The following is a 57671-nucleotide window of genomic DNA, read 5'->3' as shown; positions in this document are numbered from 1 at the left end:
ACGCCATCATATTGAGTCAGACAGGGCTTCCCATCATCCCCCCCCTCTCTACGCCCCCCTGAGAGTTATTGTGATCCAGTTAACACTGTGGCCGATTCTGTGGTGTAAGGCACAACAATGGAGGTCTAAATTTGCGTGGCAGATCACGTATTTCCACTTACCGTTGAACGCTCCCCCATAAAGGCTGTCCTTTCATCCTCCCATCTCCTCCCCCCATGAAATACCTCGTCTCGGATGATTACCCCCTGCCGTCAATCCCGCACTATCACCCTCATTGAAACACCACCACCAAAGAAAATGTTGTTCCGTTAATTATTACAGCCAGTCAGGACGCTGAAGCATTAACCCGCATGTCGCTCTATACTCAGGTCGCGACGTCGTCCGGGGCAACCTTGCGAAAGCATGGCGGTACGACGCGCCGCAAGAGTGTCATCAGCGGCTGGAAGTTATCGATGGATCATATCGGAATCTTCTTCCGCCATTGACTGAGGTCTGGTTCACATGAAAGTTGTTTGCGAAAGCGAAGGAGTAACAGATGGCTAATGTAACGCTGAGTGGCGTTTATAAGGCCTTTGGCGAGGCTGTGATTTCCAAAGATATCAATCTGGAAATCGATGACGGTGAATTTGTGGTGTTTGTTGGGCCATCAGGGTGCGGAAAATCAACGCTATTGCGCATGATTGCCGGTCTTGAGGACATCACCTCCGGTGAGTTGTTGATTGGTGGTAAACGCATGAATGAAGTGCCTCCGTCTGAACGCGGTATCGGCATGGTGTTTCAGTCATACGCACTTTATCCCCACTTGTCTGTAGCAGAAAACATGTCTTTCGGTCTGAAACTGGCCGGTGTGAAGAAAGCCGAAATTAACCAGAAAGTGAATCAAGTTGCTGAGGTACTGCAATTAGCTCACCTGCTGGACAGAAGACCAAAAGCGTTATCCGGTGGTCAGCGCCAGCGTGTTGCGATTGGTCGTACCCTGGTCGCAGAACCCGATGTGTTCTTACTTGATGAACCGCTTTCTAACCTTGATGCCGCGCTAAGAGTCCAGATGCGCATTGAGATCTCGCGGCTTCATAAACGTCTGCAGCGGACCATGATTTACGTCACCCACGATCAGGTCGAAGCCATGACCCTGGCTGACAAAATTGTCGTCCTGGATGCCGGCAATATTGCACAGGTAGGTAAGCCGTTAGAGCTGTATCACTACCCTGCCAATCGCTTTGTTGCGGGCTTTATCGGTTCGCCAAAAATGAATTTCTTACCGGTTAAAGTGACCGCAGCTGAACCACGTCAGGTCCAGGTTGAGCTGCCTAACCGCCAGCTGGTCTGGCTGCCAGTGGAAGGGACTGAGGTTCAGGTCGGGGCCAATATGTCATTAGGTATCCGCCCTGAGCATTTGCTGCCAAGCAATGCCTCTGAAGTCACGCTGGAAGGCGTAATTCAAGTCGTTGAGCAACTGGGTAATGAAACTCAAATTCATATTCAAATTCTGGCAATACGTCAGAACCTGGTTTATCGCCAGAATGACGTGGTGCTGGTAGAGGAAGGTGCAACATTTTCTATCGGGCTGCCGCCGCACCGCTGCCATCTGTTCCGTGAAGATGGTTCGGCCTGTAAGCGGCTGTACCAGGAGCTGGGCGTCTAGTCAGACGTCCTGCTTACGAACAATGTTAGGCACAAATGCCGACAGGCAAATATAACAGGAGATGACTGATGATAACTCTGCGCAAATTACCCATAGCACTGGCTGTTGCCGCTGGTGTCCTTTCCACTCAAGCTATGGCTCTTGAATTCCACGGCTACGGACGTTCCGGTATTGGCTGGAGCGGAAGCGGCGGTGACCAACAATGTTTTAAAACCACTGGCGCATCAAGCAAGTATCGTCTCGGCAACGAATGCGATACTTACGCCGAAATTAAATTAGGTCAGGAGCTGTGGAAAGAGGGTAATAAGAGTTTCTTCCTCGACACCAACGTAGCATATGGCATTGATAATAGCCGGGGCGACTGGGAGGGTACGACCCCGGGCTTCCGTGAACTGAATGTCCAGGGTAAAGATCTTATCGATGCCCTGCCAGGCTCCACTATCTGGGCCGGTAAACGTTTCTATCAGCGTCATGATGTCCATATGATTGACTTCTACTACTGGGATATTTCAGGCCCGGGTGCGGGTTTAGAAAACGTTGATCTGGGCTTCGGTAAATTATCTCTGGCAGTCACCCGCAACTCAGAAACGGGCGGTTCTACTACCTGGATTAACGATAAACTCGAAAAAGCGCCTTACACCATCAGTGATGTCTACGACGTCCGTCTGGCGGAGTTAGAAACTAACCCTGGCGGCTCACTGGAGCTCGGCGTCGACTATGGTCGAGCCAATACTGCAGAACATTACTCATTAGAACCCGGCGCCTCAAAAGATGGCGTGATGCTGACCGTTGAACATACCCAAAGCATGCTGGGTGGCTTTAATAAATTTGCCGTTCAGTATGCCACTGACGCCATGAGCTCCGCCAACAACGGCCGCCCTGAAGGTGCCAATATTAATAACAACGGCCATATGGTCCGCGTTCTTGACCACGGTGCGATTAACCTGGCGGAAAAATGGGACCTGATGTATGTCGGTATGTTCCAGGATATTGACCGGGATAACGGCAACGGAACCACCTGGTACACCGCAGGCGTGCGTCCAATGTATAAATGGACCAATATCATGAGCACCCTGATGGAAGTGGGCTACGACAACGTTAAGTCCCAGCGTACTGGCTCACGCAACGATCAGTACAAAATCACCCTGGCTCAGCAATGGCAGGCTGGTGACAGCATCTGGTCTCGCCCGGCCATCCGCGTGTTTGTCACCTACGCTGACTGGAATGAAAAGTGGGGTTATAACAACGTGGATAACAGTCCATACAAAGGCGTGGCGCAAAACGGAACAATCGGGACTGATAGCCGCGGTAAAGACAATGAATTTACCTTCGGTGCACAGTTCGAAGCCTGGTGGTAATAGCAGTGATGCAGCCGTTCTTTAGAACGGCTGCTCTCTTTTGATGACGACGGATTTGCTCACTTTGCCAACCTTGCCTGGGTAACGTTAGCGCCGACGCTCTATATATGAGGGTAAAATAATGAAAAAAAATCTTCTGACTCTTTGTCTGGTACTGGCGATGGGAGCGAGTGCTCCTTTAGCGGTACAAGCCGCATCGACCATCTCCCCGGCAAATGTCTCTATTGCACCAACCATTAATACCACCACACTGCAACAGCTCCCCTGGCAGCCATTAGTCCCGCCTGTGACACAGGACGTTAAACTCACCGCCCACAGCCCGCAGATCTCGCAGGGGAACGTTGACGGCGCTGTTGCCGCCTTTGCCCTGCCCGCCGATCGCGGTTCACTGGAAATTACGCTCAGTAGCCTGGTGTCTGATAACCAACTCTTTGCCCCAAGCGTGCTGGTGTTAGATGAACAGATGCGCCCGGCGGCCTATTATCCGGCCAGCTATTTCACCTATGAGAAAGCGGGCATTATGGTAAGCGACCGACTGCAAGGGGTGATGAAACTGACTCCGGCTCTGGGTCAGAAACAAATTTATCTGCTGGTCTATACCACCCGCGATGAGTTAGCAAAAAGCACCACCCTACTGGCTCCAGCCAAGGCTTATGCCATGGGTGTAGGCAACGCAGTACCAAATATTCCCGATCCCGTTGCTAAACATATGCCAACCGGTGACTTAAAAATTAAAGTCGTCGCAGAACAGACCATGGGCAATATTATGATTGGTCTGACACAGCCAGCACCCGCCACAGCGCCTGTCGTTGTCGGTAATACGGCTCAACCCGCCGCCAACTCGGCACAGGCACCGACTCCAGCCAAACCGGCAGCACCGGTTCTGAGTGAAACCGAAAACTACTTTAACAAAGCGATTAAAGATGCCGTGAAAGCAGGCGACGTCGATAAAGCGCTTAAATTGTTAAATGAAGCAGAAAATCTGGGCTCCACCACGGCCCGGGAAACCTTTATTGGTAGTGTTAAAGGCAAGGGTTAATTCCCTGGACTGCCAAATATGGCTCGATGACTGGTGCGCTTTGGCGCACCTTTTTTTGTTTGGGTTGCAGGTAAAATACCTGCATGAGGATTAATATAGTGAACCTGAGGTAGTTATTTCGAGTCACCGGACATTAATACGTAATACCTAAATTCATACCTTCCTCTTTCCGTCATCAATCTAAAGATGATTACTGATGCACCCTTGATGCCAGGAATTGCATGAGCGCTATCCCAATGAAAATATTAATAAGGCTGATAAGAGCACTAATGCTGTCCCAGTATGTCCACTGGCGAAAAACCATAACACTAGCGCTGCACCAACCATCGTTAATGCGCCTTGCAATACACTACCGGTTCCCGCAAAAGCTGCAGACAAACAACGGCGGCGAATTTATCTCGAAATCGATAGACCGTTGGGCCAATGAAAACGGAGTGACTATGGACTTCTCCCGCCCTGGAAAGCCTACGGATAATGCCTTTATCGAGTCATTTAATGGTAGCTTGAGGGATGAATGTCTGAATGTGCACTGGTTCCTGTCTTTGGAAGATGCTCTAGAGAAAATTGAACACTGGCGGCAGGAATATAATCATTTTCGCCCGCATTCATCGTTAAATAACCTGACTCCGGTGGAATTTGTCCGAAGTCATCAAAAAGTCCGGATCTCTGACTTAGCATGGTACGGATATTGGGAGGAGGTCAAATAGAAAACTTTAAAAACATCCATAATTGAGTTACAAAAAATTTTATTAGCCAAGTAAACACGTTCAGAAATTTGCAACACTATTGTACTCAGTAAAGGTAGCGCATTTATTTAGAGTGTAATATGAATATATTACATTATTCATTATTGCATCTAATTCCTTATTTACTTAAAACATTCTTTATGTACCATTAGAAACCTAAAATCGACTAATTTCACTAGTAAATATATGACATACCCGCTTCACTATCAGAAAAAAAACCTCAGCTTTAGCATTGCTTTTAAATATTACCTAATAACATGGGTCATGTATTAAGAACAATTGAAAAATTTACTATGAAATTAAAATAATGTAATTTTTACACATCAAAAAATATTTATATACACAGTATTATTTAGTTAATCATTCCAAGAAAAGGAAAATAATATATGACAAGTTCAATTGCATACTATAAAAATGGTACGCCTTATACTCATGATGGTCAGATAGTTATTGTTATTACCTGTAAAACTCCGACAGGAAATCGTCTTGGGGGAGATAACTCTACTAGTTCAGGGGGAGCATCTGGTTCAGGGACAGCGTCTGGTTCAGGGACAGCGCCTGGTTCAGGGGCAGTGTCTGGTTCAGATGGAGGTAAATTAGATCTAAGCTACGCTGCTTATCGTGCAACCATAAACAAGTCTATTAAACAATTAGAAAACTCACTAAATGTTCAACGTGCCAGAACAGAAGAGTTCGCGGCGCAAATGAAGAGGGAGAAAACAAAAAGGGATGATTTAACTAATTAATTGAAAAGTATAGTTACAGTTAAACATCCTGATGTTACTGCCCTTGCTCATCAAAATAATAGAGATTTGGAGGCATTTGCCCGGTGGCAGGGACAAGCACGTGCAGAAAAACAAGTTCGTGATGAAGCTGAAGCAGCAAAAAAATCATTTGAGGAGGAACAATGCAAGCTGAATGAAACCGAACGTCAGTTAAAATTAGCACAAGAAGAAACAAAACGGTTGGCTACTCTCAGTAATGAAACTCGAACCATTGAGATTGCTAAGCAAAATCTCACCATAGCGAAGTCTGAACTGTCGAAGGTGAATGCAGATATTCAAAGTAAGCGTGCTGTTGTTACTCGTTTATCTGGCGAGGTAAAGGAAGCTCAGATACGTGCTGACAGTAAACCCCGAGGTTTTTCTGGATGGACAAATGTTCAGAGTAAACTTGACAAACAGTTGAAGGGAAAAAAAGATGAATATGCCGCAGCAGAAAGGTCTCTTAACGTAGCAACTAATAACCATACTGATAACGTGAAAAAAGTCACTGAAGCAGAAAAAATGTTAAAACTGGTTACTGATAATCTAATTAACCCACAAATAAAAAGTACAGTTGATACAACAGTAACATCATGGAAAAATTTGGCCACTAATAGTAGTTCTATCGATATAACCGTAGACGGATTTGTCTATTCTGTAACACTGAATAATTATGGTAATGTAATATCAACAGTTAAAATAAAAGATCGGCCTTATACTAAGCCTGAAATTCTAAAAGTTAATATAGCAATATAGCAAAAGAGCAAAATAAAAAACCAGGAGACCTATACCCCGAGCTAGACTTCAGCAAAAACGATCCTCAAAGAAAATCTCAGGCGGAAAAAAATGCTCAGGACCTGTTCAGTTCGTTCCCAACGAATCCTATCAGTATAGCTTCTGATTTTTATAAGTCATTGGCGGATAAATTCGGCGACCGCTTCTCAGAAAAAGCGAAATCATTACCCATTGAATCTAAAAGTAAAAAAATACGTAGCGCCACTGAAGCTATTGCAGCATTCGACAAGTATAAGAATATTTTGAATAAAAAATTTAGTATTACTGACAGAGTCGCAATAGCAAAAGCGCTGGAATCTATTGATAAACAGATGATGGCAGCTCAACTAAAAAAATTCGGAAAGATGTTCGGCATCATCGGGGAATCGTTACTATGGGGACAATTTTTAGCAGGAATAGTAAAAGGGTTGCGAACCGGTGAGTGGGAGGATGCCATTATTGGTGGAGAAAAAATAGCCGTAGGGAAAATAGCAGCCTTTATCGCTGTAGTTGCATTTAGCAGTATAGCTGTATCCCCAGTCGGAATAATTGGCTTCTCTTTTATAATGGCGACTACATCTGCTCTAATAAGCGATGATATGCTAAAAGACATGAACAATTTGATCCTTAGCATTTAATGATTACTAATAAAAGAAATGATTAGTTATCATTTCTTTGTTAAATTTTTCAAGAATAAAAAAAAACCTAAAGGAACTGAAAGAACAAGACACAAAGTAAATACTCCATTATTCCAGTATGTCAATTCTTTTGTTTTATGACAAACTTGCTCCATCCAGTTAACAACAAATGGAAAAAAAACACTACTCACCAAACAATAAATAATAAAAACGGCCCCTTCCGTCAAGTTCATTCCAATATAAATACTGGAAATTAAATAAACAAGAATATAGAAAATTATACATATGGAAAAATTTTTTTATATGCCGTCACAATGATTTCATCCTTAAGTATTTCATTGAGAATAATAAAAAATTTAAATTAATAAGAGTTTTAAGTCAAAAATAATTTTAGCCGCATTTTACTTCTTTATCAAATATGTCTTTGCCTGCTGCTTTGTGGCCTTCACTTTGTAGGGTTGCCCGGATTGTATCGGAATGCTAACCCACATACCTGCGTTTACGGTTTCAGATCACAGTCATTTACTTGTATTCGAATAGAATTTTTACAATACTTCATGTCCACTCGCCCTAAAAACTGGTGTGTTTATAAATATAATTTTCTCGTAATCTGAACTGATGAGAATTCTATGAAAAAATCGCGTTGCACGTCTGAAAAAGCTGGAAAACGAAAATCAGCGCCTTAGAAAAAGGTATGCCTAAAAATGGCTAAAAACCAAAATTATTCAGGAAGCCATAACAAGTATTAACGTCGCAGCCCTAGCACTAAACCTGTATGCTTTATGACTGGTAAGATGGCATCAGGCTGGCGGAGAGCTATAGTGTCCCAGGTACGCGATATTAATCAGTCTTTCTGGCGGTGTTCAGAGCTTTCCTGGGTGGAGTTACGTTCAACTTGGGCAAGTACTTGTGCCTATAAGCTTCACCAGCATGCACAGCTCTCTCTGGGGGCGATTATTGAAGGTGGAACATGCTGCGTGATTGACGGAATTGTCTGTCAGTTGCAGGTTGGGGATATTGTGGTTATTAATGCTGGCGCACCACACAGTTGTAATCCTGTGGGCTCGAGAGCGCGTAGCTATCATATGCTCTATCTTGATGTTGAATGGTGCCAGGCAGCACTCGGATATGGTTTACAGCCCCTGCTCAGTACCCAGCCGGTGATTCAGGATGCCGCTCTTTTCCAGCAGTATCTGAATATTGTCTGTGCGATACAGCGCAATAATATCAGCGATATTACCGCGGCAATAACCAGGTTTGTGCGTGATCTTCCGGGGATACAACCGGCCATCGCTCCGCCGCTGCGTTCTTCAAGCCAGGTATTGCAGCAACGTATTCTCGCCTGCCCGGAGTCACCACCAACGCTTGACACTCTGGCTCAGGAAATATCCCTGTGTAAAGAGACGCTGATCAGAACCTTTAAACAGGATACCGGGCTCACGCCGGGAAGTTTTTTAAATATCACTCGCATTGAATATGCCAAATCTCTGTTACGTGAGGGCAGAAATATCATTGATGCCGGGAATGATAGCGGGTTTGCCGATCAGAGCCATTTCCACAAAACCTTTGTTCGTTATACCGCCGCTACGCCCAGACAATATGCCCTGAGTAAATCAATAATGGACAATAATTAGTACTGCGTCTGCCATACAGTGGCCTCAGAAACGATTAACTGAGGTTTTTTATCATGGATCTATGGCAAAGCTTGTTTCCTGCTGCCTTTCCACTGCTGGTGATATCCCATTTTGTTGCACTTTTAAGTCCCGGCCCCGATTTTTTCTTATTAACCGGATATGCGATTCGCTACCGGGTTGCGGGCAGTATCGGGATTGTGGCGGGTATTGCGACCGGTAATGCGCTCTATATTCTGCTGGCGATAATCGGCTGGAGTGAGCTACGTGAGATGCCCCATTTATTTATCGCCATTGAACTGGCTGGGGCAGCCTATCTGTTATGGATTGGTTCCCGGCTCTGTCGTAGTCAGCCTGAAGGCATTGTGCTTAATGCTGTTACAGTGCAGCGCCCTTCTGTTCCGGCACAGTTTTTACTGGGGCTGGCATCATCCCTGTTGAATCCCAAGAATGCGCTGTTTTATCTGGCGCTCATGACCAGTCTGCTGGGCGCTAATGTCACGGTATTACAGCAAAGTATCTGTGGGCTATGGATGGTAAGCGTGGTGTTTATCTGGAATCTCCTGGTGGTATCATCGATTGGTCTGCCTGCGATTCAGTATCATTTAAAACGGCGTATTTATCTGTTTGAGCGTGCTGCGGGTGCTATTTTAATCTTTTTCTCGGGTGTTATTCTGTGGCAGATTATACCTACGATATATAAAATATAACCAATATATACACCCTTGTAGCTATGGATAATATTAAACAAAAGTTTAACTTTCTGCCGTTGACATCCAAAGGCTGTCGGGACTAATTTTAGAGGTATATTAGTCTTTATCACCTCTCACTGGAGTTAACATGAATAATATATTGAAATCTTCGCTGGCATTAACACTAATAACTGCATCAGGACTTGCACTTGCAGCAACAACTCCCATGGTTAAAAACCCACTGAGCGTTCATGTTCTTAATCTACAAACGGGTATTCCCTCAGAAGGGGTCACCGTATTACTGGATAAAAAAGAGGGGGATAAGTGGGTCCGTTTAAATTCGGCTGTCACTAATGATAATGGCCGTATTGCGGGTCTGTATCCGGAAGGAAAAGATATTGAACCAGGAAATTATCGCGTAACCTTTGAAACAGGCGCTTATTATGCCGCGCAAAAACAAGATACTTTCTTTACTGATGTCCCGGTAATTATTAATGTGAAAAAATCGGGTGAGCACTATCACGTACCTCTATTGCTGAGTCAGTACGGATATTCAACTTATCGCGGAAGCTAAATTATTTAAATATAAAATGGACGCCACCTGGTATAAGGTAAAGCGTCCGGTCAGGTCAGTCAGTTAAGGGGTTTGTTACTCACACCAACTCTCTGAGTTGCTCCCGCATATAGGAAGAAAAATACTCTGGGTTTTTGATAACAATATGTTCGCCGGAATCAACCCTGTCGGCCCATTCGACGATTTTACTGGTAAAGCCGGTATTCCACCCATCCTGATTACCGCGTGCAGTAATATCAGTGACATCAGTGGACACTCCCAATTCTTTCAAATACTTAAGCATTCCTTTAATCGTGCTTTCATCCATTGAATGTGGTTCTGTTGCTGAGGTATCCATACCGCCAATGAAGTCTAGTGCTTTATCAATTACTGCTGCCATATTCTTATCCTTAAAATTGACCCTGTAATAAATAATCCAATAATATGGCCAGATATTAAGTAAGAAATCAAAGAGATCATTCCATTTATCATCTCTACCTCCCATTATTTAAAATATCAGGTATTACTTTTTTCTGCTTCATCGGAACAGTGCTATACTTACTGGCTGCCATATTTCTTTACCTGACAGCCGCCCTTCCGTTAATATTCTGTTAAATACTGCCCCACATCCCGATAAGCACTAAATATGCAGTCCAGGTGTGTACTATTTTCAAGCAATCTGAACTGAAGCCGGGCATTGCCATACCGGCTGGCAAAATCAGCTAATGACTGAGCGCTAAAGAGTTCATCGCGACCAGCCGCCAGGAAGAGCGTTGGTAGCGGCAGTTCAGTCAGCTGCTTGTCCGGGTTACGCGGAGTCAGGGCATTCGCCATATTAACGCTGTACTTACTGACAAGACCTGGCGTCGTCGCCAGTACTGAGGCCGGGAAATTAAGTTTGATGGCCGGGAACTGCCCAAACAATAATCCCCCGCTGATAGCATTAATGATAAATGGCCACTTGCGCACTTTGGCAAAGCTTTGGGTAATAGTCGTAGCGGGAGCTATTCTGGCAAAGGGGCCAAGTTCAGGAGCCAGCATAATCAGGCTATCGGCATGCTGTTTGAACGGATAGCGGGTAAGATAGTTCAGCAGCATGCCAGCGCCGCTGGAATGGCCAAGTAAATGTTTACGTGCCTGTGGAAAGCGGCGATTAATTTCACCTGACAGGGTATCAACATCTTCCCAGATGCGCTCAGGGCTCTCAACTTTCCCACGTTCTCCCGTTGATTCTCCATGGCTACGAATATCAACCAGGCAGACAGCGACGCCCGGGATCGTACTCAGTTGTTGGGCCAGAATGGGATAGCCAGCGGCACGATTGACGCCACCGCCATGATAAATAGTGACTACATGGTCCGGCTCATCATGCTGCAAATAGAGGGAGTAACTGAGACCAGCAATATTATCTTCAGTGATAATCGCGCTATCGGTCAGGGTTTCGTCGTAGTATTTTGCTTGTGTAATATAGTGATGAAAATCGATCACGATGGGAGTTCCGTCTGCATATTCTAATATGGGCTTACCTGCAAACGATTATCCGCTAAGCCTGGTCATCAGGCAACTGACTCAATCCTTTATGTTTTTGTGTTTCCTGCTTCTGGCTTTCTCAGCCAGAAGCAGGAGATAACGCCGTCGATTAAAGGTTTTCACCGTTAGACGCTATGACTTTCTTATACCAGTCAAAAGATTTCTTGCGGCTACGATCCAGGGTGCCATTACCTTCGTTGTCTTTATCAACGTAGATCATACCGTAGCGTTTTTTCATTTCGCCCGTACCCGCAGAAACCAGATCGATACAGCCCCAAGGGGTGTAGCCCATCAGATCAACGCCATCTTCAACCACCGCTTTTTTCATCTCAGCGATATGCGTCGACATATAGTCGATGCGGTATTGATCGTCCACCGAACCATCATCGTTGCGAACGTCGATCGCGCCAAAACCATTTTCAACAATAAACAGTGGCAGCTGATAATGATCCCAGAACCAGTTCATCGAGTAACGGATGCCAACAGGATCGATCGCCCAGCCCCAGTCAGATTTAGGAATATGTGGGTTAGGCACCAGACTCTGGGTTTCGTCATAGTCCAGCTGCGGGTTATCGTCGGTCGCTTTAGTGGCGAAAGACATATAGTAACTAAAGCCAATATAGTCGACACAACCCTGCTGTAGATCTTCCAGATCCTGCTCGGTAATATCGAGTTCAAAACCACGGCGTTCAAAGTAATTCAGCAGGTGCTGAGGATATTTTCCGCGGACATGAACATCGGTAAACCAGTAGCGACGATGCATGGCATTCATCGCCATCATAATATCATTAGGTGCGCAGGTCAGAGGGTAGATTGGACACATGGCTATCATGCAACCCACCAGCAAGTCCGGGTTAATTTCACGCGCCGCTTTGACTGACAGAGCACTGGCAACTAACTCATAGTGTGCAGCCTGGTACATTACCGGCTCACGGTCTTCGTCTGCGGTATATTTCAGACCTGAGTTAGTAAATGGCGCAAAGTCTTCGTGGTAGTTAGCCTGGTTGTTGATCTCGTTAAAGGTCATCCAGTACTTCACTTTATGCTGATAGCGCTCAAAAACGACTTTGGCGAAACGGACAAAGAATTCGATCAGTTTACGATTACGCCAGCCGCCGTACTCGGTCACCAAGTGATAAGGCATTTCAAAATGCGAGAGCGTGATTACCGGTTCTATTCCGTGTTTCAGGCACTCATCAAACAGGTCGTCATAGAATTGCAGGCCCGCTTCATTTGGCTCCAGCTCGTCACCCAGTGGGAAGATACGCGACCAGGCAATAGAGGTCCGGAAGCAACCGAAGCCCATTTCGGCAAACAGAGCGATGTCTTCTTTATAGCGATGGTAAAAATCAATAGCTTCATGGTTAGGATAATTTTTCCCGGCAATGACTCCGTCAGTAATTTCACGCGGGACACCATGCGCACCAGCGGTCATCACATCGGCGACGCTGACGCCTTTTCCGCCCTCTTTCCAGCCACCTTCCAGTTGGTGCGCTGCAACCGCGCCGCCCCACAGAAATCCTTCTTTAAATCCTGACATATTCTGTTCCTCAATGAGAGATGGCCAGTCTACGACTGGTCAGATTGCTGATTAAAATGGTAAACCGCACCGATAAGCCCGGCATCATTGCCGTGGCTGACGGTATCGATAGATTGTTCGATACCAAACCAAGCCAGATGTTTGCGAAGCAGTGCGAGGAATCCCGGGCGTTCAACAATACCGCCGCCGATAAAGATGGTCTGGGGATCAAACAGATTCACCAGGTTATAGAGACCGAGACCCAGGTTATTCAGAAAATCATCGACCAGTCGCTGGCAAACAAGATCTCCAGAATCGTAGAGGGCGAAGACATCTTCGCCCGTCACTTCGCTTAAAGTCAGGCCCGCATAGTCTGCATAGTGCTGGCGCAAAATTCGCAGCGTGCAGGTTTCATTCATGGTGTAACGGCGGATATTGCGTGGGCCGGGACGCTCAGTCACCATGTAGCCAAATTCCCCGGCACGAAAACGTGCTCCATGTACCAGTTGGTTATTGCAGAGAATGGCGCCACCGATTCCGGTACCAATGGTCATCACTAAGCAGTTAGCCATAGAAGCCGCTTTACCCTGCCAGCGTTCAGCCAGTAATACGCAGTTCGCATCGTTTTCAATCGCCACCGGAAGATGGGTTCGTTCTTGCAGCCAGGCTTTAATATCAAAGTTATCAAAGCGACGGATAGCGCCACCCATTTCAATAAAACCGGTATGCGGATTAACATAACCCGGCGCGCTAATGGCGATACCTTCGCACTTAGGATGGACCGAAATCCATTGCAACATGGCCTGCAAGATTTGCTCACCATCGCACTCGTTAACTGTAACTTTTCCCTTATCCAGTATTCTGCCGCCAGAGGTAATGACTCCCATCTTTAGCGCAGTACCACCGATATCAAATGCAGCAATATTCATGCGATGACCTCTGTCTACCAGACATTCAATTGATGATGTTCCCTTCCTCTTGAGAGAGGGAAAAACGATGACATGCTGGTGTTATTAACCAGTAAATAAAGCTTGATAGGTTTTAGCTTAATTATCTGGCGTCAGGTTTAGGAAAATACTAATGAATCACCCGGCTAATAAGCAAGGTAAGGAGAGTTAACGAAATGAACAACTTTTGAACCTGTTTTACAATTACTCAGGTCACAGAAAGGTGATAGTTTCCACTCTCTCTGGGTAAGAGGTGCAGTTATTTGATTTTTATTGAACCATTTTTTAACCGGGAACTGTGATCAGTATTCACAATCCAGTCTCCCGGCAGCACAATTCATTGCTGATGAAAAAAGAAAATTCTCTGTCAGGGAATATGAGTTAACATCTTGCGCGATAAGAAATATTTAACCTGGAATTCGAAGGAGTTATTGTAAAGAATAGAGTAATCAACGGGGTTATTACTCTCATCGATCGACTGCGTTTCCATTTTTATAATCGGATCGCGGGTACTAATATTGAGCATTTTGGCAATTTCATGCGTCGGGTGTACCGGCTGGAACGACTCATAGCAGCCGATTATCTGAATCCCACACTCTTTCTCAATGTACGAGAACTTCGATTGTTTCATATGGTTAATCGTCAAATCAGGGAACTGATTCACCGACATCCAGGTTTCTTCCAGCTGCATCGGAATATTATCGATAAAGCGTAATCGTTTAGAATAATAAACAGGATCTCCCACAGCCAGACGTAAACGACCGGCAATATCCTCTGAAGCAGTTTGAAGTTCAAACCTTAAGACCTGACTGTTGGCCTTTTTTCCTTCTTTTTTAGCAATTTCAGTAAAGCTGTCCATATGGGTCACGGAGGTCTGAAAATGCTTATTTCTGATATAAGTACCTGAACCATGCCGCCGTTCAATAAACTCTTCATCTTCCAGTACTTTCAGTGCTTTTCGCAGGGTATTACGCGAGACATTATAGAGTTCTGCCAGCTCCTTTTCGGTCGGAAGCATATCGCCAATATTGTAGGTCGGGCTGGCTATTTTACTTTTTAGTAAGATAATGACATCTTTGTAAACCACTTTTGAACCTCTTTTTTTAATTTTAAATCAGTTATTTACAATCAAATCCCACTACTAAATGTAGCATATGTTCATTTTTATCTCTGTTTTTAAACCACTCAGCCCTTACTAACTGTGATCAAAATGGCAGATGTTCAGATTGATATTCATTAACTTGTTTCTCAACCTGAACAGCAACATCTATCGAGAAGATCACTATGAAGAATATACTCTTAGTCTGTGCAGCAGGCATGTCAACCAGTATGCTGGTAAAACGTATGCAGGAACATGCTGGTGCAAGCCAAGTTGAAGTCAATATTAATGCTCTCGCTATCTCTGAAGCTAAGGATAAAATCAAGAAAAATGAGGCCGATGTTGTACTGTTAGGACCTCAGGTTCGTTTCCAGAAAAAAGAAATTGAAGATATTACCCAAGGGAAAATTCCCGTCGCCGTTATCGATATGAAACAGTACGGCCAGATGGATGGAAAAGCGGTATTAGAAACAGCCTTGAATTTGATTGAAAACCACTAGTCTTCATGTGGCTCATAACTGCATAAATTCTATTTTTATACTCGGGTAAGTTTTTTCATTTATTAATGAAAATAACTTGCCACGGCTATGATATTAAACTGCTTTATAAATAACACGTATCCAATAACAATTTCATACTCCTAATCGCTGAACATTTGCAGGAATAAAACATAAGTTTTATTCAGGCATTTTTTGGTGTGAAGAGTATATTAACTATAAAGGGCTCATCATGAGTTTAATGGATGCCTTTGAACGCGGCATGGAAAGAATTCTTGTCCCTATCGCGATTAAATTAAATTCTCAGATACACGTTTCGGCTATTCGTGATGCATTTATCTTGTCATTCCCTATCGTCATGGCAAGCTCACTGATCGTATTAATTAACTTTGCCATTCTGTCACCGGATGGGTTTATTGCTTCACTGCTACATCTGGGAACGATATTCCCTAACTTAGCTGAAGCACAAAACGTTTTTTCGCCGGTCATGAATGGTTCCGTTAATATCATGTCGATTATGATTGCGTTTCTGGTCGCACGTAATATCGCGATCAGTTATCAGCAAGATGATTTGTTATGTGGATTAACGGCAATCGGCGCCTTCTTTGTGGTCTATACCCCCTATCATATGGTGGACAGTCAGGCTTATTTGACGACTCAATACCTGGGCCCACAAGGATTGTTTGTTGCCATTATTGTTGCGATGCTGACCAGCGAAATATTTTGTCGCCTGTCTCGTAACCCGAAAATTACCATCACAATGCCCGATGCCGTTCCCCCGGCGGTTGCCCGGTCATTTAAAGTTTTGATCCCTATTTTCTTTGTCATGGTTTTCTTCTCAGTCCTGAACTATCTGCTGACGAAAATCTCACCTAATGGCCTGAATGAGCTGATCTATACCCTGATCCAGGCACCGCTGAAAGATATGGGCACTAACATCGTTGCGGTTCTGATCCTCGGTGTCGTAGCCAACTTCCTCTGGGTACTGGGTATTCACGGCCCGAATACGGTTGCCGCTATCCGCGAAACCATTTTCTCTGAAGCCAATCTGGAAAACCTCTCCTTCGCGGCAACTAACGGAACTACCTGGGGAGCGCCTTACCCTATTACCTGGGGTAGCATCAATGATGCCTTTGCCAACTACGGTGGTTCAGGCATGACGCTGGGCCTGTTGCTGGCTATTTTCATTGCTTCACGTCGTACTGATTATCGTGATATCGCCAAAATGGCCTTTATTCCGGGACTGTTTAATATTAATGAGCCGGTTATTTTTGGCCTGCCGATTGTATTAAACCCGATTATGGTCGTGCCATTTATTACCGTGCCATTTGTTAACAGCTTAATCGGTTATTTCTTTGTCACCATGGAAATTATTCCGCCAATTGCTTATGCCGTCCCCTGGACCACGCCCGGGCCATTAATTGCCTTCTTTGGTACAGGAGGAAACTGGCTCGCGCTGTGTGTAGGCCTCTTGTGTCTGGCGGTATCAACATTAATTTATTTACCCTTTGTTATTGCCTCTAATAAGGTCCTTACCGCCGAGGCTACGAAATAATACTATTACGGAGAAGAACCATGTTTGCCGATGAAAGTACTGTTATGGAACTGCTTATCTATGCCGGACAAGCCCGTTCTGATGCCATGGAAGCGATATCCGCAGCACGTAACAAATCATGGGATGAAGCAGACCAGCTGATGGAATCATCAGAACTGGCCTGCCGGGAAGCCCATAAAATTCAGACAGCATTAATCGGGCAGGATGAAGGTTGCGGAAAAGTCACCGTCAATCTGATCCTTGTTCATGCCCAGGATCATCTGATGACAGCCATGCTGTGTCAGGATCTGGCAAAAGAGATTATTGCCTTAAGAAAAGAAATGCTCGCGTCAAAATAACACCACCAGCCTTCAGCCTCTCTGGCTGAAGGCATATAATAATTAAAGGTTCCCCTATGTATTCAAGTAAATTGAAGGTTAGCTTATTGTCTTTATCCGTACTTTTAGCTTTATCCTCGACAAATACTCTGGCGGCTAAATTAACCGTTGAACAACGCCTGGAAATGCTCGAAAACCAATTATCAGAAAATAAAAATGAATTAAAGAAAACACAAAAAGAACTGGCCGTTTATAAAGACAAAGTGGCGGTATTACAACAAAGCACTCAAGGAAATATGCTTTATGCCGCATCCCAGGATAATCTGACCGCCTCAGCCCCGGTTGCTGATAATATTGAAAATGAAAACCCTGTTGCCGGAAGTGTGTTTGCTCCAACCCCAGTGACCAGCACTCAAAAAATTGCCGTGGTGAATAATGAAGGCGGTAAAACACGCGTTGAAAATGTCACCATGAAAGATGTCAGTAAATATATTAAAGATGATATCGGCTTCAGCTATGAAGGCTACTTCCGTTCCGGCTGGGCCGCCGCTAACCGTGGCTCCGCGCAAACCTATGCGGCGGGTTCACTGGGTCGTTTTGGTAATGAAATGAGCGGCTGGTTCGACTTAACTCTTAATCAGCGGGTCTATAATCAGGATGGTAAGACCGCTAACGCAATCGTCACCTACGATGGTAACGTTGGCGAGCAATATAATGACGCCTGGTTTGGTGATGATGCCGGTAACGAAAATATTATGCAGTTCAGCGATATTTTCCTGACCACGCGCGGGTTCCTGCCTTTTGCACCGGAAGCGGATTTCTGGGTCGGGAAACACAAGCTGCCTGAATATGAAATTCAGATGCTCGACTGGAAGTCACTCACCACACAAGTTGCCGCAGGTGTCGGTATTCAAAACTGGGATCTGGGCGTAGGCCAGTTAGATGCGTCCGTCAGCCGTAACGATGTCGATGTCTATTCCCGTGATTTCAGCCGTACCACTCAGATGAATACCAACTCGGTCGATCTGCGCTACCGTAATATTCCACTCTGGGAGAAAGGTTCGCTGTCGCTGATGGGTAAATATGCGTTTGCCAATAAAACAGACGCCCAGAAGAGTAACGAAAGTAATAACTCCTTCTTTGAGCTGAAAGATACCTGGATGGGAACCGCGATTATCCGTCAGGATCTGCCGCGCGATACCTTCAATGAGTTTACCTTACAGGTTGCGAATAACTCCTACGCCAGTAGCTTCGCTAACTTCTCAGGTGCCAGTAACTCCATGGGGAATGGTCGCTATTACTACGGCGAACAAACCGACGGCAAAGCCTGGCGTCTGATTTCCCAGGGTGAGATGTATCTCTCAGATAATATCATTATGGCCAACGCTCTGGTCTGGTCACATGGTAATGATGTCTATAGTTACGAGAGCGGCGCCCACAGTGATTTCAACAGCTTCCGTACCGTTGTCCGCCCGGCGTGGATATGGGATACCTGGAACCAAACCGGCGTTGAGTTAGCCTGGTTTACTCAGAAGAATAAAACTGAACAGGGTGTCAGCCTGAAAGAGTCGGGTTACAAAACCACGCTCTACCATGCACTGAAAGTCGGACCTAGCTTGTTAGGCTCTCGTCCGGAAATTCGTTTCTACGGAACCTACCTCAATATTATTGATAACGAGCTGTCGAACTTTAAGTTTAATGACAACAGTAACAATGAGTTTATGGCGGGGGTGCAAGCTGAAGTCTGGTGGTAATGCCATTAGCGGCATCTAAAATTAGGGGTTAATCTGAACGGCACCTGACTTTAACTGAGTCAGGTGCCGTTTTGTATTAGCTCAACCTAAAACTACCAGCTATAACTCACCGTTGCGAACATACTGCGGCCAGAGCCGTAGAAGCACGCTGCGCTGTTACTACAGGAGGCAACATAGTGCTTATTTGTCAGGTTACTGACATTAAACTGTACCGTTGTACCCTTCAGAGTAGGAATCGCTTCCCCAAGATCATAGCGGGTCATCAGGTCATATAATGTATAAGCGGGGACCCGGGTGGTTTCGGTATTATCGCCGTAGCTGCTACCGGTATAACGGACGCCGCCACCAAAGGTGAGGCTCTGTAAAGGACTATTCAGGAAAGTATAGGTACTCCACAACGAAGCCATATGGCGCGGAACCGCCCCCATCGCTTTGCCTACCTCATTCGCCTTATTACTCTCTTTAATCACCTGATCTGTCAGCGTGTAATTGGCTATCACCGCAATTTCAGGCGTCAGTTGAGAGTGCACTTCGCTCTCAAATCCTTTAGAGCGGATTTTACCGATCTGCTCGTTATAACCCAGACCATTATTGTAGGACGTAATATTCCTTTGCGTAATATCAAAGAGCGACAGGCTCAGCAGAGTATCACTTCCCACCGGCTGATATTTTACCCCGACTTCCGTTTGTTCACCGGTCGTCGGTTTAAAGGCGGCTGTACCCGGAGCCCCTCTGTCGAGATTAGGTTCAAACGAGGTACTGTAGCTGATGTAAGGGGACAGGCCGACATCAAATGCATACAGCAACGCAGCACGGCCGGTGAACTTGCCGTCATTTTGTTTCTGCTGGGAACCGTTAGTGCGATCGAAGGAACGCACTTCGCTCCAGTCATGTCGCCCTGACATCAATAGGTTCCAGTTTTGCCATTCCAGCTGATCCTGTAAATAAAGACCTAACTGGTCGAGCTTTTTCCGACTGTCGATAGTCTTTGTCATCTCACTTTCATCAACCGGTATGCCGTAAACCGGATTAGCCCAGTCGAAGTTATATTTATCGCCACCCACGCGCCACAGTTCAGACGTGGTATCACTCCATTTATAGTCCAGACCGATAATCACGTTATGGGATAACTGCCCGGTATCGAATTTAGCATTCAGGTGGTTATCGAAAGCGAGTTCATTACCATGGCCGTCTTCACGCTGGGCACGGCGGGAAATATTGGTCTGTGAGATTTCTGGATTGCTCCAGGTGTAGACCATATATTTATTTCGGGTATTGATGGTCGAGTAACGCAGGTTCTGCGCCAGGGTGATATTTTCATTAAAATTATGCTCAAACAGATAGCCTACTGAAGTCTGTTCGCGCTTCGACAAATTATATCCAGGATCACTGACATCCATATCATAAGGGATATACTGCCCTTCATCCGTTGGCTTAACCGTTCCCACATCCGGCAGGAAGTTGCGGAAGCCCGCTTTAGGGTCATTCTGGTAATGGGCTAATAAGGTAAAGCTGGTATCGCTATTGGGTAGCCAGGTCAACGCCGGGGCAATCGCAAAACGTTCTTCTTTGTAGTTTTTAACAAATTGATGCTGAGTACTGGCAATACCGTTCAGACGATAGAGCAATGAGTTGTCATCACTCAATGTCCCGCCAAAATCAAAAGCCACTTCACCCAAATGCTGATTACCCGCACGGGCCTGCACTTTATGGATAGGTTCCACTGTCGGGCGCTTGCTGGTCATATTAATCAGACCACCAGGGTTAACCTGTCCATATAACACGGATGCCGGGCCATGGACTAATTCCACACGCTCAAGCATCCAGGGATCTATCTGACCACTCGCGCCACCCTGGCCACTCAACCCATAACTCAGACCATCAAGAAACTTCGGTGCATAACGGAAACCACGAACCACCACTTCATCGTTACGGTTAGAAGAACCGCGATAATTAGTAAAAGCACCGCTGGTATAACTCAGCGCATCAGAGACAGATGCTACGCCCTGCGCTTCCATCTGAGCACGTGTGACCACAGAAACACTTTGTGGTGTCAGTAACAGAGGGGTCGCCGTTTTTGTTGCCGCATCGCTACTTTTAGCAACAATCCCTTTTAGGGGTAAAGAAGGCGATTCCGGGGCGGTAGTCGCAGTAACGACTAACGTATCTTCCTGCTGTACCGCTGCGTGCAAAGGTAAAGCCGTACCGAGTAACGTCGTCAATATGACGGAGATTTTTTTACGGGAGAACCGGCTGGCGCTTACCACATAGTGTTTGTTATTGGTGGTCATCATCAATGTCTCTGGTTTTTTTATTAAAAGAATGAATTTTTTGGGCTTCTTTTTTGCCGGATATAGCGGAAAAACCGCTCCGTTCTGGCCTGCATCAAAATCACCCTTGCCGAAAAGTAAAGTATCGTAATGTAAATGTAAATTACTATCAATCTCATTTGCGTTTACACTATTGCGGAATTATTGATACTTTGGCAGCGTCAAATATCAGTGCGACTTACGCAGAAAGGGGAAGAGGATGGTGTTACAGCCGGATGGAACGGTCAGTGCATGGCTCGCAGAAAGCGCAGCAGGAAGTGAGAGCTGGTGGCAAAAGGTGGCTGTCACAGGTACACCAGTGGCGGAGAAACTGCCTGATGACGGGCGACTAAAACTGACTTTTTTGTGGCGTGATGAGCAGGGAAACGAGCTGACCTCTCCCATTGAGCGCGTCTATCTGGATATTAATGGTGTCACAGACCATCACAGTTTTTCTCCAGCCAGCCTCGAGCGGCTGCCGGGAACCAATATCTGGACGGCAACGGTCGATATCAGTGATGACTGGCGCGGCAGTTACAGTCTGATCCCGGTCAATAAATCCCAGCTCCCTACGCCTTCTGAGGCAGCTCCCGAACAACAACGCAGGCAACAGCGTGAATGGTGGTGTTCATTGTTTCCGGCAACCATTGCCGATCCTCTGAACCCAAACAGGCCACATGGTAATTCGCGAGGTATGCGCTTATCCGCAATTCATTTACCGGCAGCCCTCAGCCAGCAGGCCTGGCATCAGGTTGATAGCGGAACCTGTCGATCAATTGACGATAATGATTACCTTCTGGAGTGGCAAAGCCCGCGCCTCGGTAATCGTCGGCGAACCTGGCTCTGGCAGCCTGCGGGTAGCGAAGGGCAAATATTGCCGCTCGTGATTCTACTGGACGGGCAAAACTGGGTAAAAAATATGTCTCTGCTGCCGATGCTGGAAGAACAATCTCGTCGGGGCGAACTCCCTGCCGCAGTCTGGCTGATGATAGATGCCATCGACGATGAAACACGCTCCCGAGAACTTCCTTGTAATGCCGACTTCTGGCTGGCCGTTCAGGAAGAACTGCTGCCGCTGGCGCAAAGTCACACTCTGTTTACTGACTCCCCTGTCAGGACTATCGTCGCAGGGCAAAGCTATGGCGGGCTCGCCTCTTTGTATGCCGGGCTTCACTGGCCGCAACGCTTCGGTTGCGTACTGACACAGTCCGGCTCTTTCTGGTGGCCTAATATGAAATTTATGACCCATTATGAGCAACGAGAAGAGCATGAGCCCGGTTTCCTGACTCAGCAAGTGGCATTGTGTTCTGAAGCCGCTCCGCTGCGCATTTTCCAGGAAGCAGGCCTGTTTGAAGAAGATATCCATTTTGTAAACCAGCAAATGAATCAGGAGCTGCTGGCTGTCGGACATCAGGTCAATTATCGCAGCTATCAGGGCGGGCATGATGTCCTGTGCTGGCGCGGTGGGTTAGTGGATGGTGTGCGCTGGTTATTGACTGAACGCTAAAAGCAACAGTGCCCGGATAGATCAGATCCGGGCAGAAGTATCAGGGTGTTGATGTCGTTGCTGGAGTCTTAGCTTCCATAGCAGGCTGTTGTGATGAACCAAACAGTTCATTGAGACGTTTAATCAGCCCCATCGCACTATAGTAGTCCAGCCGGAAGGTTTCTGGCCCCATCACATAGACATGTTTTGCCTGGATAGCAGGCAGATGGCCCAGCAGCGGACTGGTAAGCAGTGATTTTTTATCGTTCTCATCGGCAGCAAACAGCAGCAGAGACTGGCCATTGAGGCCGGTAACCAAATTCTCGCCCTCCAGCAGTACGATATCATGTCGTTTACCCGGCGTTGCACGTGGCAGTACATTCTCCGGCAAGGGAGCCAGCTCAATACCTGCATCAATCAGAAACTTACCCTGGGCTGATTCCGCCGTCCAGACACTCGCCGACTGCGTCATAATATCCCAGACCATAGCATTGACAGGTTGCCAGGCAAGAGTGAGTTGCTGTTTCATTTGTGTAAAAGCGGTGTCGAAATCACTAATGCGCTGTTCAGCTTGCTCCTCGTGACCGGTTATTCTACTGAGCAATCTGAGCATTTGTTGCCAGCTTTTATCGTCATAACTGACCACAATCACCGGTGCCAGACCCGACAACTGTTCATAAAAAGCCAGTGCAGAGTCACCCCCGGAAGCACTCACCAGAATGAGGTCTGGTTTCAGCATCGCGATATTCTCAACGCTTATCTCACCACGACCCAGTTTAGCGACCCCACGTTCACGGGCTATCTCACCCCACTGACGAAAGAAACCCTGGGCATCAGAGGTCTGGTTATTGGCTGTGGTGGTACCACTGGCGATGATTGGGGCATCAATAGCCAGTAATGAACCGGTAAGCGTAATACTGGTTGAGACTATACGCTGCGGGGGTTGAGTCAGGATATGCGTTCCGCGGCTGTCTTTAAACTCACGCGGCCAGCCCTCCTCTTCTACTGCAAATGCATGACCAATCAACAAAAAACTACACAGAAAAATAATCCAGGAACGGGTGGCGCTATTTCTCATCATGGCAGGCTTACACTTTAAATGTGAATGGTTATCATTTTCATATGTGAGATGTAAGGATGCAAGTCTTTCTCAGAATATCCTCTGTGATTTAAGGGTCGGGATTTTATCCCGACCCTTAACCTGATGTATCAATTCAGTGTGTCAGGGCAATCGCGATTAGAAACTTTCCCAGTCACCAGCGTCAGTTTTCACTGATTCTTTTTTGCTGGCTATAACGAATTTCCGGGTCTGAGGGGGAGTCACTGAAGCGGTCGTGTGTGACAAGCCGATACGGAAAACACTCATCAGCGAGACCAGTTTAGCCGCCTGGTCACTCAGGCTTTCAGCCGCGCTGGCGGACTCTTCAACCAATGCAGCGTTCTGCTGAGTAACGGCATCCAGCTGTACAATGGCATCATTAATCTGGCTGATTCCCTGCCCCTGTTCTTCGGTCGTCACACCAATTTCAGAAATCAGGCTAGAGACTTTATGCGCCTGTTCAACCAGGTCATTAATTGTCTCACCCACCGAGCTGACTTTCTCAGAACCCTGACTCACGGTGCGCAGGCTCTCACCGATCAAGCCTTTAATTTCATTCGCAGCAGAGGCCGAACGTTGTGCCAGGGAACGAACTTCACCGGCAACCACAGCAAAACCACGGCCCGCTTCACCGGCACGAGCCGATTCTACGGCTGCGTTCAATGCCAGAATATTGGTCTGGAACGCAATACCGTCAATCACACTGATGATATCGCCAATTTTCTGTGAGCTGCTGTTAATATCCTGCATAGTGAGTACTAACTCATGCACGGCTTTACCACTTTGTGTCGCTTTTTCACTGGTTGCCTGAGCCAGGCGATTAGCTGAGCGCACGGTATCGGTATTCTGACGAATAGTCTGACTCATTTGTTCCATGGAGGCTGCGGTCTCTTGCAAACTCGCGGCTTGTTCTTCAGTACGCTGGCTTAGGTCTGCGCTTCCGGCTGCAATTTCACGGGACCCAATTGAAATAGAATCACTGCTATCCCTAACCTGACGCACCATCTGCTGCAGGCGTTCACGCATACCGTCCATCGTCGCCAGTAAGCTACTGTTATCACCCTTCTGTAAAGTGACGACTTTCTCAAGATCGCCTTCAGCCACCTGTTTAGCCACCTGCACGGCATAGACGGGCTCACCACCCAGCTGTTTTTTCACTGCCCGACCAATACTCCAGGCAATCAATAACCCAATCAAAGCACTGATAATCGTCATCAGCAGCAACAAATTCCCGGCCTTTTCAGTATCACTGATATAGTGACGGGAGAGATCAACCGTAATTCCAGCATGGGAGTTACTCATAGTCGTCAGAGCATCAAGCACCTGCTGCTGCGGCCCGATAACTTCATCTGCGACAATTCTGCGGGTTTCATAATAGTCACCGGTAGTACTGGCTTTCATCGCTTTACGTACGGACTCAGAATAAGGCGGACGCACCTCATTCAGACGATCCATAAATTCACGTGATAGCTTGAGTTTTAACGCTTTATCCAGCTGCTGTAACAACGCATTATTGTCGATGATCCGCTGTTCAAGGATCAGATTTTTCTCTTTGATATACGTCCGGTATTCATCATCGCTATGCGGCTGAGTAGTGTATAAGGCAAGATCACGAATATCCTGGGCATTATCAGTAATATTGTCCTTGATCTTGATGATCAGCTGTAGATTGACCAGCCGAGTATTGACCGCATAATCCATATTGTTTGCCACAGTGGTTAACTGCATCCTGGCAAATAAAGCCACAATAAAACCAATGGCTATCACCACTGCAAACCCGGCCGCAAGCATTGTGCTAAGTCGCATACTTTTCAATTTGTTCATGAATCCCTCTGGAACGAAAAAATAATATCAAGATGATGAAGGGAGGTAATAAAGAGAGTAGATAGCAGTAGGTTTTATTATTGAGCGCTATCAAACTAAATATCGGCACTCATGCAGTTATCTTTAGCGTAATAATGCTATTTTTATAGATAATTATGGCTACGGATAAATATCATTATGATCGGTAAGCCATTAAAAATAACCCGGTCACTTTTAGCACAGTTCCGGGTTACAATATTATGACGGTTCAAATAATCGTTATTTGTCGGCAACGAAGTGATCGTGATCGCCAACCGGGATATAAACACGTACCCACTCTTTACCTTCGATGATGTCCCAGCTATGGCCTTCACCTTGGGTATCATCGGCAAGTAGTACGGTACCAGGCTCGATGATAAAGGTAGAGCCGTCACTCACTTTGAACTTAAGTTTTCCTTTCATAGTAACAACATACTGCTTTTTAGGTGCAGGATGAACGCCCTTCTGCCACTCTTCAAAGGTGTTACTAAAATAGAGATTGTCAGAGGAAAGCTTCGCTAAAGACGGGATTGAGCCGCGGATAAAAGCAGAGTGATTATCTGCGGTATTAATCAGTTTTATCACTGGAATACTGTGTTCAGGCGCTTCTTTTTTTGTGGGTTCTGCATGTACTGCGATAGACATAAGTAAGCTTATTACCACCCCTGACAGGCGTGTTATTTTTTTCATTATCGCTCTCGGCATTAATTTTCGTTGTTAATAATTAGATGAATAAATCGTCATGTTTTGTAAGCGACGACTAAAATAGTACAACAAACACAAAACATTTCGTCAATATCATATATCCTGGTTTTTTTAATTAAAAAACTAAAAATAGCTAAAGAAAATGGGATGCCTGAAATTATCCAGATTATTTTCTCAACCAGAATTACAACACCGTATCGTTTACGGATAATAAGTGATCAATTAATGCTCTTACCTGGGGTTGTAACATGCGACTTTCAGCATACATTAACCAGATATCCGTTTTATCAGGTCGATAATCGGTAAGTATCTCAGTGAGACGTCCGGCCCCCAGAGAGCGGGCAACCATATTGTAAGGTAACTGGATGATACCCATTCCGCTGTCGGCAGCACGCACCAGCCCCATACCCTCATCGATATAAAATCGCGTTGGGGGCAAATACTCATTCAGAGTATGGTTAACTCGATAGCGCCATTTGTTTAAACGACCACTGATTTGTGAGCGATAAATAAGGCACTGATGATGATGCAATTCATCCGGATGTACTGGCTCGCCATACTGCTGAATATAATCTTCAGATGCGCAAGTAATATATTGTTCAGTATCTATTTTTCGAGCAATCATACTACTGTCAGCAATCTGACCAATCTGTACGGCCAGATCAACGCCATCACTGATTAAATTACACTGTTTATCACTGAGTCGAATATCAAAATTAACGTCCGGATAACGGCGAGAGAAACTCCCTAATTGTGGAATAACAGAACGCCCGCCATAAACACGGGGTAAATGAAGACAGATATTACCGCTCAGTTGTTCGGCAGACTCTGTTGCTCTGGACTCAATATCATCCAGAAGATTCAACACTTTCAGATAGCCTTCATATACCTGATGGCCTGAATCTGTCAGTTGTAAGGCTCTTGTGGTACGGCGGATTAAGCGTGTATTGAGGTTTTTTTCGAGCAGTGCGACGCTTTTGCTGATAGCCGATGCTGACATGCCCAGCTGACGCCCCGCCTCACTGAAATTTTGATACTTAACCGAATAAATAAAGGCTGTAATATTAGCAAGGGAGTTATTTTTTAATTTAACCAGCATAATAATAACGCTTATTTAGCGTAATGTTCCTTGCGACCTTAGCAAATAAATATGACATTTATCTTACAATCAATAAGAAAAATTTTCATAAGTCTTTCCACTACAGGTTGCTTGTTGCAATTAATTGTTTCAGCAATACTCGCCGTATCCATTAAGTCAATAATAATTTTTTGACAACAACTTTCCCATTAATTTAAGGCCAGATAAATGAATAAGAAGCTTTCCTGTATATTATTCACCACGCTGTTGAGCACGAGTACTTTTAAGGTAATAGCTGCAGATAATCTCGTGCTCTATACCAATGATTTTGAAAAGGTCATTGGTCAAAAATTTGAAAAAGATACCGGTATAAAGCTCGATGTTGTCAAAATGTCTGGCGGAGAGTTATTGGCCCGTATTGCCGCTGAACAATCAAATCCTCAATGGGACATTATTCTTTATGACGGTGATTATGCGCTGTTTAATTTAGATAAAAATCAGCAACTCCTGAAAGATGTTCGGGTCAAGAATGAAACTCAGCTGACCGATGAAGCCAAAAAACTCCTTCCAGAAAATCGGGCTTTTTATCCGGTCGGTATTTCATCTGCCTGTGTCATTGTTCAGCGCCCGGATGCAGGGGTCACTCTAGAAGGCTATCAGGATCTGCTTGATCCTGCTTTGAAAGGTAAAGTGGGTATGGCCGATCCGGCAATTGCTGCCCCCGCCTATCCCTGTGTTGCAGGTCTGTTCCATCAGTGGGGAACTGAGCCGGCTAAAAAGTTTTTCAGTACGCTATTTGATAACCAGCTACAAGTACTGAGAACCAATGCACCGGTCGCCAGAGCCTTACAATCAGGCCAGCTTTCTGCTGCACTTCTTACTTCACAAAATGCCTATACGCTGAAGCAGAAACAACCGGAGATGCAAATTATCTGGCCAGAGGCGGGTACTCCAGCCACTGTGCGGGCAGTCGGTATCCAGGCCAGAACGGCTCATGGCAGTGATGCCAAAACCTTTATTAACTGGATGCTGGAACCCGCCACTCAGCAGTACCTGATTGATAACGGTGGAGCCGATGGTCTGTTTAAACCTACCGTAGTTCACGTCACAGAGCATGCTAAAGGACCGGCCAGTAATAGCCGCTACAACATCACTCCGGTAGCCAGTGCTTCTGCAGATGAAAACCAGATTAAAACCTGGTTCTCAGATCAATCTGCACGATAAGCCATTTACCCAAGTCAGATTGAGATAATTATGGCGAGTTTGTCTTCTACTCCCCTGCCGTCCTTAGGGCGGCAGAGTCTACGCTTACGGCGCTTTACTACCGAAAGTATCCTCGGACTCATCATTGTTCTGGTGGTAACCGTGCTGATTATTCTGCCGATGGCAGCGGTGATTGTGCAGGGTTTTTTACCCAACAATGTTGATAATCAGCAACCTGCCACTCTATGGTCACTGTTTGAACGCCCGCTGTGGCTCGCATCGTTAAAAAATAGTCTTTTTCTGGCTAGCGGTAGCGCACTGATAGGGAGTGTTATTGGTTGTATCCTGGCACTGCTCCGTCATCAGTATCGTTTTCCTGGGAATTCGCTGATAGAGCCCTGCGTGTGGCTTATTTTGATCCTCCCCTCCTTTGTTATTTCTCAGGGATGGATTTTATTTGCCAGCCGGAATGGATTTTTTTATCAGTTATTTGATAGCAATGCAGCCGCCGATATTATTTTCAGTCCCTGGGGACTGGTATTGATAATGAGCTTTAAAAACTTTCCACTGGCTTATCTTTCGATTTCCGCGGCACTCCAATGGAGTATGAAAGATCTTATTTATGCGGGACGTCTGGCAGGCTCCTCAGCAACACGGACGTTATTTACTTTACGCTTACCGCTATTGCTTCCCGCACTATTGTCCGGATTTTTACTGGTATTCGTAGATACACTCGGTGACTTTGGTCTGCCTTCAGCCCTGGCAACCAGTTACCGTTTTCCGACTCTGCCTTATACCTTATATGCGGCGATCAATTTTAGCCCGATCCGCTTTGATCTGGCAGGTATTCTGGCCTGTTACCTGGCGTTTATTTTATTTCTCGCGTTGAGCCTCTACTTCTGGTTATTACGCCGTAATAATGCCCGGTTTTTGACTAGCCGCTCTCGTCCGGAAAATCTGCGAACCAGTCGCTATCCTTGGTTATGTAGCCTGGTGATTGGCATTATTTTGCTTTTCTCATTAGCCATTCCACTGGTAACCAGTTTGATGGTGTCTTTTATGGATAACATCTGGTCCGGGCTGCATTTAAGCAATCTCAGTTTTGATCACTATCGCCAGTTTCTGTATCAGGACGCGGTCTTCTTTGATGCCCTGGGTCATTCATTGAGTATTGCTGCCATTGCCGCAGGTATCAGTTCGGTAATAGCATTTTTTGCAGCTTATATGCTCAGTTTTACCCAATCACGTTTTAATAAAGTGATTGAAATCGTCTGCACTCTGTCGATGGCAATACCGGGAGTGATTCTGGGCATTGGCTTTATTTTCGTCTGGAATTCCCCTTTTGCAACCCAGTTGCATGTGAATATCTATGGCAGTCCGATAATCCTGGTCGTGGCAACCTCTGCTGCGGCTATTCCGGTAGCCGTGCGTATTTTACTCGGAGCGTTAGCTCAGATCCCTGCCAGTCAGCTACAGGCTGCGATGTTGCAAGGAGCCGGGTTAATGCGTCGCCTGCGCACCATTATTTTTCCTTTGATTCTGACCGCGGTGATCTCTGCAACCCTAACCAGTTTTGGTAGCAGCGTATTTGACTTGGCTATCAACGCCATTTTGCAACCACCACGCTTTCGTGTACTGCCAACACTCATTAGCAGAGCTTTTGAAGAAGGAAATTATGGTTATTCGACTGCTGCTGTATTTATTGCTGGCAGCGTGACTACCTTGATAATCCTGCTCTGCAATAGTGCGCTGCGCTATTACTTCCGCGCATTACTAAGTAACCGACAAGCTGATTAATTTTGCCATAAGGTTTTTACATGACACAGGCCTTACCCCCCATGCTCAGTTGCCAGAACTTACACTGGCAGATTCAAGGGCAGACTATTATTCAGGACTTGAGCCTGAATCTGGCAGCCGGACAGGTGTACTGTATTGTCGGCCCCTCCGGTTCTGGAAAGTCCAGTTTATTACGCTTAATCGCCGGCCTTGATACACCGCAATCCGGTACTATTACTATCGATCGGCAGCTCATGACTGATGGTCCCCGTGGGCTCCCCCCTGAGCAACGACGACTCAATATGGTCTTTCAGGATTACGCACTCTGGCCACATATGACGGTACGTGAAATCGTCGGTTATGGTCTGAATCGCTGGCCTGCTGTGCAGCGTGATGCGCGTGTTGCTGAAATGCTGGCGTTGATGCAAATCAGTCAGTACGCTAACCGTCGCCCGGCACAACTTTCTGGTGGTCAGGCACAGCGCGTTGCCATTGCGCGCGCGCTGGCTACCGATCCCCAATTACTGTTGTTTGATGAGCCATTGTCTAACCTTGATGTACAGCTACGCGCGCAGATGCGTAAAGAGTTTTCCCAGTTATTTTCACGACTGAAAAAGACCGTGGTCTATGTCACTCATGACCCACTGGAAGCCTGCGCTTTTGCCGATAGGATTGTGGTTATGCGCGCTGGAAAGATTGAACAAATCGCCAGCCCGGCAACATTATTTAAGAGTCCACAGTCTCCATGGATAGCCTCTCTGGCTGGATTTGATAGTCAACTGGAAGCACGTCTTATTAGCCGGATTGATAGTCAGTATGCTCAGGTTGCTATCGGTGAGCGACATTTCCGCGCACGGGTTGGCAAAGTACAATACGCCCGGCCCGGCCAAAAGATACGGTTATTGTTTACGCCGGGTTCCATACGCCACGAGGCTACTGCAGCTCAAGGTCTGGCAGCCAGAGTGGTCAGTTCGCTGTTTGAAGGACGTCACTGGCGTTTGGATGTCACCGCAGCCGAAAATGAAATACCTTTTTCCATTATTCACCCCAGTTCACTGCCAGGTGACAGCCCCCTATCGCTAGTCATTCAGGGTGAAGATTGTCTGATTTTTGATCTTGAAACAGCCCGTTCATGAGAGCCCACTATGAAACCAGAAATTGATACTGATTGTGCCACTTTGCGCATCGAGATCCCGGCAGGTAGTATTATTCGCTACGACATTACGGAGACCGGCGAGATCAAAGTAAAATATTTTCAATCTATGCCTGTCTGTTATCCCGCTAATTACGGATCGCTAATCAATACCCTGGCTGCAGATAACGATCCGCTGGATGCATTAGTGATAACACGCGAGCCCTTATTTCCCGGTAGCCTGATTGACGTAAGAATTATTGGCTATCTGGCGATGACTGACGGTGGAGTACAAGATGATAAATTAATCACAGTGCCGACCCATGCTGTCGACCCATTTTATAGCCCGATATACGATATTGAACATCTGGCCCCAGCTGAGTTACAGCGTATTGAAGCCTTCTATCAAAGCTATAAGTTGCTACCAGCAGGGCGTAAAACTGTGGTGTTGAATGGTTTTAGATCTGCCCAGGCAGCAGCAATCTTACTGGCAGAAGCAAGAATGGCATTTTGTCGTCAGCAAGAAAAATTACTGGCAGTGAATTAAAGATCTGGCTCCGTTTCACCGCTATCTTCTGTTCTTATCAATCCTCATAGCAGAAACGGAGCCAGTAGTGTCATGATGGCCATCTCTATTTAATCAGTAATAACAAACTGTATTTTTATTTCTAAACACAAATATTAAATAAATTTAATTAACTTATAAAACCGTCACGTTAACTTGCCATCATTCTGATGTGATTTATTCTCATAACGATAGTTAAATTAAATAGAAGCCAGACTTTGACATTATAAATGCCAGATGTTATCAAGCTTTTATTATTATTTATAACGCTGATTATTATATGATGAAAAAACGCACACTCGAAACCGGGTTATATTTATTTTGATAACGTAAAGTGAAAATTATTCTTAACATTTTGTTTGACACTTATCCCAACCGCCTTTAGTTTAGACATCCAGACGTCCATCAAGCCAAGTGAAGATGTGATGTTTTGTCTCTTAAAGGTAACGAAGAATTATGATTACGCTTAAAAATGTCAGCAAGATATATCAGCGAAATAAAAAACAAACAATTGCCGTTGATAATATCAATCTTAATATTTCTGCCGGTGATATTTTCGGCATTATTGGCTATAGCGGAGCCGGGAAAAGTAGCCTGATCCGTCTATTAAATAAGCTGGAGAATACCACCAGCGGAGAAGTGATTGTTGGCGAACACAATATTACTCACAGTGATGAAAAGTCTATACTCAAAATACGTCAATCTATTGGCATGATTTTTCAGCACTTTAATTTGCTCTGGTCGAAAACCGTACGTGAGAATATTGAATTTCCGTTGCAGATATCAGGGTTCAATAAAAAGGAACGCCAGCAGCGAGTTGTCGAGTTGATGGAGCTGGTGGGCTTAACCGATAAGGCCGATGAATACCCGTCAATGTTAAGCGGTGGTCAGAAACAGCGAGTGGGTATTGCGCGTGCTCTGGCAAATAATCCCGATGTTTTACTGTGTGATGAAGCAACATCCGCTTTAGATCCTAAAACAACCCAGAATATACTTGAATTACTGGCACGTATTAATCGTGAACTCAACATTACTATAGTGCTTATTACCCATGAAATGCAGGTAGTAAAAAGTATCTGCAATAAAGTAGCGGTTATTGATAAAGGAAAGATTGTTGAAGAGGGCCTGGTAACCTCGGTGTTTCATCATCCACAACATGCCATTACTCGTCAGTTTCTGGCACAAAGTAATATTGATTCAGCCAGTCTGGATGATTTGCAGGAGCTATTAGCACTCGGCCCTATTTTGCGCATTATTTTAGATAATGAAAGCCTCAGCGGCTATTTATTCTATGATCTGATAACGAAGTTTAACCAACCCATCAGGTTAGTCAAAGGTGCCTTTAGTCAGGGAAATGGTTTTATCTATTTACAGTTCCCGGAAAATCAGACGCTGCTTGTCGAGGCTATCGACTATCTTACCAATGAAAAAAATGTTGTTGTGGAGGTTGTTTAAACATGGATGAAATTCAGGTCTGGGTTAATCATTATCTGCCTTATTTGAAACTAAAAACTTTAGGTATTGAGACAGTTAACACTCTGTATATGACCTTTGCTTCGGGGGCCTTATCTTGCATTCTGGGCATTCTGATTGGCGTCTTTTTATTCCTCACAGCCAAGGACGGGGAAAAAGAAAACCTTAATGTTTACAGAGCATTATCTTTCACAGTCAACATTTTCCGCGCTGTACCCTTTATCATTTTAATTATTCTGTTATTCCCGGTCACTAAGTGGTTAGTCGGCACTATTCTCGGGGTCAATGCCGCCTTACCTGCACTGGTCATTTCTGCCAGTGCATTTTATGCCCGCTTAGTTGAACTGGCTTTGCGTGAAGTTGATAAGGGTGTGATTGAAGCCAGTCGTGCCATGGGGGCCGGAACATACAGACTCATTTTTAATGTCCTGATCCCGGAATCCTCCCCTGCTCTTATTTCAGGTTTAACCGTCACGCTGATTTCATTAGTCGGGGGAACGGCCGTTGCCGGTGCTATTGGCGCAGGAGGTCTTGGCAATTTAGCTTATATGGAAGGTTTTCAGCGCAGCCATATGGACGTGGTATGGGCGGCCACCCTCGTTATTTTAGCGCTGGTGTTATGTATTCAAGTCACAGGGGATCAACTGGTTCGCTGGATTGATAAGCGTTAGTCACACGGCAATAAATATATACCAATAACAACAGGAAAAATAATATGTTAATTTCAACATTCAAGCGTCTGGGCGTTCTGACTTTGGTGAGTTTAGCGCTCACCGCCTGTGGTCCGGACGAAAGCAAAAAAAGCAGTAAATTTGTGATTGGTGCATCTTCAACGCCCCATGCTGAGATTCTGGAATTCGTTAAACCGCAACTGGAGAAACAAGGCGTAGATTTAGATATCCGCGTATTGAACGATTATATTATTCCTAACCAGGCGCTCGCTGACAAAGAGCTGGATGCAAACTTCTTCCAGCACGTGCCTTATTTAAATAAAACCCTGGCCGACCATCCGGACTGGAAATTCGTTTCTGCGGGTGCTGTGCATATGCATCCTTATCGCTTCTATTCTCAGAAATATAAAAGCCTGCAAGACTTGCCTGACGGCGCAAAAATGATGAGTAGCAATAACATTGCTCAGCATGGTCATATTCTGAAGCTGTTTCAAGATGAAGGCTTGATTAAGTTACGCAGCGGTATCGATCCGGATGATGCGACCGTTGACGATATTGTCGAGAACCCACGCCATATACAGTTTTTATTCAACTATGATGCACCGTTAATGCCGCAGATCTATAAAAATGGCGAGCCTGATGTGGCCTCTATTGACGGACACTTTGCGATTAATGCGGGCCTGGACTTAAGTAAAGACGTTATTTACTCCGAACCGGCAGCAAACAGCAAGTTTGCTAACATAGTGACAGTTCGTGAAGATAATAAAGATGACCCACGTATTGCCCTGCTAATGACCGCCTTAAAAAGCCCGGAAGCAAAACAGTTTATTTTAGATTCTTACAAAGGTGAGGCAGTTCCCGTTCCTTAAGCCAGTACCAGACTAAATTGATAAAAATGATATATACCCATAATGCTTCGAGTACCTTCAGGGTTTATTGAAGTATTGTGGGTATATTCTTTTTTATTATTAATGATAACCTTTTTGTTCATAGTCCCTCCACATCATCCTGCTATAGTCATTTTTATACACTTTGGGACTCTGGATTAAGGAAAAAAATGAAACTGGTGGCGACTCCCCTGAGAAAAATAGCGATGGTCGTATTAGCGGGCATGATCCTGGCTGGCTGTGATCAGCAAGCCAGCGATAGTAAACATATCAAGGTCGGCGTGATTAATGGCGCTGAACAAGATGTGGCTGAAGTTGCCAAAAAAGTGGCTAAAGAGAAGTATGGCCTTGAAGTTGAACTGGTCGGTTTCAGTGGCTCATTACTGCCTAACGATGCCACAAACCAGGGAGAGCTTGATGCTAACGTCTTCCAGCACCGTCCTTTCCTTGAGCAGGATAATAAAGCCCATAATTATAAGCTGGTCACAGTAGGTAATACCTTCGTATTTCCAATGGCTGGCTACTCGAAAAAGTTTAATCAAGCCAGTCAAATCACCGACGGTGCAACCGTAGCTATTCCTAATGACCCGACCAATCTTGGTCGTGCTCTGCTGTTATTACAGAAAGAAAAACTGATTACCCTGAAAGAAGGGAAAGGTCTGTTACCCACCAGCCTGGATATCATTGAAAACCCGCATAATCTCAAAATTATGGAACTGGAAGGCGCACAGTTACCTCGCGTACTGGATGACCCAAAAGTGGATGTTGCCATTATCAGCACTACCTATATCCAACAAACGGGCCTGTCACCGGTGAAAGACAGCATTTTTATAGAAGATAAAAACTCACCTTATGTGAATATCCTGGTCGCCCGTGAAAACAATAAAGACGCCGAGAATGTAAAAGAATTCCTCGCATCTTATCAGTCACCTGAAGTGGCAAAAGCGGCAGAAACCATTTTTAACGGTGGCGCTGTGCCTGGCTGGTAAGTTTGCCAGGATTTAGTTAGTGGGCACACACTTAATAACCCATTAAACGCCTCTGAAACCAGCGTAAATAAAGCCAGATGCCCACTATTTGTGGGCATCTGGCTAATCTGAAAGGTTGTAAGTACACACTAACATCTGCTGATATAACCTGAACAGGTATCTAAGAAGTTAACCAGCCAAGCGGCACCATCACCAGTTGCGGGAACAGCACCAGCAGGAACAGCACGATAAACTGCGCCAGCACAAACGGCCAGACGCCCATAATGGCCTGATTCATCGGCAGCTGCGCGACTCCTCGCACCACATTGAGCACATTCCCCGCTGGCGGTGTGAGTAAGCCAATCGCGTTATTCATAATAAAGAGAATACCGAAGTAGACCGGGTCAATCCCCGCCTGAATCACCACCGGCAGTAATACCGGAGTCAGGATCAGAATGGTCGGGGTAAAATCCATAAACATGCCGATAAGAATAATAATGCCCATCATCACCAGCAGCATCAGCGTCGGGCTGTCGCTCAGCGGTAACAGCATCTGGGCAAAGGCCGCCGGAATATTGGCTACGGTTATCATATAAGCCGACAGCATGGCCGCCGCCACCATCAGCATGATCACCGCCGTCATATTGGCAGCATTGGCAACCAGCTTATAGAAATTGCGGAGTTTGATTTCACGGTAGATAAAGCAGCCGACAAACAGGGAATAAACGGATGCCACCACCGCCGCCTCGGTCGGGGTAAATATCCCCATCCGCAGGCCGACAATAATAATCACTGGCAGCATCAATGCCCAGCCGCTACGGGCCGTCTCTTTCAGGCGCTCACGCATCGGCATTTTAGGGTAGACCTTTAAGGTGCCCTCTTTGCCGGACTTACGCATCAGGATATTCCAGGTGACAACCAGGGAAAGCGCCATCAGCAGGCCCGGCACAATCCCGGCCATAAACAGCTTAGTGATAGAGACGTTTCCAATAATCCCGAACAGGATAAGCCCTATTGAAGGCGGCAGTACCGGGGCAATTACGCCCCCGGCACCTATTAGTCCGGCAGATCGTGCCGGGTCATAGCCTCCGGCTTTCATCATCGGTAACAGCATCGCGGCCAGCGCCGCGGTATCGGCCACCGCTGAACCAGAGAGACTGGCCATAATCAGCGCGGCAAAGACCACCACATAACCCAGCCCGCCGGGAATATGCCCGACCCAGGCAACGGCGAGGTTAACAATACGTTTTGAGATCCCGCCTGCCAGCATAAACTCACCGGCCAGCAGGAAGAAGGGAATCGCCAGCAGCGCAAAGTTATCGGCTCCCGGAATAATGGTCTGGATGATAATCTGCGGGTCAAACATCCCCTGCGCCAGCATCAGGACCACGCCGCTGAGCAACAGGGCAAAAGCCACCGGAACCCCGAGCGCCAGAGTCCCCAGCAATGTAATGACAAATAATCCGATAATCATAGTTTTTCCTGCTAAAAGATAAGGAAGCAGTCGGGTAATCAGACAGATAGCGGTACGCTATCGTCAGAGGCTATTTATTGCATACGGCCATGGAGTATTCAGCCTCATCAACGCGGCCCATTAGCAGGCGTACTATATTGTTCAGGCAGATAATGCCCATGCTGGCGGAGGAGAGATAAATCACGCCGTAGACCATCAGCAGCGGGATCTCACTGACGGGCGCGGGGTCGTCGGCAAAAATATCGTGCTGCATCCAGAAGCCATAAAACATCAGCGCGCAGCAGATAAAGACCAGCAGCTGGCTGACACCCCAGCAGACTTTTCTTGAGCTTTTCGGCAGCAGGACCTGGACGGTATCCACGCTCAGATGCTTCTGGTTGCGGGAGGCGACAATGGCGCCGAGGAAAATCACCCAGAAAAAGCAAAACCGGGAGAGTTCGTCTGAAATCGGAAAACCGGAATGAAAACCGTAACGCATAATCACGTTACCAAATACCATCACCATCATGCAGACCATGCACAGCACCATGACCGCTTCCAGTGCTTTAAAGAAAAGATTAATCAGCCACTGCATACTCTCTCCGGGACTATTATTCCGTCACACCCATCCCTGAGACGCCGCTATCTGCTGACGTCTCAGGGCAGAATTACTCAGACTTTTACTTTAAGGACTGGCGAACCTTGTCTCTTTCGGCAACGAAGTTTTCCACAAACTCAGCGCCGATGATTTTGGTGTGCTTGTCGAATACCGGCTGTACCACGGCGCGGATTTTTTCCATTTCTTCAGGGGATAAGGTGCTGATTTTCATGCCGTGTTTGGCCAGTTCCGTCAGGGCGTTATCCACCTGGCTTATCTCCTGCTCACGCTGGAAGGTCCGCGTCTCTTCTGCGGCTTCTCTGACTATCGCCTGCTGTTCCGGGCTAAGGGAGTCGAACCATTTTTTGGAGACCACCAGCGCAACCGGGGTATAGACGTGGTTAGTGGTGGTGAGGTTATTTTCCACTTCGTAGACTTTGTTCTGGTACATATCCACCACCGGGTGCTCGTGTCCGTCAAGAACGCCGGTCTCCAGGGCGGTAAACACTTCCGAGTAAGCCAGCGGCACCGGGTTAATGCCCATTGCCTGGAAGCTGTCGATAGCCACTTTGGTGGGCATCACGCGGATTTTCAGGCCTTTCATATCTTCCAGTGAGTTCACCGGATGCTTGTTATTGGCCAGGTCACGGAAAGCGCCGCCACTCCAGGTCAGGGGGTACATACGCATGCTGTAGAGGCTTTCGAGCATTTTCTGCCCGACCGGGCCATCCAGGACTTGAGCGGCTTCCGCATCGCTCTGGAACAGGAACGGGAAATCAAAGATTTGCAGCTCTTTCTGCCGTCCGGCTAACGGCGATAAAGCGCCCATATAGAATTGCTGGGTGTCACTCTGGATTGCCTGAAGCATCTGCTGTTCAGACCCGAGGGTGCCGGAGCTGAAGATATCGATCTTAATCTCGCCGTTACTTTTTTCTTTCACCGTATCGACAAAACGTTGCATGGCGATACCGCGTGGATGCGTGTCGGTGAAGGAGTGTCCCAGACGGGCGGTCTTAACGTCATTGGCAGATACCGTCATGGCCGTCATCATTGTACTTAATGCCAGACCGCCCGCCAGAACCCACTTGTTGATATTTTTATAGTTCATTAATGACATAGATAACCCCGTATTTATTAAATAAGTCAGATACAATTTTTATATCTGAACCACAGATTCATTACTTTTTCTTCCTGCATAATAGAATGCTAACAGGGAATAAACTCCAAATATAAAAACCAACAAAATACGCTCTGGCAGAGACCCTTTATTTATTTTAAGAACATATAACATACTTACCACCACCAGAGATTCAATAGTTCACTATCAAACGTTCGGCAATCCTATCCTGTAAAAAATCATTTTCACAGCCCATAATAAATACTCGTGAAGAACATCACAAAACATGTAACATTACGCGTAAAATAACTCACCAGGAGCATCTAAAATATTTATCTCAATTATTAAAAGCAAGAAACCAATAGAAAAGACACGCTGTCAGCACCTTTGGAATAAGATGTTTATCATTGTAGCGAAAACTAGTTAAGTAAATGATTTATAACAAGTTAAATGATTAGCGATGATTTATTTATGATCGCCGAAATGATCATGACTGGATGATTATAAAGCTATATCCATTTTATAATCATGATATAGCAATAATTAATATGAAGTAGAGATAATAATTATGATGGAGTTAAACAACACAGAACAATTGCTATTATCATAAAACTTGAATAACTATAACATGCCACACAGCTAACGCTATCCGCAGAAAATATTATTAATTTTACCTTGGTACATGTAATAAACTAGACGTAGATTATAAAATACAGCGTGTCAGTCCTGCATAGAATATAACGGCGTATTTTCTCATAATTGAAATGCTATCAGCCAGCTCCTTTGACTGATCCGAACTTACCCTGCAATACAGCTATTTATTATTACACCGCTATAAGGTGGCAGCAAATGCCATCTGCTCGATCATGACTGCCAGCATAGCGACCAGCATAATGATAACCAGTAGGCGGAGATGGCGACGGGGAGATTTTTTCATTTCAATTACCTTAAAGTGATATGACTCGTGTAACAAAGAGTATCGGAAGTTAAACTGTTTTAATATTACTTCGAACTGAGGAATATCCCAGATAAAGTAGCAATATTATTGATTAGAATCGTACTCAAGACAATTAAACACAGTCCTCCAGTCACGACCCTCGCTGTCGTTCACACTACCCTCATTGTTCTGAAGCAATTAAAACTGCGATGGTTCTCTCAGTTTTACGATCTTTTCTTACCATGTGAAAAGCTTTTCATACTATGGTATGTGAAAAGCTTTTCACATATTGAGGTACGCCACAAATGAATGAAAAAATAACGCAAGAGATCCTTACTGCCATTGGCGGTAAAGACAATATTGTTGCGCTTGAACACTGCGCGACCCGGTTACGTATTGTGGTAAAAAACAACGATTTAGTCTCTGCTGATACGATAAAAAGTATAGAAAAAGTAAAGGGATACTTCTATCAGTCCGGCCAGCACCAGATAATCTTAGGTACCGGTTTTGTTGATACGATCTATGATTTGATGACCAAAGATCTTCCCGGATCAAAAGAATCTGTTAAAGAGTCGGCTTATAAAAATATGAATTGGTTTCAAAAAATCATTCGTGCTTTAGCCGATGTCTTTATTCCTTTAATCCCTGTTCTGGTCGCCACCGGGCTCTTTATGGGCGTCCGCGGATTTGCAGAGCAAATGGGTCTTGAGTTATCGCCCGATGTTTTAGTGCTGACTCAAGTCGTCACCGATACCGTCTTTATATTCTTGCCTGCCCTGGTGGTCTGGTCAGCATTTAAAAGATTTGGTGGTACTCCGGTGGTGGGAATGGTGCTGGGTCTGATGCTCGTAGCCCCAATGCTGCCCAATGCCTGGCAGGTGGCAAGCGGCGGCGTAGAAGCACTTAAAATCGGTATCTTCCATATTCAAGGATATCAGGGCACCATTATTCCCGCCTTGATTGTTGGTATTTTTGGCGCAAGCGTTGAACGTTGGATCCGCCGCTGGATGCCAACGGTCGTTGATTTGGTCTTTACCCCATTTTTAACCCTTATCATTGGTGCCGCCGCTGCTTTATTTATTATTGGCCCAATCTTTACCATGGTTGAACATGGCGTAATGAACTCAGCCAACTTTATTATTAATCTTCCGTATGGGATTGGCGGCGGGATATTAGGTGCAACCCAACAGGCCTTAACCGTAACCGGGCTACATCACTCATTGATGGTGGTTGAACTGAATTTATTAGCTAATGGTGGCATCAACCCACTTAATGCCTTAATCACCGCATCAATGGCCGGGCAAGCTGGAGCCGCTATCGCTTTTACCTTATCAATAAAAGATAAAAAAGAGAAAGCGCTGAAACTCTCATCCATCGTACCTTGTTTCTTTGGTATTACAGAGCCACTGTTATTTGGTGTCACCTTAACCAATTCAAGAGTCTTTCTTTCCGGCATGATTGGCGGGGCTGTTGCTGGCGTGTTCGCCATGCTGATGCATATCGCTCCACCAGTAATGGGTGTGACTTTCCTGCCCGCTATTCCAGCCTATTTAGGCCATAACATGGGGCTGTATCTTCTGATGATAGCCATCGCCATGCTGGTCGGTATGCTCTGTACTAAATTACTGGTCAAACCCCAACAGCAGGCGTAAATAATTCATTTAAATTAATGAGTTAATCTGTAATCACTTATTCATAACTGACAGAATATTTTTAATATTCTGTCAGAAAATAAAATCAGGTAATAAAATCATGGCAAATGAATGGTTGGAAAATGCACAGCAGGTAATAGACAAATATTCCGTTGATTCTGGCGACCCATTCAGACCCGCTTACCATATTTCACCTAAAGCCGGATTGTTAAATGACCCAAATGGGTTGATTCAATTTAACGGCCAGTACCATTTTTTTTACCAGTGGAACCCCTTTGCCTGCGATCACAGTCAAAAGTATTGGGGCCACTATATCAGTGATGATTTAGTACAATGGCGAGAAGTCCCCCCGGCTCTGGCACCCGATGCCAGCTATGATGCCAATGGCTGCTATTCAGGTAGTGCTTTTATCCATAATGATGAACTCTATTTGTTCTATACCGGGAATTTAAAATACGGGCCAGAACAGCAATACCGGGCAAGCAGCCAGTGTTTAGCCAGAAGTAAGAATGGCATCGATTTTGAAAAAGTCGGCATTATTATTGACGGACAACCTGCGGGTTATACCGCACATTTTCGTGATCCTAAAATCTGGAAATCGGAGTCTGTCTGGTACGCGGTACTAGGTGCACAAACAGAAGCACTACAGGGTCGGGTGTTACTCTATCGCTCAGATAATTTAATCGAATGGCAATGCTTAGGCCCGATTGCAGGCGGCGGGATCCCGCCATTTGATGACTTCGGTTATATGTGGGAGTGTCCTGATCTTTTTTCTTTAAATCAGCGTTGGGTCATGCTCGCATCCCCACAGGGTTTAGAGCCTGAGGGAATGAAGTACCAGAATATCTATCAGTCCGGATATCTAATCGGTTCTCTTAGTACCGAGGATGTACAGTTCTCTACCCAACACTTTGAAGAGTTAGACCGGGGCTTTGAATTCTATGCTCCGCAAAGCTTTGAGGACGAACAGGGAAGACGAATTATGCTTGCCTGGATGGGACTGCCTGAAAAAAATGACCAGCCTACCGTCGACTATGGCTGGATACATCAGATGACTCTGCCACGTGAGTTAAGGATACGGGGTAATAAGCTGTTTCAGACCCCGGTGGCTGAGTTAGCCGCGCTGCGTCAGTCACATATCGCTCATCAGGAGCTGATTTTTGAAGGAGAATTAACGCTTGATGGCGTAGCAGGTGACTGTTATGAGTTGCGGACAGAATTCATTAACTTACAATCCTGTCTGTCGTTAAAATTACGCAGTAATGGGCGAGACCAATATATCTTGCTGCAGATTGATCCGCAGCAGAAAATCATTACATTAGACAGAAACCATGCTGGGTCAGGTGAAGGTGGCGTACGTCAGTGCCAGGTAGAAAGTCTTGAATCCCTGGAACTCGTTATCTATATGGATAAGTCGTCGCTGGAAATCTTTATCAACCAGGGGGCAGAGGTCTTCAGTAGCCGCCTGTTCCCGGATGCAGCGTCAACCGGTATTTATTTTGAAAGTGATACATCCTGTCATTTAAGGTCTCTGGACTTTTTCAGCTTAAAACAGGACGGTATCATTCAATAAGAGACGTCAGTGAATATTAAAGAGATTTCAAAGCTAGCGAATACCTCTCCTTCCAGCGTATCCCGAGTGATTAACTCCTCGGGATACGTCAAAGATGAAGTCAAAACACGTATTCTTAAAGTGCTGGAAGAAACCGGCTACAGGCCCAATGCATTTGCCAAAGCGCTTCACTCAAAAAAGAGTCATACCATTGGGGTGATTTTACCGAAGATTAATGCCACCTCTTCCGGGGAAAACGTCTCGGGTATTGATCAGTTTTTCAGCGCTAAAGGTTATAGCTTGCTGCTAGGTAATACCGATCATCAGGTGAAAAAAGAGTTAGCCTTTCTCGATGTGTTTAAAGAAAAACAGGTCGACGGTATTATTTTTATCGCCACATTATTAACGGCTGAACATCAGAAAAAATTTAGAAAACTCGGCATTCCCGTCGTCATCATCGGCCAGGAATCTCCTGAAGATATTCCCTGTGTATTGTTTGATGAGTACCATGCCACTAAAGAAATGGCTCAGCACCTTCTGGCGACGGGCAAACAACGTATTGCTTTTATTGGTGTCGATGAATGGGATATTTCAGTAGGCGTTCTGCGACATAAAGGCTACTGCGATGCACTAAAAGAACAAAACCTGACGCCTGACCCGGGGTTATTCGCCAAAGGTGACTTTACCCATCAAAGTGGTTTTGTCGCCTGTCGTCAGATTATGGAAAATAATACGGTCATGCCTGATGCCATCTTTGCTGCCAGTGACAAAATGGCTATCGGGGCGATGAGCTATTTATTCTCAATCGGTTTACGCGTTCCTGAAGATATCAGTATCTGCGGTGTCGGCGGCGGAACCTTAGCGCAGTTTTATAATCCGAAGCTAACAACTCTGGCCTACGATTATAAACAGTCCGGAATTATTGCTTCTGAACTATTGTTCCGCCAGCTGGATAATTCCTCTGCCGACACATTGATGCCACATAAAACCTATATCCCTTATGAACTGGTGATTGGAAAAAGCACTTAACCTGTCAGTAGAGGGTTGAGGTACTCAATCCCCCTCTCACTCAGGGATAAAACTGCGTCATCAGCATCATTAATAATGGCGTAGTCAGGGCTGAGAGCGCGGTAGTAAACAGGGTACTGGTTGCCGTCGCTCCCTGCATAACGCCAAACTTCTGCGCCATCAGATATACATTAATCCCGATAGCCATAGATCCTAACAGAACCACAACCTTGGCTTCAGCAGCAGGCAGGCCGATGGCAAGGGCAATAATAGCGATAACCAGCGGCTGTACGACCAGTTTTAACAGGCAAATCGCATAACTTTCCCGTAGCCCATCACGAATGTTGTAGCGTGATAAACTCATACCCAATGAAATAAGAGAAAGTGGTACCGCCATGCCTGCAACCATGCTCATGGGCTCCTCGATAACATAAGGTAATGGCCGATGCAGCAGGCTCCAGAGCATGCCTGAAATAATGCCGATGATGATGGGATTTTTAAAAACGCTGATAAGGGTTTTCAATACGCCCTGTAGAGAAAAATGCCCGCTACGCGCCCACTCTACCGATGCCGTCACCAGCGTCCATAGAATCAAACTGTTAAAAATCAGTACCAGTGCAATAGAAGGTAATGCCTGCGGTCCCAGTAGTAACGTGGCAATAGGTATACCTAACATAACATTGTTGGAAAATATTCCGCCCAGAGCAAAGACTGAGGAGGAGACAGGGTCGATATTAAAAAAACGTCTCGCAACGACTCGTCCTATAGCATAGACGATAAAACACCCACCAAAATAGGCAACCAGCAGCCCGAAGTTAACCGGTGGTGTTTTGTAAAATCCGCTCATTACGGTAAATAGCATGCAGGGTATAACAACGTTAAAACATAAGCGGTTAAGCCCTTCATTCACGCTTATCGGCCAGCCTGAAAAACGTCCTAGTCCGTAACCTGCACCAATGAGTATAAACAGGGGAAGTGATAAAGAAATTTGGTGGATCAGTTGGCTGGTTAAACTTACGGTGATCACAGTATATAAACCTTAAAAAATCGACGGCCAAAAATTAACTAAGATAGCGTTTAACTTTGCAGCTAAAAGCGCATCCACGCAATAGGGTCGAAAGCGGTATTATTGTGAATACAAGGAGGCGGCAAAGCAATCTAACCGGAATGACAATCTGTACCAGCGGTAAGTGATAAAGGTTAACCGCCCACGGCAGAGAGCCGCAGGCGATATAACAGAAGCATTATTGATAAATAATCTTAACCCGTAATATCGGTAACCTTCACTTTGCTACCTTCATTTGCTGAACGCGTTGCAGCATCTGCCGTCGCAATAACGGCAGTGGCGGCTTCTCCAGTTAAGAGTTTGACGAACTCTTCATCGGGCTCCATACCATTGATGATGTTGTGCAGATACTGCATTTCCAGCTGCATAATAGAAAACAGCCACATTGGCGTGCGTTTACCGGGTTTACCATAAGCGATAGCACCATCCATTTCGTTAGATTGATTCGAGGCTCGGCGATCGTCGTCCTCTTCCTGGGTTTGATGGACCAGGAAAGGCGTCTTTTTACCTTCAAGATACAGGGTTCCCGCAGTATCTTGCATATCAATACGAATCGCACCTTTCGTTCCCTGAATCAAGACGTAATGTTCCGGGTAATGGAAAGCTGACCCCCATTGCAACGTAGCAAAGCGGCCGCTGTGAAATTCACAGGTAATAAAAATAACGTCATCTTCATCACCAAAACCTTCGCTATTGTGCGCAACATTCCCCGCCGACATAGAGACAGTCTCAGGGACTTCATCCATTAAAAACAGTACGCAATCTAATTCATGAATATGGTGATACAAATGACCGCCCGATTTAGCACGGATCTTTTTCCATGAAATCGTTGCCTGTGCTTCCTCCCACCCATTACGCTTAGTATCAATAGTCAGAATATCGCCGATAACGCCTTTTTTTATTAACTCTTTGGCATGCCGAACACCGTTAAAGAAATTCATCACATGGCCTGCCATAAAGGTGACACCCGCACTTTTACAGGCATCAACCATCTCTTTGCAATCGTGATAGTTAAGAGCAATCGGCTTTTCACAAAAGACATGTTTGCCATTTTTAGCCGCTGCCAGCACCGGCTCTTTATGCTGATTATTGGGTGAAGCAACAATGACACAATCAACGTCTTCACGAGAGCAAAGCTCTTCCATAGTTGCGGTGGCAACACAATTAAGTTCTTCGGCTATCGCTGCCGCATTTTCAGGATCATATACGGCAGTGACTTTTGCATTTTTAACCTGACTCATTATCCGGGCCAGATCGGCACCAAAATACCCTGTACCGACTACACCATATCTTGTCATTTATTATACCCTCGGTATTTAATTCGTTAAGCTTAGGCTTCTTCAACAGATATTTTTTTAGCTTTACTAAGATAAATTCGTTCCCGACGGGCTTTTAATATATCCGGAATAGAAAAACCAAGAATAATTAAAATTGTTGCTGTCCAGAACGCTACAACGAAAGTTAATGCAGAACCTAATCCGAAATAAACACCAATATAGGTTGCAGCCATTGAATTAAATGTTCCGGATGTTGCCGCCAGATTGTAGATTAACCCGACGCCTAATCCGCGTACTTCAAGTGGAAAGTAGTCATATAATAATTTAGGCACCAGCCCACCGACGCCAACATTGGTAGCCATGAGCCCAAACAAGCAGGTACCCAGTAAGAAATAGTTATCCTGAGGAATATGAAACAGTGGGAAAATAAAAATAAAGGAAGCCAGTAACCCTATCGAGAATGTTTTTTTCAGGCCAATTTTATCGGCCAGCAGCCCCCAGCAGATATTACCTATAACCGTACCCAGAGCGGCTGCAGTCATGAGGTTAGAAACAACTTTGGTATCAAAATTGGCCTCCACGAGATAGCCGGGAAGCAATCCAAAAATCGGCCAGTTAGCACCAAAAATAGCAAACAAGATAAGAAAAACAACACCAGTCAACGGTAGCTGAGCGCCGTTAAATAGCCCTTTTATCGCAGAGGAAAAAACCTGCCAGGAGCCTTGTACCGGCTTACCCTGTTTTTGCTTCTGAGCTTCTTCCCACTCTCTGGACTCGGGGGATTTTGAACGAATATAAAAGACTAACAGAACGGGGAGAAGTCCGACAAAGAAGGCATTACGCCAGCCGTAGTGTTCGGCGAAGGCTGGCATAAAATAGGCAGCAAGAATATTACCGATACCAAACCCACTGACCAGAAAGGCGCTGGCTTTCGCTTTCAAATGTTTTGGCCAGCTTTCAACCGCATAAGTTGAAGCGCAGGCATATTCACCCGCCATTCCCATTCCGACAATAAACCGACATGCTACCAGAGTATAAGCGCCCATCGCCATGCCGCTTAGCCCTGTACCTACTGAATAGACAACTATCGACCACATCATTAGCGGCTTGCGACCAAATTTATCAGCCAGCAGGCCAAATACTGCACCACCGAATGGCCGACCAATAAATGCCGCAGTCGCGAGAAACGCACCTTCCATATTATTGAGACCGAGATCAACTTTAATTAAGTGCATAATATAAAAGATCAGCATAAAGTCGAAACCATCAAAAACATAACCTAGCCATGCAGAAAATAGTGCTTTTTTTTGAGGGGGTGTTATTTCTCGATACCAGGGGAATAATTTTATTAACATTGGCGGTTCCTTAGTGACTATTATTATTTAAATTTATTATTTGCAACACTCACTTATTAATTCATAAAGGCCGTACAGAAAAACGCCCTAAAGAGTTTATTAGTTTTAAATATAATCGACTTAAAAGCGGGATTTTACCGCAGTAAAATCCCGTAATGGAGAATAGTTATATGCAAGAAAATTATATAAAATCAGCCGCCATAAATGCCTCAATCGCTGCTTTTTTCTGCTCGCTAGTCATCGGGCGTAATGGACGACGAGGATCTCCTGCATCGATACCATGTAACTGCATGGCGACTTTCCCGGCCGCAACACCACCGTATTGCACCAGTACGCGGATAATCGCTATGACTTTATCCATACAAGCCGCGACGTCCTTCATATCGCCACGATTAAAGCTATCTATCAGGCGATGGTATAACGGTGCCGCATAGTTGTAGGTACTACCAACAGCGCCTGTTGCACCACATGCTAGCCCGGCAGGTAAGAACTCATCGACACCGAATGGAATATCAAACTGGCCGTTATTAACACGTAAACAGCGCTGATATTCATACATGTCACTGGAGTTAAATTTCATACCTGTCAGGTTTGGAATACGCTCACCTGCCAGCAACAGAAATTGTTCCATATCGATGCTTAAACCCGACATACCTGAGTGGTAGTAATAAAAGCCTTTTGAAGGTGCAGCCTCAGCGTTAATTCGGCAATATTCAACCAGGTCTTCAACATTACCGGGCTTAAAGAAGCATGGCCCAATCACTGAGGTGGCAAAAATATCCAGCGTCTCTGCATGTCGGCTCAACTCAAGGGAATCAGCAATACTCAGCGCTCCGGTATGTAGCGTGATACTCAGTTTTCCCTGACTTGCTTTTACCCAGCGCTCAGCAATTTTTTTACGCTCTTCAACAGAGCAATGGATACCCTCTCCGGTGGTTCCGCAAACGTAAACACCCGTTACTTTTTGAGCCACAAGATGCTCAGCAATCTGATCAATCACAGGATAGTTAACGCTGCTATCAGCGTTAAAAGGAGTATGTGGTGCAGCAATCAAACCTGTCAGTTTTTCCATATCAGCCTCTTCGGTGCTTTACTTCTAAATTTAAAATGGAATGAAATTACACTCCATACTAGAACCATTTATCACCGGTTGCAACTCCGCCTCTGCCCGTTCAAAAAGCAATTCGGTAAAGTGTGAGGAAAACCACATTAACGAAGCTATAAGCATAAGATAACCGTATGTTTTATATATTTTTAAAGACCCATCTGTAAGCAATTGAATGCAATGATGATTAGAAGTCTCTGTTTGTGAAAACTTTTCATCATTTTTGACCATGTTCACAAATAATCTAATACGCTCTTGCGGAGTTTTAGTTATTCAATATATGTTTCAGTGGAGTTTGACTCCAAAAATAATTTCAGGATGTAGTTTTCATCGGAAAGATTATCCACCTTCTATCTCGTTACACACATTGCTCGTTACAGGAGAGCAGGATGAGTACCATAAAAAACAGTACTGTCTGGTATAAAAGTATAAATAAATCACAATGGCGTGCATTTTCCGCAGCATGGATTGGTTATTTACTGGATGGATTCGACTTTGTTCTTATTGCTTTGGTATTGACTGATATTAAGGTCGAATTTGGTTTAACAACGGTAGAAGCAGCAACGTTAATTTCAGCCGCTTTTATCTCACGCTGGTTTGGCGGATTAATGATCGGCGCGATGGCAGACAAATATGGTCGTCGCCTGGCAATGATTACCAGTATTGTTCTCTTCTCATTGGGTACGCTCGCCTGTGGTCTGGCACCGGGCTATACCGCGCTGTTTATCGCGCGCTTGGTTATCGGTATAGGTATGGCGGGAGAATATGGTTCCAGCGCCACCTATGTTATTGAAAGTTGGCCTAAACATTTACGTAATAAAGCAAGTGGCTTTTTGATCTCAGGCTTTTCGGTCGGTGCGGTTGTCGCAGCTCAGGTATACAGTGTTGTTGTCCCTGTCTGGGGCTGGCGTTCGCTATTTTTCATCGGTATTTTACCTATCGTTTTTGCACTTTGGTTACGGAAAAATATTCCCGAAGCCGAAGACTGGAAGAAACGCCAGGCAGAGAAAACCCCAGTTCGCACCATGGTAGATATTCTTTATCATGGCAAAAAAGCAACTATCAACATAGCTACAACAGCAATTGCTGCGGCAGCATTGTGGTTCTGCTTTGCTGGCGGAGTGAGTAACCCTTTAATCATCACGATTCTGGGATTAATATGCGCAGCTATCTTTATTAGCTATATGGTGCAAAGTACCGGAAACCGCTGGCCTACTGGCGTGATGCTGATGATTATCGTGCTCTTTGCTTTTCTCTACTCCTGGCCAATCCAGGCGCTGCTCCCGACCTATTTAAAAACAGACTTGGGATATGATCCAACTGAAGTTGCTCGTGTGCTCTCCTTTAGCGGCTTTGGCGCTGCGGTCGGCTGTATTGTTGGCGGTTTCTTAGGTGACTGGGTAGGAACGCGTAAGGCTTATGTCTACAGCCTGCTAGCATCACAATTCTTGATTATTCCAGTATTTGCAATCGGTGGTGAAAATCTGTGGTTGCTGGGCGGACTGTTGTTCTTCCAACAAGTTCTTGGTCAAGGTATTGCGGGGATATTACCTAAATTGATTGGTGGATACTTCGATACCGATCAGCGCGCGGCGGGCCTGGGCTTTACCTATAACGTCGGCGCATTAGGCGGAGCGATTGCACCAATACTTGGAGCGCTGGTAGCCCAACGTCTGGATCTTGGCACAGCACTTGGCTCACTATCCTTCGGACTGACCTTCGTTGTTATCCTGCTCATTGGTCTGGATATGCCATCACGCGTACAACGCTGGATCCGTCCGGAAGCGCTCCGCACACATGATGCTATTGATGGTAAACCTTTTAGCGGAGCAATCACTAAAGGCAATCAGGTAAATACCGCCGTAGACAGTAAGTAGTAAACATGAAGGTTTGGTTTACAAATAACCCGGGCCAGACCCGGGTTATCTTTGTTTATCCTGTCAGGATAAGTTAAGCGCCGACATAGTGCGTAACTTACTCTCCCGCGCCTGTTCTGGCGCAGCCTGAACTAATAAGGTGTACAGCAAGTCGAGCACAAAAAGTTGCGCAGTTTTGGTTCCGATAGAATCCCCCTGCAACATTCCCTGCCGATTACCGTTGATCAGACAAAAATCTGCAACTTCGCTGAGCGGCGAGCCAAGATTATGAGTGAGTGCGACAGTTGTCGCGCCGCCCTGCCTGGCCAGTTTTAATGTATGCACAGTTTCTTGCGACTCACCTGAGTGGCTGATAGCGATAGCGACATCGCCTGCTTTTAATAATGCTGCCTGCATATACATAAAGTGATTATTAGTCACAGCATCAACCCGTAAACCTATACGCATCAATTTATGTTTCATATCTTCGGCCGTTATTCCTGACGACCCGACGCCAAAAATATACACCGAGTTGCTGGCACGTAAGGCATCAACCACTTTACCCACTTGCACCATATCCAGTAAGTTGAGCGTTTCAGACAGTACGTTATTAATCGTATTTTGTAGTTTTAAACCAATAGTATGGGCGTCGTCCGAGGTGCTGATTTCAGCATCCAGCATAGGGCTACTATTATTGGGTTCTGCCGTCGCAAGCTCAATGGCAAGATCCATTTTAAACTCATGGAATCCCTTATATCCTAGCGTTCGACAAAAACGAATAATCGTTGCTTCCCCTGCTTGTGTCTCACGCGATAATTCAGCAATTGATAGCTGAGTCGCATGGCGAGGAGACGTCAGAATATATTGGGAGATACGCTGAGCGGCGCGCGTCAGGCTATTTTGCATCGCGCCAAGCGTATCAAGTATTTTTCCGGGTTTAAGACGTGGGGATTGAGGAGGCATAGATCTCCTGATAATAAGTCATTCTGACGTTAAAAATAGGCGATACCGAATAGTCCATAGCCTACCCGGTTTAGGGTGAGAAAAAAAGCGCGATGTAAGCAAGAGGGGAAGAGCTTACACCGCATTGCGAGAAGTATAGTCTCGTTTTGAATAGTACTAATGATGAGATAGCTAAAGACAGCGGTGATGTACTTTAATGACTACCTTAGTGATCGTTTGCTCAACCTTGCTGATACAACCAGGTTTATGAGGTTCGCCGGGAAAAAATACTGCAAGCATGCCGGGTTCCATGGTGAGTGACTGCACCGGTTCGACAACATCACAAAGCTGATAGTCGTCATCCTGGTGGTAAGTATCCGGTTCAACGGCGGCATCCAGCGGACCAAAATCAATACGTTCGCTTCCGCTCAGTAATATCTGTATATCCAGATATTCTCGATGCTGTTCATAGCGCTTAGTATCATACTTCAGGGTATCGAAGGTCATTACGTTCATAAATACAGTATCGCCCTCAATCTCATAACGCCCTGCGTCGAGAGTTTCTGGTTGAAACGTAAGTGCCCGTTTGATGATATTAACCAATGTTTCACAGAGGCCCGTCTGTTTATCCAGATGTGATATTTTACCTAAAATCATGGTGTCACCATTCGCTTGTAATTATACAATATTTATATTTCTGTCATATGGATGAGAAATAAATATCCAGAGTTAATAATAAAAAGAGCAGCCATTACGCCCTATTTTATTATTTCGCTGTCGAAGACAAATAAATTAATCATAAAATACTATTTTAGTGATTTAATCTTCATCGCTCAGCCATAATGCTGCGCCCATCAAACCGGCATCATGCTGAAAATGAGCCGAGATAATAGGAACATGAAAAGCAGGTGGTAATTGAGTTAATAGCATCTCAACTTGCTCGCGATAATTTAGTGCCAGGCCAATACTCCCGCCCAGTACGACACATTCAATATCCAGGAGTGCTTTAAGGTTAGCGATTAACTGACAGATAGCCTGGGCGGAACGAGTCACAAGTTGCTGTGCATGCTGATGGCCAGATTGTGCCGCGAGAAAAATAGCTCTGGCGTCTTTACCCAGAAGATCCTGCCTGGCGGCAGCAGCAATGGCTCGACCAGAGGCAATAGCTTCAACGCACCCAGTTCGCCCACAGCCACAAAGCGGCCCCAGGGGATCAGCCTGACAATGGCCAAGATGGCCGGCAAAAGCATGGGACCCGGTTAATAATTTCCCATTAATAACAACACCGCCACCGACACCGGTAGATATTGTTATGAACACCATATTCTGGATATCTGTTGATAGCCGGGAATATTCAGCCCAAGCCGCTGCTTGTGCATCATTCAATAAGCTACAAGGCAATCCGGTGAGCGCTTCTATTATTGACTGAAGTGGAAAAGCATTCAGTCCCCCCAGATTATCCGGATTCAACGCCGTCAGAATACCCTTATCAATAATACCCGTCGAAGCTACCGCAACACGGGTGGCAAGATGCTTATAGGGTTTAACCAGGAAAGACAGAGCATACTCAAGATCGGCGGGGGTAGTGCTGCCTGGCGTAGGTATTTCTCTGCGTTGTGTTATTTCATGGTTTTCATCTATAAGCGCAGCCGCAAGCTTGGTACCACCGATATCAATAGCCAGTGTTTTCACAGGACACTCCAATTAACGTTTCACTGCGTCGCTAAACCAATGGCAAATATGTTCGATACGCGTTATCGCTGAACCGACCGTTACCGCCCATGCCCCATGATCCATTGCACTTGCCGCCAATGAAGGAGAATTATAACGTCCTTCAGCAATTACACGACAACCAGCCTTGCTGAGCGCTAATACCATATCCAAATCTGGATCGGTTGGCGTAACAGGCCCGGTATATCCCGAAAGCGTGGTGCCAATAAATTCGACACCCTGGCGTTGACAAGAAAGCCCCTCTTCAACAGTTGCACAGTCAGCCATCGCAAGTAATCCATGGTGTCGAATACGTTCCAGTAAAGGGACTATCTCGACTGGACGAGGCCGGAATGTAGCATCAAAGGCAATGATATCAGCTCCGGCACTGGCCAAATCGTCAATATCTTCCAGGTAAGGTGTAATCCGTACAGCTGAATCAGCAAGTTCGCGTTTAACGATACCGATAATAGGTACCTGAATGAGCGGGCGAACTACCTTTAGATTTTCGATACCTTCGATACGGATACCAATAGCACCCGCAGAAACAGCCGCCTGAGCCATTGCTGCAATAATTTCTGGCCTATCCATCGGGCTTTCAGGAATGGGCTGGCAGGATACGATTAATGCCCCGTTATCACATGCATTTTGTTCAAGCTGGGTTATGAGTGACATTCTGCTTTACCTTTCCCTTGTCAAATGAAGCTAAACTCCAAAAAATAATACACCTCGGAGCAATGCTACATCAAGGGATAAAAGAAAAAACTGTGAACAGGGTCAACCAGGAGACCTGCAGCTGATGATACCTGATGGAACAGATTCTTTTTAATCTGACTAATTTTTGTTATCTATCACATTTTGAAATAAATTGAGTTGAATTAAACACCAAATGATCACTAACTACGGAGCATTACTCCATCGGTGTTTTATGTCTGTCACAGGATTAAATTTTATGATGCTCAATAAAACTATGTGCTTAGTAACTTTTCTTATTTCGGCTTGTTTCATCACATCTGCTCAAGCAGAGAGTTTACCTGAAATCCCTGTCCCTATAAAAAATGGTACAGGTACTATAGATGATAATGGAGTAATTTATATTGGACTGGGAAGTGCTGGTTCAGCATGGTATAAGCTTGACCTTAAAAAAAATGATAAGACATGGAAAAAAATAAAAGATTTCCCGGGTGTATCTCGTGATCAACCTATTTCAATGATGCTCGATGGTAATCTTTTTGTTTTTGGTGGTGTGGGTAAAGAAAATAATTCAACTACACTCAGAGTATTACGTGATGTCTATAAATATTCACCGCAAAAAGATAGCTGGGAACGTGTTAATACTGAAGCACCTGTAGGCCTGACTGGACATACTGGCACTAATATTAATAGTAATACAGCCTTAATCATCGGCGGTGTGAATAAAGATATCTTTGATAAGTACTTGCTTGATATAGAGAATAATAAAGACAATGAAAAGGCTAAAAACACAATTATTAAGCAATATTTTGATAAGCCAGCAGAAGACTATCGCTTCAACAAGACGGTTCTTATTTATAATGCTAAAGAGAATAAATGGGGTAGTCCAGGAGAACTTCCATTCAATGCTACAGCGGGATCATCATTAGTTAATAAAGACAATCAAATAATCCTGATCAATGGTGAAATCAAACCCGGGCTACGTACCGATAGCGTTCATTATGCGGTACTGGAAAACGCTAAGATAAGATGGATCTCAAGCGATGCTCTTCCTCCTTTGCCTGGCGATAGATACCAGGAAGGTTTAGCTGGTGCATTTTCTGGGGTCAGTAACGGTGTGCTGCTGGTAGCTGGTGGTGCTAACTTCCCGGGTGCAAAGGAAAACTATCTGAATCATAAATATTACTCCCATGAAGGACTTAAAAAGACCTGGCATGATGAAGTCTATGGTTTACAAGAGGGTCAGTGGAAATATCTGGGGAAAATGGCACAACCTGCCGGCTATGGGGTCTCCATTAACTATGGCAATGATATTTACCTTTTGGGCGGGGAAAATAATCAAGGCAAACCGATATCATCGGTGACGACCATTAAAATGGTCGATGGTAAATTAACGACAGAATAAAACTTATTTAAATCATTTAATTGGCAAGGTATCTGGAAATGAAAAAATATAATACATTATTATGTATAGGATCTCTTATTGCCTGTACAACATCACTACAGGCTGCAACACTTGATTTTCGCCATGAGTATGCGGACTCGACAAGAATAAATAAGGACCGAATTGCAGTTATTGAGACATTACCCGGCGGTGTAGGTTTCTATGTTGATGCCAGCGTTAAATCTGGTGGAGTAAATGGTGAACAAGATAAGTTTCTTAGTGATGTTGTGACTAATGCCATCGAGCTGGGTATTAACTATAATTATAAATTAACTACTAATATTGTGTTACAGCCTGGATTTATTTTTGAAAGTGGTACAGATACCTCTATCTATAAGCCTTATTTAAGAATGCAATATAACTTTGATTCTGGTATCTATATTGCAGAGCGTTATCGCTATGATTATGCCAGAAAAACAGCGAACAATGTTGATGATGAAAAAACAAATCGCTTTGATACTTTTTTTGGCTATTCTAACAATCTGCTAAAAATAGATTATAATTTCACCTGGATGGATAGCGATCAAATTAAATTTAATAATAAGAAAACAAACTATGAGCACAACGTAGCTTTCTTATGGAAACTCAATAAGTCTTTTAGCCCATATATAGAAGTAGGTAACGTTGGCGTAAATAAAAATAGTAGCGATAGACAGACTCGTTATAGAGTCGGGTTACAATATAATTTCTAATACTGTTAATTGATAGAAAGAATACTGTTATTTGTTTGAATGTAGTGGATTACTGACCCACTACATTCTGCCAGCCGTAAAACAGCACTGACTCAGTCTATTATAATGCCTTAACTCAATAGAGAATCTTCTCATCCAGCCCCCCTGACCAGCCTTGCAGACCGATTGATCCTCTCAGCGAACGGCGAATTTATTTCTCACATATCACACAAGATCGCTCTTCCTGTACTGAAAATACGCCTATAATCAGATGGGTACCTTACGCCTGAATGGAATTCTGTACGCCTTTTCGACGTATAAACCCACTATCTATTCTCGCAGATTTTTATTTATCGCCTTTTTGGAAAAGGCGTTTAGCCAGAGGAACAGTGTATGGATATTACAATCAATCTTGCTGACACCGATATTACAAAACTTTCTGAACAACAATATGACGCCTATGCCTCTGAACTGAGAGCCAGGGTTAAAGAAATCTATCCAGAAAGCCACCTGATTATTACCCATTACGGCGATGTAACCCACTCTGTAGTCGATGGATTCCATGATAATGAGAAAGTACGTATCGTTATTCATGAACTACAGCAGGACGTATTTTCAAAGGGTTACTGGCGTAAATAATTATTGCTCCCTTGCCGGGAAGACTTATAACAGCAAAGCATGGAAACCCCAGTCGTCAGACTGGGGTTTTGTTTGTAGCCTTTTAGCTTTCCCCTGATACCGCGTTGGCCGCACTCGGTTAGTTCAGTCACATACTGAAGTAGGCTCCTTCATAACCTCCCTTGCCGCCTTGTCTCAGCGCAAAATCCTGCGGACGTATGAGTGTTTTCCCGATTACAGACGCAAAAAAGCCCAGTCTTTCGACTGGGCTCTTGCTTATTTGATGCCTGGCAGTTCCCTACTCTCGCATGGGGAGACCCCACACTACCATCGGCGCTACGGCGTTTCACTTCTGAGTTCGGCAT

Annotated in this window: 50 protein-coding genes, 1 rRNA gene and 1 pseudogene; 30 read left to right on the top strand and 22 right to left on the bottom strand. The window is 45.2% G+C overall.

The window, feature by feature from the left end:
• The first annotated feature begins 535 nt into the window (after positions 1-535).
• From malK to uraH, 10 genes and pseudogenes are all read left to right on the top strand, one after another.
• Positions 536-1645, top strand: a complete 1110-nt coding sequence (malK, locus tag M2387_RS24665) for a maltose/maltodextrin ABC transporter ATP-binding protein MalK (protein ID WP_259053312.1) — start codon at positions 536-538, stop codon at positions 1643-1645.
• Between the two features lie 68 nt (positions 1646-1713).
• Entirely contained in the window at positions 1714-3003 is a 1290-nt protein-coding gene (locus M2387_RS24660) for a maltoporin (protein ID WP_259053309.1), read from the top strand.
• 121 nt (positions 3004-3124) lie between these two features.
• Positions 3125-4042: a maltose operon protein MalM gene (gene malM, locus M2387_RS24655; RefSeq protein WP_259053307.1), complete on the top strand. Its 918-nt coding sequence runs from the start codon at positions 3125-3127 to the stop codon at positions 4040-4042.
• A gap of 353 nt (positions 4043-4395) precedes the next feature.
• Positions 4396-4749: pseudogene (locus M2387_RS24650) on the top strand (integrase core domain-containing protein); the annotation flags it as partial.
• Positions 4750-5174: 425 nt separating this feature from the next.
• Positions 5175-5534, top strand: a complete 360-nt coding sequence (locus tag M2387_RS24645) for a hypothetical protein (RefSeq protein WP_259053305.1) — start codon at positions 5175-5177, stop codon at positions 5532-5534.
• Positions 5535-6308: a hypothetical protein gene (locus M2387_RS24640; RefSeq protein WP_259053303.1), complete on the top strand. Its 774-nt coding sequence runs from the start codon at positions 5535-5537 to the stop codon at positions 6306-6308.
• Positions 6305-6964: a colicin-like pore-forming protein gene (locus tag M2387_RS24635; RefSeq protein WP_310572802.1), complete on the top strand. Its 660-nt coding sequence runs from the start codon at positions 6305-6307 to the stop codon at positions 6962-6964. Before M2387_RS24640 ends, M2387_RS24635 begins: the two co-directional genes overlap by 4 nt.
• A gap of 821 nt (positions 6965-7785) precedes the next feature.
• Positions 7786-8598 (top strand): AraC family transcriptional regulator, encoded by an 813-nt coding sequence (locus M2387_RS24630; RefSeq protein WP_259053300.1) that lies wholly within the window; start codon positions 7786-7788, stop codon positions 8596-8598.
• A gap of 53 nt (positions 8599-8651) precedes the next feature.
• Positions 8652-9305, top strand: a complete 654-nt coding sequence (locus M2387_RS24625; RefSeq protein ID WP_259053298.1) for a LysE family translocator — start codon at positions 8652-8654, stop codon at positions 9303-9305.
• A 130-nt stretch (positions 9306-9435) separates the two neighbouring features.
• Positions 9436-9861 (top strand): hydroxyisourate hydrolase, encoded by a 426-nt coding sequence (gene uraH / locus M2387_RS24620; RefSeq protein ID WP_259053296.1) that lies wholly within the window; start codon positions 9436-9438, stop codon positions 9859-9861.
• 79 nt (positions 9862-9940) lie between these two features.
• Here uraH and M2387_RS24615 read toward each other — a convergent pair whose 3' ends face one another.
• From M2387_RS24615 to M2387_RS24595, 5 genes are all read right to left on the bottom strand, one after another.
• Positions 9941-10240 carry a DUF1889 family protein gene (locus M2387_RS24615; protein WP_259053293.1) on the bottom strand — a complete coding sequence of 100 codons (300 nt, stop codon included), beginning with the start codon at positions 10238-10240 and terminating at the stop codon, positions 9941-9943.
• 200 nt (positions 10241-10440) lie between these two features.
• Complete coding sequence (locus tag M2387_RS24610) at positions 10441-11328, bottom strand: alpha/beta hydrolase (RefSeq protein ID WP_259053291.1); 888 nt, start codon at positions 11326-11328, stop codon at positions 10441-10443.
• Between the two features lie 151 nt (positions 11329-11479).
• Positions 11480-12910, bottom strand: coding sequence for a 6-phospho-beta-glucosidase (locus M2387_RS24605; protein WP_259053289.1), 1431 nt, complete (start codon positions 12908-12910; stop codon positions 11480-11482).
• 29 nt (positions 12911-12939) lie between these two features.
• Positions 12940-13818: a beta-glucoside kinase BglK gene (bglK, locus tag M2387_RS24600; RefSeq protein WP_259053286.1), complete on the bottom strand. Its 879-nt coding sequence runs from the start codon at positions 13816-13818 to the stop codon at positions 12940-12942.
• Between the two features lie 385 nt (positions 13819-14203).
• Positions 14204-14923, bottom strand: coding sequence for a GntR family transcriptional regulator (locus M2387_RS24595; protein ID WP_259053284.1), 720 nt, complete (start codon positions 14921-14923; stop codon positions 14204-14206).
• Positions 14924-15120: 197 nt separating this feature from the next.
• Here M2387_RS24595 and M2387_RS24590 point away from each other — a divergent pair, with 197 nt between their 5' ends.
• From M2387_RS24590 to M2387_RS24575, 4 genes are all read left to right on the top strand, one after another.
• On the top strand, positions 15121-15435 hold the full coding sequence (locus M2387_RS24590) for a PTS sugar transporter subunit IIB (protein WP_259053282.1): 315 nt from the start codon (positions 15121-15123) through the stop codon (positions 15433-15435).
• A gap of 229 nt (positions 15436-15664) precedes the next feature.
• A complete protein-coding gene (locus tag M2387_RS24585) occupies positions 15665-16987 on the top strand; it encodes a PTS sugar transporter subunit IIC (RefSeq protein ID WP_259053280.1) in 1323 nt (440 codons plus the stop codon).
• Between the two features lie 20 nt (positions 16988-17007).
• Positions 17008-17325 carry a PTS lactose/cellobiose transporter subunit IIA gene (locus tag M2387_RS24580; RefSeq protein WP_259053277.1) on the top strand — a complete coding sequence of 106 codons (318 nt, stop codon included), beginning with the start codon at positions 17008-17010 and terminating at the stop codon, positions 17323-17325.
• A gap of 56 nt (positions 17326-17381) precedes the next feature.
• Positions 17382-19058 (top strand): carbohydrate porin, encoded by a 1677-nt coding sequence (locus tag M2387_RS24575; protein WP_259053274.1) that lies wholly within the window; start codon positions 17382-17384, stop codon positions 19056-19058.
• Between the two features lie 92 nt (positions 19059-19150).
• Here the strand turns inward: M2387_RS24575 and M2387_RS24570 are convergent, their stop codons facing one another.
• A complete protein-coding gene (locus tag M2387_RS24570; RefSeq protein ID WP_259053271.1) occupies positions 19151-21352 on the bottom strand; it encodes a TonB-dependent siderophore receptor in 2202 nt (733 codons plus the stop codon).
• A 235-nt stretch (positions 21353-21587) separates the two neighbouring features.
• Between M2387_RS24570 and fes the strand changes: the two genes are divergently transcribed.
• A complete protein-coding gene (gene fes / locus M2387_RS24565) occupies positions 21588-22874 on the top strand; it encodes an enterochelin esterase (RefSeq protein ID WP_259053269.1) in 1287 nt (428 codons plus the stop codon).
• Positions 22875-22914: 40 nt separating this feature from the next.
• Here fes and fepB read toward each other — a convergent pair whose 3' ends face one another.
• The 4 genes from fepB to M2387_RS24545 form a co-directional block, all read right to left on the bottom strand.
• A complete protein-coding gene (fepB, locus tag M2387_RS24560; protein WP_409040414.1) occupies positions 22915-23934 on the bottom strand; it encodes a Fe2+-enterobactin ABC transporter substrate-binding protein in 1020 nt (339 codons plus the stop codon).
• A gap of 156 nt (positions 23935-24090) precedes the next feature.
• Positions 24091-25776 (bottom strand): methyl-accepting chemotaxis protein, encoded by a 1686-nt coding sequence (locus tag M2387_RS24555; RefSeq protein WP_259053267.1) that lies wholly within the window; start codon positions 25774-25776, stop codon positions 24091-24093.
• A gap of 258 nt (positions 25777-26034) precedes the next feature.
• The gene (locus tag M2387_RS24550) at positions 26035-26484 is read right to left on the bottom strand and encodes a cupin domain-containing protein (protein WP_259053265.1); all 450 of its coding nucleotides are present in this window, start codon (positions 26482-26484) and stop codon (positions 26035-26037) included.
• Between the two features lie 199 nt (positions 26485-26683).
• The gene (locus M2387_RS24545; protein WP_259053263.1) at positions 26684-27598 is read right to left on the bottom strand and encodes a LysR family transcriptional regulator; all 915 of its coding nucleotides are present in this window, start codon (positions 27596-27598) and stop codon (positions 26684-26686) included.
• Positions 27599-27805: 207 nt separating this feature from the next.
• Between M2387_RS24545 and M2387_RS24540 the strand changes: the two genes are divergently transcribed.
• From M2387_RS24540 to nlpA, 8 genes are all read left to right on the top strand, one after another.
• Positions 27806-28801 (top strand): extracellular solute-binding protein, encoded by a 996-nt coding sequence (locus tag M2387_RS24540; RefSeq protein WP_259053261.1) that lies wholly within the window; start codon positions 27806-27808, stop codon positions 28799-28801.
• A gap of 30 nt (positions 28802-28831) precedes the next feature.
• On the top strand, positions 28832-30577 hold the full coding sequence (locus M2387_RS24535) for an ABC transporter permease (protein ID WP_259053258.1): 1746 nt from the start codon (positions 28832-28834) through the stop codon (positions 30575-30577).
• 20 nt (positions 30578-30597) lie between these two features.
• Positions 30598-31692, top strand: coding sequence for an ABC transporter ATP-binding protein (locus M2387_RS24530; RefSeq protein ID WP_259053257.1), 1095 nt, complete (start codon positions 30598-30600; stop codon positions 31690-31692).
• A 9-nt stretch (positions 31693-31701) separates the two neighbouring features.
• Positions 31702-32235, top strand: coding sequence for an inorganic diphosphatase (locus M2387_RS24525; RefSeq protein WP_259053255.1), 534 nt, complete (start codon positions 31702-31704; stop codon positions 32233-32235).
• A 474-nt stretch (positions 32236-32709) separates the two neighbouring features.
• On the top strand, positions 32710-33708 hold the full coding sequence (locus M2387_RS24520; RefSeq protein ID WP_259053252.1) for a methionine ABC transporter ATP-binding protein: 999 nt from the start codon (positions 32710-32712) through the stop codon (positions 33706-33708).
• Between the two features lie 2 nt (positions 33709-33710).
• On the top strand, positions 33711-34397 hold the full coding sequence (locus M2387_RS24515; RefSeq protein ID WP_259053250.1) for a methionine ABC transporter permease: 687 nt from the start codon (positions 33711-33713) through the stop codon (positions 34395-34397).
• 44 nt (positions 34398-34441) lie between these two features.
• Positions 34442-35266, top strand: coding sequence for a MetQ/NlpA family ABC transporter substrate-binding protein (locus M2387_RS24510; protein WP_259053248.1), 825 nt, complete (start codon positions 34442-34444; stop codon positions 35264-35266).
• Between the two features lie 188 nt (positions 35267-35454).
• Positions 35455-36273: a lipoprotein NlpA gene (nlpA, locus tag M2387_RS24505; RefSeq protein ID WP_259053246.1), complete on the top strand. Its 819-nt coding sequence runs from the start codon at positions 35455-35457 to the stop codon at positions 36271-36273.
• A gap of 160 nt (positions 36274-36433) precedes the next feature.
• Here the strand turns inward: nlpA and M2387_RS24500 are convergent, their stop codons facing one another.
• The 3 genes from M2387_RS24500 to M2387_RS24490 all read right to left on the bottom strand — a co-directional run bounded on the left by M2387_RS24500 (position 36434) and on the right by M2387_RS24490 (position 39420).
• Positions 36434-37726, bottom strand: a complete 1293-nt coding sequence (locus tag M2387_RS24500; RefSeq protein WP_259053244.1) for a TRAP transporter large permease — start codon at positions 37724-37726, stop codon at positions 36434-36436.
• 70 nt (positions 37727-37796) lie between these two features.
• Positions 37797-38300, bottom strand: coding sequence for a TRAP transporter small permease (locus tag M2387_RS24495; RefSeq protein ID WP_259053242.1), 504 nt, complete (start codon positions 38298-38300; stop codon positions 37797-37799).
• Between the two features lie 85 nt (positions 38301-38385).
• On the bottom strand, positions 38386-39420 hold the full coding sequence (locus M2387_RS24490) for a DctP family TRAP transporter solute-binding subunit (RefSeq protein ID WP_259053240.1): 1035 nt from the start codon (positions 39418-39420) through the stop codon (positions 38386-38388).
• A 1242-nt stretch (positions 39421-40662) separates the two neighbouring features.
• Here M2387_RS24490 and M2387_RS24485 point away from each other — a divergent pair.
• The 3 genes from M2387_RS24485 (at position 40663) to M2387_RS24475 (ending at position 44590) form a co-directional block, all read left to right on the top strand.
• The gene (locus tag M2387_RS24485) at positions 40663-42009 is read left to right on the top strand and encodes a PTS transporter subunit EIIC (protein WP_259053239.1); all 1347 of its coding nucleotides are present in this window, start codon (positions 40663-40665) and stop codon (positions 42007-42009) included.
• A gap of 100 nt (positions 42010-42109) precedes the next feature.
• Positions 42110-43582 carry a glycoside hydrolase family 32 protein gene (locus tag M2387_RS24480; RefSeq protein WP_259053237.1) on the top strand — a complete coding sequence of 491 codons (1473 nt, stop codon included), beginning with the start codon at positions 42110-42112 and terminating at the stop codon, positions 43580-43582.
• Positions 43583-43591: 9 nt separating this feature from the next.
• Positions 43592-44590 carry a LacI family DNA-binding transcriptional regulator gene (locus M2387_RS24475; RefSeq protein ID WP_259053235.1) on the top strand — a complete coding sequence of 333 codons (999 nt, stop codon included), beginning with the start codon at positions 43592-43594 and terminating at the stop codon, positions 44588-44590.
• Positions 44591-44630: 40 nt separating this feature from the next.
• Here the strand turns inward: M2387_RS24475 and M2387_RS24470 are convergent, their stop codons facing one another.
• The 4 genes from M2387_RS24470 to M2387_RS24455 form a co-directional block, all read right to left on the bottom strand.
• Complete coding sequence (locus M2387_RS24470) at positions 44631-45596, bottom strand: AEC family transporter (RefSeq protein ID WP_409040406.1); 966 nt, start codon at positions 45594-45596, stop codon at positions 44631-44633.
• A 233-nt stretch (positions 45597-45829) separates the two neighbouring features.
• Positions 45830-46933 (bottom strand): Gfo/Idh/MocA family protein, encoded by a 1104-nt coding sequence (locus tag M2387_RS24465; RefSeq protein WP_259053233.1) that lies wholly within the window; start codon positions 46931-46933, stop codon positions 45830-45832.
• Positions 46934-46965: 32 nt separating this feature from the next.
• Complete coding sequence (locus tag M2387_RS24460) at positions 46966-48267, bottom strand: MFS transporter (protein WP_259053231.1); 1302 nt, start codon at positions 48265-48267, stop codon at positions 46966-46968.
• A 181-nt stretch (positions 48268-48448) separates the two neighbouring features.
• Positions 48449-49339 carry a dihydrodipicolinate synthase family protein gene (locus M2387_RS24455; protein WP_259053229.1) on the bottom strand — a complete coding sequence of 297 codons (891 nt, stop codon included), beginning with the start codon at positions 49337-49339 and terminating at the stop codon, positions 48449-48451.
• 422 nt (positions 49340-49761) lie between these two features.
• On the opposite strand from M2387_RS24455, the gene M2387_RS24450 reads away from it, so the two are divergent.
• Positions 49762-51249: an MFS transporter gene (locus tag M2387_RS24450; protein ID WP_409040404.1), complete on the top strand. Its 1488-nt coding sequence runs from the start codon at positions 49762-49764 to the stop codon at positions 51247-51249.
• A 63-nt stretch (positions 51250-51312) separates the two neighbouring features.
• Here the strand turns inward: M2387_RS24450 and M2387_RS24445 are convergent, their stop codons facing one another.
• The 4 genes from M2387_RS24445 to M2387_RS24430 form a co-directional block, all read right to left on the bottom strand.
• Positions 51313-52191, bottom strand: a complete 879-nt coding sequence (locus M2387_RS24445) for a MurR/RpiR family transcriptional regulator (protein WP_259053226.1) — start codon at positions 52189-52191, stop codon at positions 51313-51315.
• Positions 52192-52362: 171 nt separating this feature from the next.
• Entirely contained in the window at positions 52363-52827 is a 465-nt protein-coding gene (gene nanQ, locus M2387_RS24440) for an N-acetylneuraminate anomerase (RefSeq protein ID WP_259053224.1), read from the bottom strand.
• A gap of 162 nt (positions 52828-52989) precedes the next feature.
• Positions 52990-53862 (bottom strand): N-acetylmannosamine kinase, encoded by an 873-nt coding sequence (gene nanK / locus M2387_RS24435; protein WP_259053223.1) that lies wholly within the window; start codon positions 53860-53862, stop codon positions 52990-52992.
• A gap of 12 nt (positions 53863-53874) precedes the next feature.
• A complete protein-coding gene (locus M2387_RS24430; protein WP_259053222.1) occupies positions 53875-54555 on the bottom strand; it encodes an N-acetylmannosamine-6-phosphate 2-epimerase in 681 nt (226 codons plus the stop codon).
• 277 nt (positions 54556-54832) lie between these two features.
• Here M2387_RS24430 and M2387_RS24425 point away from each other — a divergent pair, with 277 nt between their 5' ends.
• From M2387_RS24425 to M2387_RS24415, 3 genes are all read left to right on the top strand, one after another.
• Positions 54833-55978 carry an N-acetylneuraminate epimerase gene (locus M2387_RS24425; RefSeq protein WP_259053221.1) on the top strand — a complete coding sequence of 382 codons (1146 nt, stop codon included), beginning with the start codon at positions 54833-54835 and terminating at the stop codon, positions 55976-55978.
• A gap of 38 nt (positions 55979-56016) precedes the next feature.
• Positions 56017-56709, top strand: a complete 693-nt coding sequence (locus M2387_RS24420) for an oligogalacturonate-specific porin KdgM family protein (RefSeq protein ID WP_409040401.1) — start codon at positions 56017-56019, stop codon at positions 56707-56709.
• A 372-nt stretch (positions 56710-57081) separates the two neighbouring features.
• Positions 57082-57327: a DinI family protein gene (locus tag M2387_RS24415; protein WP_259053220.1), complete on the top strand. Its 246-nt coding sequence runs from the start codon at positions 57082-57084 to the stop codon at positions 57325-57327.
• A gap of 264 nt (positions 57328-57591) precedes the next feature.
• Here M2387_RS24415 and rrf read toward each other — a convergent pair.
• A 5S ribosomal RNA gene (gene rrf, locus M2387_RS26025) occupies positions 57592-57671 on the bottom strand; the annotation flags it as partial.

Origin of the sequence: Klebsiella sp. BIGb0407, from assembly GCF_024807845.1 — a bacterium.
In the GTDB taxonomy this organism is placed as follows: Bacteria; Pseudomonadota; Gammaproteobacteria; order Enterobacterales; family Enterobacteriaceae; genus JGM124.
This window is presented reverse-complemented; position numbering and strand designations above follow the sequence as displayed.

Excerpts from the sequence above, each read along its gene's own strand:
- malK (WP_259053312.1), top strand. The coding sequence starts at position 536 with ATGGCTAATGTAACGCTGAGTGGCGTTTATAAGGCCTTTGGCGAGGCT.
- M2387_RS24660 (WP_259053309.1), top strand. The coding sequence starts at position 1,714 with ATGATAACTCTGCGCAAATTACCCATAGCACTGGCTGTTGCCGCTGGT.
- malM (WP_259053307.1), top strand. The coding sequence starts at position 3,125 with ATGAAAAAAAATCTTCTGACTCTTTGTCTGGTACTGGCGATGGGAGCG.
- M2387_RS24645 (WP_259053305.1), top strand. The coding sequence starts at position 5,175 with ATGACAAGTTCAATTGCATACTATAAAAATGGTACGCCTTATACTCAT.
- M2387_RS24625 (WP_259053298.1), top strand. The coding sequence starts at position 8,652 with ATGGATCTATGGCAAAGCTTGTTTCCTGCTGCCTTTCCACTGCTGGTG.
- uraH (WP_259053296.1), top strand. The coding sequence starts at position 9,436 with ATGAATAATATATTGAAATCTTCGCTGGCATTAACACTAATAACTGCA.
- M2387_RS24615 (WP_259053293.1), bottom strand. The coding sequence starts at position 10,240 with ATGGCAGCAGTAATTGATAAAGCACTAGACTTCATTGGCGGTATGGAT.
- M2387_RS24605 (WP_259053289.1), bottom strand. The coding sequence starts at position 12,910 with ATGTCAGGATTTAAAGAAGGATTTCTGTGGGGCGGCGCGGTTGCAGCG.
- bglK (WP_259053286.1), bottom strand. The coding sequence starts at position 13,818 with ATGAATATTGCTGCATTTGATATCGGTGGTACTGCGCTAAAGATGGGA.
- M2387_RS24590 (WP_259053282.1), top strand. The coding sequence starts at position 15,121 with ATGAAGAATATACTCTTAGTCTGTGCAGCAGGCATGTCAACCAGTATG.
- M2387_RS24585 (WP_259053280.1), top strand. The coding sequence starts at position 15,665 with ATGAGTTTAATGGATGCCTTTGAACGCGGCATGGAAAGAATTCTTGTC.
- M2387_RS24580 (WP_259053277.1), top strand. The coding sequence starts at position 17,008 with ATGTTTGCCGATGAAAGTACTGTTATGGAACTGCTTATCTATGCCGGA.
- M2387_RS24575 (WP_259053274.1), top strand. The coding sequence starts at position 17,382 with ATGTATTCAAGTAAATTGAAGGTTAGCTTATTGTCTTTATCCGTACTT.
- M2387_RS24570 (WP_259053271.1), bottom strand. The coding sequence starts at position 21,352 with ATGATGACCACCAATAACAAACACTATGTGGTAAGCGCCAGCCGGTTC.
- fes (WP_259053269.1), top strand. The coding sequence starts at position 21,588 with ATGGTGTTACAGCCGGATGGAACGGTCAGTGCATGGCTCGCAGAAAGC.
- fepB (WP_409040414.1), bottom strand. The coding sequence starts at position 23,934 with ATGATGAGAAATAGCGCCACCCGTTCCTGGATTATTTTTCTGTGTAGT.
- M2387_RS24555 (WP_259053267.1), bottom strand. The coding sequence starts at position 25,776 with ATGAACAAATTGAAAAGTATGCGACTTAGCACAATGCTTGCGGCCGGG.
- M2387_RS24550 (WP_259053265.1), bottom strand. The coding sequence starts at position 26,484 with ATGAAAAAAATAACACGCCTGTCAGGGGTGGTAATAAGCTTACTTATG.
- M2387_RS24545 (WP_259053263.1), bottom strand. The coding sequence starts at position 27,598 with ATGCTGGTTAAATTAAAAAATAACTCCCTTGCTAATATTACAGCCTTT.
- M2387_RS24540 (WP_259053261.1), top strand. The coding sequence starts at position 27,806 with ATGAATAAGAAGCTTTCCTGTATATTATTCACCACGCTGTTGAGCACG.
- M2387_RS24535 (WP_259053258.1), top strand. The coding sequence starts at position 28,832 with ATGGCGAGTTTGTCTTCTACTCCCCTGCCGTCCTTAGGGCGGCAGAGT.
- M2387_RS24530 (WP_259053257.1), top strand. The coding sequence starts at position 30,598 with ATGACACAGGCCTTACCCCCCATGCTCAGTTGCCAGAACTTACACTGG.
- M2387_RS24525 (WP_259053255.1), top strand. The coding sequence starts at position 31,702 with ATGAAACCAGAAATTGATACTGATTGTGCCACTTTGCGCATCGAGATC.
- M2387_RS24520 (WP_259053252.1), top strand. The coding sequence starts at position 32,710 with ATGATTACGCTTAAAAATGTCAGCAAGATATATCAGCGAAATAAAAAA.
- M2387_RS24515 (WP_259053250.1), top strand. The coding sequence starts at position 33,711 with ATGGATGAAATTCAGGTCTGGGTTAATCATTATCTGCCTTATTTGAAA.
- M2387_RS24510 (WP_259053248.1), top strand. The coding sequence starts at position 34,442 with ATGTTAATTTCAACATTCAAGCGTCTGGGCGTTCTGACTTTGGTGAGT.
- nlpA (WP_259053246.1), top strand. The coding sequence starts at position 35,455 with ATGAAACTGGTGGCGACTCCCCTGAGAAAAATAGCGATGGTCGTATTA.
- M2387_RS24500 (WP_259053244.1), bottom strand. The coding sequence starts at position 37,726 with ATGATTATCGGATTATTTGTCATTACATTGCTGGGGACTCTGGCGCTC.
- M2387_RS24495 (WP_259053242.1), bottom strand. The coding sequence starts at position 38,300 with ATGCAGTGGCTGATTAATCTTTTCTTTAAAGCACTGGAAGCGGTCATG.
- M2387_RS24490 (WP_259053240.1), bottom strand. The coding sequence starts at position 39,420 with ATGTCATTAATGAACTATAAAAATATCAACAAGTGGGTTCTGGCGGGC.
- M2387_RS24485 (WP_259053239.1), top strand. The coding sequence starts at position 40,663 with ATGAATGAAAAAATAACGCAAGAGATCCTTACTGCCATTGGCGGTAAA.
- M2387_RS24480 (WP_259053237.1), top strand. The coding sequence starts at position 42,110 with ATGGCAAATGAATGGTTGGAAAATGCACAGCAGGTAATAGACAAATAT.
- M2387_RS24465 (WP_259053233.1), bottom strand. The coding sequence starts at position 46,933 with ATGACAAGATATGGTGTAGTCGGTACAGGGTATTTTGGTGCCGATCTG.
- M2387_RS24460 (WP_259053231.1), bottom strand. The coding sequence starts at position 48,267 with ATGTTAATAAAATTATTCCCCTGGTATCGAGAAATAACACCCCCTCAA.
- M2387_RS24455 (WP_259053229.1), bottom strand. The coding sequence starts at position 49,339 with ATGGAAAAACTGACAGGTTTGATTGCTGCACCACATACTCCTTTTAAC.
- M2387_RS24450 (WP_409040404.1), top strand. The coding sequence starts at position 49,762 with ATGAGTACCATAAAAAACAGTACTGTCTGGTATAAAAGTATAAATAAA.
- M2387_RS24445 (WP_259053226.1), bottom strand. The coding sequence starts at position 52,191 with ATGCCTCCTCAATCCCCACGTCTTAAACCCGGAAAAATACTTGATACG.
- nanQ (WP_259053224.1), bottom strand. The coding sequence starts at position 52,827 with ATGATTTTAGGTAAAATATCACATCTGGATAAACAGACGGGCCTCTGT.
- M2387_RS24430 (WP_259053222.1), bottom strand. The coding sequence starts at position 54,555 with ATGTCACTCATAACCCAGCTTGAACAAAATGCATGTGATAACGGGGCA.
- M2387_RS24425 (WP_259053221.1), top strand. The coding sequence starts at position 54,833 with ATGATGCTCAATAAAACTATGTGCTTAGTAACTTTTCTTATTTCGGCT.
- M2387_RS24420 (WP_409040401.1), top strand. The coding sequence starts at position 56,017 with ATGAAAAAATATAATACATTATTATGTATAGGATCTCTTATTGCCTGT.
- M2387_RS24415 (WP_259053220.1), top strand. The coding sequence starts at position 57,082 with ATGGATATTACAATCAATCTTGCTGACACCGATATTACAAAACTTTCT.